46 protein-coding genes and 1 pseudogene (2 of these 47 running past the window's edge) are annotated in these 57,671 nt (G+C 70.1%); 32 read left to right on the top strand and 15 right to left on the bottom strand.

Annotated features, from left to right (window positions below):
- Positions 1-728 carry the 3' portion of a PLP-dependent aminotransferase family protein gene (locus LUU90_RS05310; RefSeq protein ID WP_275002253.1) on the top strand. Its footprint begins 685 nt before the window's first position, so the window shows 728 of its 1,413 coding nt (coding positions 686-1,413); the start codon falls outside the window, past its left edge; its stop codon occupies positions 726-728.
- A gap of 64 nt (positions 729-792) precedes the next feature.
- Complete coding sequence (locus LUU90_RS05305) at positions 793-1,671, top strand: SDR family oxidoreductase (protein WP_275002252.1); 879 nt, start codon at positions 793-795, stop codon at positions 1,669-1,671.
- Between the two features lie 22 nt (positions 1,672-1,693).
- Here the strand turns inward: LUU90_RS05305 and LUU90_RS05300 are convergent, their stop codons facing one another.
- The 3 genes from LUU90_RS05300 to LUU90_RS05290 are packed head-to-tail and all read right to left on the bottom strand — an operon-like array spanning position 1,694 to position 5,588.
- Positions 1,694-3,070, bottom strand: a complete 1,377-nt coding sequence (locus tag LUU90_RS05300) for an NAD-dependent succinate-semialdehyde dehydrogenase (protein ID WP_275002250.1) — start codon at positions 3,068-3,070, stop codon at positions 1,694-1,696.
- Positions 3,067-4,329 (bottom strand): ectoine hydrolase, encoded by a 1,263-nt coding sequence (gene doeA / locus LUU90_RS05295; RefSeq protein ID WP_275002248.1) that lies wholly within the window; start codon positions 4,327-4,329, stop codon positions 3,067-3,069. Before doeA ends, LUU90_RS05300 begins: the two co-directional genes overlap by 4 nt.
- Positions 4,329-5,588: an aspartate aminotransferase family protein gene (locus tag LUU90_RS05290; RefSeq protein ID WP_275002247.1), complete on the bottom strand. Its 1,260-nt coding sequence runs from the start codon at positions 5,586-5,588 to the stop codon at positions 4,329-4,331. Before LUU90_RS05290 ends, doeA begins: the two co-directional genes overlap by 1 nt.
- A gap of 36 nt (positions 5,589-5,624) precedes the next feature.
- Between LUU90_RS05290 and LUU90_RS26455 the strand changes: the two are divergent.
- From LUU90_RS26455 to LUU90_RS05270, 5 genes and pseudogenes are all read left to right on the top strand, one after another.
- Positions 5,625-7,550 (top strand): annotated as a pseudogene (locus LUU90_RS26455) (glycoside hydrolase family 2 TIM barrel-domain containing protein); the annotation flags it as partial.
- Positions 7,551-7,610: 60 nt separating this feature from the next.
- A complete protein-coding gene (locus LUU90_RS26450; protein WP_425596194.1) occupies positions 7,611-8,828 on the top strand; it encodes a beta-galactosidase domain 4-containing protein in 1,218 nt (405 codons plus the stop codon).
- A gap of 113 nt (positions 8,829-8,941) precedes the next feature.
- Positions 8,942-10,060 (top strand): mannonate dehydratase, encoded by a 1,119-nt coding sequence (gene uxuA, locus LUU90_RS05280; protein ID WP_275002307.1) that lies wholly within the window; start codon positions 8,942-8,944, stop codon positions 10,058-10,060.
- Between the two features lie 104 nt (positions 10,061-10,164).
- Positions 10,165-10,773, top strand: a complete 609-nt coding sequence (locus LUU90_RS05275; RefSeq protein WP_275002245.1) for a DinB family protein — start codon at positions 10,165-10,167, stop codon at positions 10,771-10,773.
- Positions 10,774-10,822: 49 nt separating this feature from the next.
- Positions 10,823-11,668: an alpha/beta fold hydrolase gene (locus tag LUU90_RS05270; protein WP_275002244.1), complete on the top strand. Its 846-nt coding sequence runs from the start codon at positions 10,823-10,825 to the stop codon at positions 11,666-11,668.
- A 15-nt stretch (positions 11,669-11,683) separates the two neighbouring features.
- Here the strand turns inward: LUU90_RS05270 and LUU90_RS05265 are convergent, their stop codons facing one another.
- Positions 11,684-12,076, bottom strand: coding sequence for a nuclear transport factor 2 family protein (locus LUU90_RS05265; protein ID WP_275002243.1), 393 nt, complete (start codon positions 12,074-12,076; stop codon positions 11,684-11,686).
- Between the two features lie 77 nt (positions 12,077-12,153).
- Between LUU90_RS05265 and LUU90_RS05260 the strand changes: the two genes are divergently transcribed.
- Together LUU90_RS05260 and LUU90_RS05255 are read left to right on the top strand one after the other, a co-directional pair.
- Positions 12,154-13,248, top strand: a complete 1,095-nt coding sequence (locus LUU90_RS05260) for an RDD family protein (RefSeq protein WP_275002242.1) — start codon at positions 12,154-12,156, stop codon at positions 13,246-13,248.
- 187 nt (positions 13,249-13,435) lie between these two features.
- Positions 13,436-14,161, top strand: coding sequence for a DUF1206 domain-containing protein (locus LUU90_RS05255; RefSeq protein ID WP_275002241.1), 726 nt, complete (start codon positions 13,436-13,438; stop codon positions 14,159-14,161).
- Between the two features lie 76 nt (positions 14,162-14,237).
- Here the strand turns inward: LUU90_RS05255 and LUU90_RS05250 are convergent, their stop codons facing one another.
- The gene (locus LUU90_RS05250; protein ID WP_275002239.1) at positions 14,238-14,837 is read right to left on the bottom strand and encodes a YdcF family protein; all 600 of its coding nucleotides are present in this window, start codon (positions 14,835-14,837) and stop codon (positions 14,238-14,240) included.
- Positions 14,838-14,847: 10 nt separating this feature from the next.
- On the bottom strand, positions 14,848-16,017 hold the full coding sequence (locus tag LUU90_RS05245; RefSeq protein WP_275002238.1) for an AI-2E family transporter: 1,170 nt from the start codon (positions 16,015-16,017) through the stop codon (positions 14,848-14,850).
- A gap of 126 nt (positions 16,018-16,143) precedes the next feature.
- On the opposite strand from LUU90_RS05245, the gene LUU90_RS05240 reads away from it, so the two are divergent.
- Positions 16,144-17,448 (top strand): cation:proton antiporter, encoded by a 1,305-nt coding sequence (locus tag LUU90_RS05240; protein WP_275002237.1) that lies wholly within the window; start codon positions 16,144-16,146, stop codon positions 17,446-17,448.
- Between the two features lie 22 nt (positions 17,449-17,470).
- Here the strand turns inward: LUU90_RS05240 and dnaB are convergent, their stop codons facing one another.
- On the bottom strand, positions 17,471-18,832 hold the full coding sequence (dnaB, locus tag LUU90_RS05235) for a replicative DNA helicase (protein WP_275002305.1): 1,362 nt from the start codon (positions 18,830-18,832) through the stop codon (positions 17,471-17,473).
- A gap of 373 nt (positions 18,833-19,205) precedes the next feature.
- Here dnaB and LUU90_RS05230 point away from each other — a divergent pair, with 373 nt between their 5' ends.
- A complete protein-coding gene (locus LUU90_RS05230) occupies positions 19,206-20,549 on the top strand; it encodes an MATE family efflux transporter (RefSeq protein WP_275002236.1) in 1,344 nt (447 codons plus the stop codon).
- Positions 20,550-20,594: 45 nt separating this feature from the next.
- Here the strand turns inward: LUU90_RS05230 and LUU90_RS05225 are convergent, their stop codons facing one another.
- Positions 20,595-21,578 (bottom strand): winged helix-turn-helix domain-containing protein, encoded by a 984-nt coding sequence (locus LUU90_RS05225; protein ID WP_275002235.1) that lies wholly within the window; start codon positions 21,576-21,578, stop codon positions 20,595-20,597.
- 397 nt (positions 21,579-21,975) lie between these two features.
- Here LUU90_RS05225 and LUU90_RS05220 point away from each other — a divergent pair, with 397 nt between their 5' ends.
- Positions 21,976-26,085 (top strand): carboxypeptidase regulatory-like domain-containing protein, encoded by a 4,110-nt coding sequence (locus LUU90_RS05220; protein WP_275002234.1) that lies wholly within the window; start codon positions 21,976-21,978, stop codon positions 26,083-26,085.
- A gap of 69 nt (positions 26,086-26,154) precedes the next feature.
- Here LUU90_RS05220 and LUU90_RS05215 read toward each other — a convergent pair whose 3' ends face one another.
- Together LUU90_RS05215 and LUU90_RS05210 are read right to left on the bottom strand one after the other, a co-directional pair.
- On the bottom strand, positions 26,155-27,246 hold the full coding sequence (locus LUU90_RS05215; protein ID WP_275002232.1) for an inositol-3-phosphate synthase: 1,092 nt from the start codon (positions 27,244-27,246) through the stop codon (positions 26,155-26,157).
- Positions 27,243-27,890 (bottom strand): PadR family transcriptional regulator, encoded by a 648-nt coding sequence (locus LUU90_RS05210; protein WP_275002230.1) that lies wholly within the window; start codon positions 27,888-27,890, stop codon positions 27,243-27,245. The genes LUU90_RS05215 and LUU90_RS05210 overlap by 4 nt, the downstream gene beginning before the upstream one ends.
- 451 nt (positions 27,891-28,341) lie before the next feature.
- Between LUU90_RS05210 and LUU90_RS05205 the strand changes: the two genes are divergently transcribed.
- The 6 genes from LUU90_RS05205 to rplI all read left to right on the top strand — a co-directional run bounded on the left by LUU90_RS05205 (position 28,342) and on the right by rplI (position 35,547).
- A complete protein-coding gene (locus LUU90_RS05205) occupies positions 28,342-30,780 on the top strand; it encodes a transglycosylase domain-containing protein (protein ID WP_275002229.1) in 2,439 nt (812 codons plus the stop codon).
- 359 nt (positions 30,781-31,139) lie between these two features.
- Positions 31,140-33,584, top strand: coding sequence for a transglycosylase domain-containing protein (locus LUU90_RS05200; protein ID WP_275002228.1), 2,445 nt, complete (start codon positions 31,140-31,142; stop codon positions 33,582-33,584).
- 227 nt (positions 33,585-33,811) lie between these two features.
- A complete protein-coding gene (gene rpsF / locus LUU90_RS05195; RefSeq protein WP_207775488.1) occupies positions 33,812-34,102 on the top strand; it encodes a 30S ribosomal protein S6 in 291 nt (96 codons plus the stop codon).
- 110 nt (positions 34,103-34,212) lie between these two features.
- The gene (locus tag LUU90_RS05190; protein ID WP_275002227.1) at positions 34,213-34,764 is read left to right on the top strand and encodes a single-stranded DNA-binding protein; all 552 of its coding nucleotides are present in this window, start codon (positions 34,213-34,215) and stop codon (positions 34,762-34,764) included.
- A gap of 79 nt (positions 34,765-34,843) precedes the next feature.
- A complete protein-coding gene (gene rpsR, locus LUU90_RS05185) occupies positions 34,844-35,080 on the top strand; it encodes a 30S ribosomal protein S18 (protein ID WP_116673133.1) in 237 nt (78 codons plus the stop codon).
- Between the two features lie 17 nt (positions 35,081-35,097).
- Positions 35,098-35,547: a 50S ribosomal protein L9 gene (gene rplI, locus LUU90_RS05180; RefSeq protein WP_275002225.1), complete on the top strand. Its 450-nt coding sequence runs from the start codon at positions 35,098-35,100 to the stop codon at positions 35,545-35,547.
- A gap of 93 nt (positions 35,548-35,640) precedes the next feature.
- Here rplI and LUU90_RS05175 read toward each other — a convergent pair whose 3' ends face one another.
- Positions 35,641-36,939 carry an amylo-alpha-1,6-glucosidase gene (locus LUU90_RS05175; RefSeq protein WP_275002224.1) on the bottom strand — a complete coding sequence of 433 codons (1,299 nt, stop codon included), beginning with the start codon at positions 36,937-36,939 and terminating at the stop codon, positions 35,641-35,643.
- A 60-nt stretch (positions 36,940-36,999) separates the two neighbouring features.
- On the opposite strand from LUU90_RS05175, the gene LUU90_RS05170 reads away from it, so the two are divergent.
- From LUU90_RS05170 to LUU90_RS05150, 5 genes are all read left to right on the top strand, one after another.
- Positions 37,000-38,403, top strand: a complete 1,404-nt coding sequence (locus LUU90_RS05170; protein WP_275002223.1) for an ABC transporter substrate-binding protein — start codon at positions 37,000-37,002, stop codon at positions 38,401-38,403.
- A gap of 101 nt (positions 38,404-38,504) precedes the next feature.
- Positions 38,505-39,401, top strand: coding sequence for a carbohydrate ABC transporter permease (locus tag LUU90_RS05165; protein ID WP_275002222.1), 897 nt, complete (start codon positions 38,505-38,507; stop codon positions 39,399-39,401).
- Positions 39,398-40,264 (top strand): carbohydrate ABC transporter permease, encoded by an 867-nt coding sequence (locus LUU90_RS05160; protein ID WP_275002221.1) that lies wholly within the window; start codon positions 39,398-39,400, stop codon positions 40,262-40,264. The genes LUU90_RS05165 and LUU90_RS05160 overlap by 4 nt, the downstream gene beginning before the upstream one ends.
- A 25-nt stretch (positions 40,265-40,289) precedes the next feature.
- The gene (locus LUU90_RS05155; RefSeq protein WP_275002220.1) at positions 40,290-41,444 is read left to right on the top strand and encodes an ROK family transcriptional regulator; all 1,155 of its coding nucleotides are present in this window, start codon (positions 40,290-40,292) and stop codon (positions 41,442-41,444) included.
- Between the two features lie 278 nt (positions 41,445-41,722).
- Complete coding sequence (locus tag LUU90_RS05150; RefSeq protein WP_275002219.1) at positions 41,723-43,930, top strand: hypothetical protein; 2,208 nt, start codon at positions 41,723-41,725, stop codon at positions 43,928-43,930.
- Positions 43,931-44,057: 127 nt separating this feature from the next.
- Here the strand turns inward: LUU90_RS05150 and LUU90_RS05145 are convergent, their stop codons facing one another.
- Complete coding sequence (locus LUU90_RS05145; RefSeq protein WP_275002304.1) at positions 44,058-44,774, bottom strand: DUF305 domain-containing protein; 717 nt, start codon at positions 44,772-44,774, stop codon at positions 44,058-44,060.
- A gap of 195 nt (positions 44,775-44,969) precedes the next feature.
- Between LUU90_RS05145 and LUU90_RS05140 the strand changes: the two genes are divergently transcribed.
- The 3 genes from LUU90_RS05140 (at position 44,970) to LUU90_RS05130 (ending at position 49,005) form a co-directional block, all read left to right on the top strand.
- Positions 44,970-46,418 carry an LVIVD repeat-containing protein gene (locus tag LUU90_RS05140; RefSeq protein WP_275002217.1) on the top strand — a complete coding sequence of 483 codons (1,449 nt, stop codon included), beginning with the start codon at positions 44,970-44,972 and terminating at the stop codon, positions 46,416-46,418.
- A gap of 295 nt (positions 46,419-46,713) precedes the next feature.
- Positions 46,714-48,039, top strand: coding sequence for an LVIVD repeat-containing protein (locus LUU90_RS05135; RefSeq protein ID WP_275002216.1), 1,326 nt, complete (start codon positions 46,714-46,716; stop codon positions 48,037-48,039).
- 186 nt (positions 48,040-48,225) lie between these two features.
- On the top strand, positions 48,226-49,005 hold the full coding sequence (locus LUU90_RS05130) for a DUF305 domain-containing protein (RefSeq protein ID WP_275002215.1): 780 nt from the start codon (positions 48,226-48,228) through the stop codon (positions 49,003-49,005).
- Positions 49,006-49,029: 24 nt separating this feature from the next.
- Here LUU90_RS05130 and LUU90_RS05125 read toward each other — a convergent pair whose 3' ends face one another.
- Both LUU90_RS05125 and LUU90_RS05120 read right to left on the bottom strand, forming a co-directional pair.
- Entirely contained in the window at positions 49,030-49,848 is an 819-nt protein-coding gene (locus LUU90_RS05125) for a CPBP family glutamic-type intramembrane protease (protein ID WP_275002214.1), read from the bottom strand.
- 52 nt (positions 49,849-49,900) lie between these two features.
- Complete coding sequence (locus LUU90_RS05120; protein WP_275002213.1) at positions 49,901-50,716, bottom strand: hydrolase; 816 nt, start codon at positions 50,714-50,716, stop codon at positions 49,901-49,903.
- A 251-nt stretch (positions 50,717-50,967) separates the two neighbouring features.
- On the opposite strand from LUU90_RS05120, the gene LUU90_RS05115 reads away from it, so the two are divergent.
- The 6 genes from LUU90_RS05115 to LUU90_RS05090 all read left to right on the top strand — a co-directional run bounded on the left by LUU90_RS05115 (position 50,968) and on the right by LUU90_RS05090 (position 57,557).
- Positions 50,968-52,143, top strand: a complete 1,176-nt coding sequence (locus tag LUU90_RS05115) for a hypothetical protein (RefSeq protein WP_275002212.1) — start codon at positions 50,968-50,970, stop codon at positions 52,141-52,143.
- A 73-nt stretch (positions 52,144-52,216) separates the two neighbouring features.
- Positions 52,217-53,803: a sensor histidine kinase gene (locus LUU90_RS05110; protein WP_275002210.1), complete on the top strand. Its 1,587-nt coding sequence runs from the start codon at positions 52,217-52,219 to the stop codon at positions 53,801-53,803.
- Positions 53,800-54,516, top strand: a complete 717-nt coding sequence (locus tag LUU90_RS05105; RefSeq protein WP_275002209.1) for a response regulator — start codon at positions 53,800-53,802, stop codon at positions 54,514-54,516. The genes LUU90_RS05110 and LUU90_RS05105 overlap by 4 nt, the downstream gene beginning before the upstream one ends.
- Positions 54,517-54,618: 102 nt before the next feature.
- Positions 54,619-56,310, top strand: a complete 1,692-nt coding sequence (locus LUU90_RS05100; RefSeq protein ID WP_275002208.1) for a carbon starvation CstA family protein — start codon at positions 54,619-54,621, stop codon at positions 56,308-56,310.
- Between the two features lie 3 nt (positions 56,311-56,313).
- Positions 56,314-56,595 carry a cory-CC-star protein gene (locus tag LUU90_RS05095; RefSeq protein ID WP_275002207.1) on the top strand — a complete coding sequence of 94 codons (282 nt, stop codon included), beginning with the start codon at positions 56,314-56,316 and terminating at the stop codon, positions 56,593-56,595.
- Entirely contained in the window at positions 56,589-57,557 is a 969-nt protein-coding gene (locus LUU90_RS05090; protein WP_275002303.1) for an ArsA family ATPase, read from the top strand. Before LUU90_RS05095 ends, LUU90_RS05090 begins: the two co-directional genes overlap by 7 nt.
- A gap of 15 nt (positions 57,558-57,572) precedes the next feature.
- Here LUU90_RS05090 and LUU90_RS05085 read toward each other — a convergent pair whose 3' ends face one another.
- Positions 57,573-57,671: the final stretch of a helix-turn-helix transcriptional regulator gene (locus LUU90_RS05085; protein ID WP_275002206.1), read on the bottom strand. 891 nt of this gene lie beyond the right edge of the window; 99 of the gene's 990 nt are visible here — the last part of the coding sequence; its start codon lies beyond the right edge, outside the window; its stop codon occupies positions 57,573-57,575.

Here is a 57,671-nt window from a genome sequence, read left to right as displayed (position 1 = left end):
CCGACGAGCTCGCACGCGCCTTCGACCGCACCGGGGCGCGCGCCCTCTACGCGCAGCCGAGCTTCGCCAACCCGACCGGCGCCCGCTGGTCGCCGGACCTGGCCGACGAGGTGCTCCGGCTGGCCCGCGAGCACGGCGCCTTCGTGATCGAGGACGACTGGGCCCACGACTTCGGGATCGCCCAGGACGTGGTGCCACTCGCGGCCCGTGACGACGGTGGGCACGTGGTCTACCTGCGCTCGCTGGCGAAGAGCGTCTCCCCGGCGGTGCGTGTCGCCGGGCTGGTCGCCCGCGGCCCGGCCCGTGACCGCATCCTCGCGGACGCGCAGGCCGAGTCGCTGTACGTGAGCGGCATGCTCCAGGCGGTAGCCCTCGACGTCGTGACCCAGCCGGCCTGGCGCACGCACCTGCGTGGCCTGCGCCAGCAGCTCGCCGCCCGGCGCGACCTGCTGCTCGGCGCGCTCCGGGAGCACGCACCGGCCGCCCGCGTCGACACGGTGCCGCAGGGCGGTCTTAATCTCTGGGTGCGGCTCCCCGACACCACCGACGTCGCACGCCTGGTCCGGGACTGCGATGCGGCCCACGTCGTCGTGGCCGCGGGTGACGAGTGGTTTCCCGCCGAGCCGACCGGCCCGTTCCTGCGCCTCAACTACTCCGGGCCGAACCCCGGCGCGTTCCCGGAGGGCGCGCGGGTGCTCGGGGAGGTGCTGGCGCGGCAGGCGGGCTGACGCGAGACGCTCGACCGCCCGAATCAGCTGGATCGCCGACTTCTCGCCTCGATACGTTGGACACATGTCGATCAGCGACCAGCACCTCACCGGCCGGACCGCGCTCGTGACCGGGGTGTCGCGGCGCAAGGGCATCGGCTACGCGGTGGCCCGCCAGCTCGCCGCCCTCGGTGCGAGCGTCTTCACGCAGCACTACGCCCCGCACGACGCCGCGACGCCGTGGGGTGCCGACGATCTCGACGCCGTGCACGCCGGGGTGCGGGAGGCCCTCCGGGGTGACGCCGTGGCCGGCTCCGCGGGTGCGGACCTCAGGGACCCGGCACAGGTCGACTCGCTGTTCGACGCCGCGAGCGCCCTCACCGGCTCCGTCGACCTGCTCGTGTGCAACCACGCCCGGAGCGGCGGGGACGGGTCGATCCTCGACATGTCGCCGGCGGCCCTCGACGGGTTCTGGGAGACCAACACGCGTTCCACGATCCTGCTCACCCGCCGGTTCGCGCTGCAGTTCCTGGACGCGGCGCCGGAGGCGGCGGCCAGTCCGGGGGAGCGGCAGGCGCGGACGGCGCCGTCCGACCCGGTCACGGCTCCGAAGGTGTTCTGGATGACGTCGGGGCAGCAGCAGGGGCCCATGCGGGGCGAGGTCGCGTACGCGGCGTCCAAGGCCGCGCTGGCGGGGGTGACGGCGACGGTCGCGGCGGAGCTGCTCGACCTCGGGATCGTCCTCAACACGGTCAACCCCGGGCCGGTCAACACGGGGTACCTCGACCCGGGCTCGACGGACCGGCCGCTCGAGGAGCTCGAGGCGTGGAAGGCCGCCACCCCGTTCGGCCGCTGGGGCGAGCCGACGGATCCCGCGCGCCTCATCGGCTGGCTCGCCGGGCCGGCCGGCTCCTGGGTGGTCGGCCAGGTCATCACCACGGACGGCGGCTTCAGCCTGCAGTGACCGGCCCCCTGCTCGGGCACCGTCACTCCTGCTTGGGTCCCACCCATACCTGCTGGGCGTTCACGAACTCGCGGATGCCGTGCGGCCCCAGCTCGCGCCCGTAGCCGGAGCGCTTGATCCCTCCGCTGGGGAGCCGGGGGTCGGACTTCACGATCCCGTTCACCGCCACCTGCCCGGCGAAGAGGTCGCGGGCCATCGCCTCTCCCCGCTCCGTGGTGGTCCAGAGGCTCGCGGCCAGACCGTAGGACGTGTTGTTGGCGAGTGCGAGCGCGCTCTCCGCGTCGTCGGCCACCATGACCGCCGCGACCGGGCCGAACGTCTCTTCCCGGCACGCGGGCATGTCCGGGGCGACGCCGGTCAGCAGGGTCACGGGGTAGAACCAGCCGTCGCCGTCGGGCAGCTCACCGCCGAGCACGCACGTGGCTCCCGCGGCGATGCTCTCGGTGACCTGGCGGTGGAGGTTGTCGCGCAGGTCCGACCGGGCGATCGGCCCGACCTGCGTGCCCTCGTCCCGTGGGTCTCCGACGACCAGGGCGCCCAGCCGCTCGGTGAGCAGCTCGACGAGCTCGTCGTGCACCGGCCGCTCGACGATGATCCGCTTGGCGGCGATGCACGACTGGCCGGCGTTGATGATGCGGGACAGCGCGATGACGTCCGCGGCCTGGGTCAGGTCGGCGTCGGCCAGGACGATGCAGGGGTCCGATCCGCCGAGCTCCAGCACGGTGGGCTTGATCTCGCTCGCCGCTATGGAGGCGACGGCCGCCCCGCCGCGCTCCGAGCCGGTGAACGACACCGCCTGGATCCGCGGGTCGCGGATCGCCTGCTCGACGTCGCGGTTCGCGGCCTGTACGGCCTGGAAGATGCCGGACGGGGCCCCGACGGCGTCGAAGACGCCGGCGATCGCCTCGGCGCAGCCGGGAACGTGCGGGTCGTGCTTCATGACGCAGGTGTTCCCCGCCATGAGGGCGGGCGCACAGAACCGGAACGCAAGCCAGAAGGGGGCGTTCCACGGCAGCACACCGAGGATCGGCCCGAGCGGCAGGTACTGCACATAGCTCGACATGGCGTCCGAGGCGATGACGTCGTCGGCCAGGTACGCGGCGGCGTGCTCGGCGTAGTGCTCCGCCGCCCAGGCCGCCTTGTTGACCTCGCCCCGCGACTCGGCCATGGGCTTGCCCATCTCCTCGGTCATGACCATGCCGAGCCGGTCCACGTTCTCCCGCATGTGCGCGGCCACCGCCCGGAGGACCTCGGCACGCTCGTCGAACGACGTGGTGCGCCAGCTCTCGAAGGCGGCCTGGGCCCGGTCGATGGTGGCGGTGATCTCCTCCGGTGTGGCGGCGGGGACGCGGCGCACGACGGCGCCGGTGGTGGGGTCGGTTGCGGTGAGGAAGCTCATGGTTCTCCTGTCGCTGCGGCGGCGGCCTGGGCGGCGGTCGGTTCTCCGGCGGCGTCGAGCTGGAGGTCGGCCACCGGCGTCAGGGTCGCGGCGTCGGCGGTGTGCACGACGAAGTCCTCGTCCAGGCTGAAGAACGACTCGCACCCGTCGTCGGTGACGCGGATCGTGTCGGAGATGCCGACGGTCTTGTCGCCGTCGACGCCCCACATCCACGGGATCACGTGGAAGGTCATGCCCGGTTCGAGCACGGAGAAGTCGCCGGGGTTCAGCGACAGGATGTAGCCCTCGTCCCACGACGGCGGGAAGGCGATGCCTATCGAGTACCCGGACCGGGTGACCAGCCGTGCGCCGACGTCGTTGTCCGAGATGATGCGCCGGACGATCGAGTCGGCGTCGGACACCGTCATGCCGGGGCCCATCAGGCTCTTCAGCTCCGCCAGCGCCGCCTTCATCCGCTCCTGCGCCCGGTACATCGACTCCGACAGCTCGCCGGTGACCGCCGTGCGCATCATCGCCGTGTGATAGCGGCGGTAGCAGCCGCCGATCTCGAGGAGCACGTGGTCGTTCGGCTGGATGACGCGCCCCTCCCACGTGGCGTGCCCGATCATCGACCGCGGCCCCGACGCCACGTACGGCATCACTGACGGGAACTCGCCGCCGGCCCGGAACATGGCCGACGAGATGGCGGCGGCGACGTCGTTCTCGGTGGCGCCGGGGACGGCGGCCGCGAGCCCCGCGGACATCCCTGCCTCGGTGGCGCGGGCGGCCCTGCGCATCACGTCGATCTCGACGTCCGACTTACGGAGCCGCCCGGCCTCGACGATGCCGAAGCAGTCCAGCAGCACACCGTGCTGGAACGACGTGTGGATGCGGTCCTGCTGGTAGGCGGGGAAGAAGTAGCTGTTGCGCTCGTAGCCCACCCGCTTGTTGCCGAGCCCGGACTGGTTCAGCGCCAGCACGAGCTCCTGGATGGCGTCACCGGTGTCGGGATACGGCCGCGTGTGCTCGACCCAGGTGCGCTCGACGACGTTCGACTCCTCCATGGCCCGGGTGATCATCAGGGGGTCGCCGTCGAGCGGGACGACCAGCGCCTGGAAGAACGAGTACCCGGTGGTCTGGTAGTCCGTCAGGTACATCAGGTTCTCCGGGTCGGTGATGACCACGGCGTCCAGCCGCCGGGCCGCCATCCGCTCGCGCAGGTCGTGCAGCCTGCGCTGGTACTCCTCCGGAGGGAAGGTCATGTCGTCCCGGGCCCGCATCACGCCACCCCCAGCGCCGTCGCCACTGCCTTGTCGAGGATGTCCAGACCCTGGGTCAGGTCGTCGTCAGGAATGGTCAGCGGCGGGATCAGCTTGATCACCTGCCCACCCGTGCCGCAGGGACCGATCAGCAGGCCCGCCTCGAAGGCCGCCTGCTGAACCCGCTTGGCGAAGGCACCGTCCCCGGTGTCCAGCGCCTGCATCATGCCCCTTCCCCGGACGGACCAGCCCTGGTCGGGGTGGGCGGAGGCGATCTGCTCCAGCCGGTCGCGCAGCACGGCACCCTTGGCCCGCACCTCGCCCATCAGCACGTCGTCGGTGAAGTAGTCGAGGGCGACCGTGCCGGCGACGAACGACAGGCCCTGGCCGCGGAAGGTACCGGTGTGCGCGCCGGGCGACCAGTGGTCGTCGACCGACGGCTTGTTCAGGTTCATCGCTATCGGGGTACCGAAGCCGCCGAGGCCCTTGGCCAGGTTGATGATGTCGGGCTCGAGGCCCATGCCGTCGAACGAGAAGTAGTCGCCGGTGCGGCCGCAGCCGGCCTGGATGTCGTCGATGATGAACAGCGCTCCGACCTCGCTGGCCAGGTCCTGGATCTGGTGCAGCCAGCCGGCCGTGGCGATGTTGACACCCCCCTCGGCCTGCAGCGCCTCGACCAGGAACGCGGCGGGCGGCGTCAGCCCGCTCGACGGGTCGAGCAGCGCGGCCCGGTACTCGGCGACCGCGGTGTCGCCGCCGGGGGCGGTCTCGAACGGCAGGCGCACGACATCGGTGAGCGGCACGCCGGCCCACTGCCGGAACGCCTCGTTCGCGGTGGCGGCCAGGGAGCCGAGCGTCATGCCGTGGAACCCGTGGCTGAACGCCACGATCTCGCGCCGCCCGGTGGACAGCCTGGCCAGCTTGAGCGCCGCCTCGACCGCGTTGGTGCCGGTCGGTCCCATGAACTGCATGCGGTAGTCCATGCCCCGCGGCCGGAGGATCACGTCCCGGAACTTCTCGATGAAGTCGCGCTTGGTGGTCGTGTAGGTGTCCAGGCTGTGGGCCACGCCGTCGGCCTGGAGGAAGGCGATCATCGCTTCCTTCATCCGCGGGTTGTTGTGACCGAAGTTCAGCACGCCGGCCCCGGCGAAGAAGTCGATGTAGGACGTGCCGTCCTCGGCGGTCTGCCGGGCGTTGGAGGCGGAGGCGAAGACGGTGGGATACGCACGGCAGTAGCCGCGGACGCTGGATTCGGACTGCTCGAACGGTGACATGTCCATGGCCGGCACCTCTTTCAGGTCGTTCAGATCGTCGTGATGGTCTCCTCGTGGCCGGCACGCTGCCGGGTGGTGAAAATGCGAAACTTCCCGCGTTCGAGATGCCGTCACCTCGAAGCAGGAAGCCAACACGTCCAGACTGAACCCTTGCCGGACGAGGGGCAACCCCTTGTTCTCGCGCTGGTTTTGCGTGCGTCCGGTCAGTACCGTCACGACCGGCGCCTTGCTTGTCCGCTTCCCCGTCCGCCGCCGCCTGGAGGAGTCATGACCACCACCCACGAGTCCGTCACCCCGCCGGACGGTGTCGTCGCCCCGCGATTCCGCCCTCCGGCCGGCGCGTCCGACGCAGCCACGCTGTCGCTCGACGGGGAGTGGCGGTTCCGGCTGTTCCCGCATCCCGACACCGGGGTGGACCGCGCCGAACGTGGCGACGACTGGGACCGGCTGACGGTGCCCGGCCACTGGCAGCTCGCCGAGGCCCCGCACGCCTGGCCCTACGGCGTGCCCGAGTACAACAACGTGCTCTACCCGTTCCCGGTCGACCCGCCGCACGTACCCGACGACAACCCGACGGGCGAGTACCGCACGACCTTCCGGCTGCCCGCCGACTGGCCGGAGGGCGGCCGTACCCTGCTGCGCTTCGAGGGGGTCGACTCCTGGTTCCAGGTGGCGCTCGACGGCGAGCCGCTCGCCACGTCGCACGGTTCGCGCCTGCCCACCGAGGTCGATCTCACCGGCCGGCTGACGCACGGCGAGCACCTCCTCGCCGTGCGGGTCACCAAGTGGTCGGCCATGTCCTACGTCGAGGACCAGGACCAGTGGTGGCTCTCCGGGATCTTCCGCAGCGTCACGCTGGAACACCGGCCGGACGGCGCGCTCGACGACGTCCGCGTGCACGCCGGCTACGACCACACGACCGGCGTCGGCACGCTGCGGGTGGACACCGCGACCGTGGTGGCGGCCGCCGACGCCGTGCCGGCGCGGGTGACCGTGCCCGAGCTCGGTCTCGAGGCCGCGGCCGGCGAGGAGCTGCGGGCTCCCGTCGAGCCGTGGAGCGCCGAGCGGCCGCGGCTCTACGACGTCGTCGTCTCGACGGACACCGAGACGGTGACCCTGTCCGTCGGCTTCCGCACCGTCTCCATCGAGGACGGGGTGTTCCTCGTCAACGGCCGGCCGGTCAAGCTCCGCGGCGTCAACCGGCACGAGTTCGACCCCCTGCGCGGCCGTGCCGTGACACCCGAGCGGATGCTCGAGGACGTGCTGCTCATGAAGCGGCACCACATCAACGCCGTCCGCACGAGCCACTACCCGCCGCACCCGCACTTCCTCGACCTGTGCGACCGGTACGGCCTCTACGTGATCGACGAGAACGACCTGGAGACGCACGGGTTCCAGCCCGGCGGCTGGGTGGGCAACCCCGTGGACGACCCGGCCTGGACCGAGGTGCTGGTCGACCGCGTGACCAGGACGGTGCGCCGCGACGCGCACCACGCGAGCATCATCATGTGGTCGCTGGGCAACGAGGCAGGCGGCGGGTGCAACATCCCGGCGATGGTCGACGCCGTCCGGGCCCTCGACCCGAGCCGACCCATCCACTACGAGGGCGACTTCTCGAGCGACCACGTGGACGTGTACTCCCGGATGTACGCCGGCAGCGAGGAGGTCGAGCTGATCGGACAGGGCATCGAACCGCCGCTGGAGCGCGCCGACGCCGACGCCCGCCGCCGGGCCATGCCGTTCATGCTGTGCGAGTACGCGCACGCCATGGGCAACGGCCCGGGCGGCCTCGCCGACTACGACGCCGCCTTCGACCGGTACCCGCGCCTGCTCGGCGGGTTCATCTGGGAGTGGATCGACCACGGACTGACCCGCGCCGATGCCGACGGGAACCTGTTCTCGGCGTACGGCGGCGACTTCGGCGAGCGGTTCCACGACGGGACCTTCATCGCCGACGGCCTGCTCCTGCCCGACCGCACGCCGTCACCCGGGCTGCTCGAGACGGCGGCCGTGTTCGCTCCGGTCCGCATCGACGCCCAGCCCGACGGCACGCTGCTCGTCCGCAACCGCTACGCCTTCCGCGACACCAATCATGCCGAGCTGTGCTGGACACTGCACCGCGGTGCGGAGGAGCTCGCCACGGGCGTCCTCGACCTGGTGCTGGAGGCGGGGACCGAGACGGTGGTGCGCCCGCCGTCCGACCTGGTGCTGCCGGAACCGGGCGACGCCCCCGTCTGGTGGACCCTGCGCGCCGTCCAGCAGAAGGCGGAGGCACTCGAGGAGGCGTGGCTCGAGCCCGGCTTCCAGCTCGGCGCGGGCCAGCTCCTCCTCGTCGAGCCCGCGGCGCTCGCGGCTCCCACCGGCCGGGTGTCCACGGAGGCTGACGGCGGGTTCCGAGCGGGCCCCGCGCGGTTCGACCGCCGGGGTGACCTCCGTACCCTCGCCGGGCGGACGGTGCACGGCTTCCGTGTCGACGCCTGGCGGGCGCCGACCGACAACGACCGCCGTCCGGCGAGGTGGCAGGGTTCGGCGGACGAGGAGAAGTGGAGCAGCGCGAGCCTGAACCTGCTCGCCGAGCGCAAGGACGGCGTCGCCGTCACCGCCGACGGGGCGCTCCAGGTGGACGCCCGGATCGCCGGCCCGGCGACCCGCGCCGGGTTCGCCGCCCACTACCGGTGGCAGCCCGTCACCGACGCGTCGGACGCCGTGGACCTGCTCGTCGACATCCGGCCCGAGGGCCGCTGGCCCGAGAGCGTGGCCCGCCTCGGGGTGCTGCTCGCGCTCGACGAGCCGGCGGCCGCAGAGACCGGCGTGCGCTGGACGGGCCTCGGGCCCGACGAGTCGTACGCGGACTCCAGGCAGGCGGCGCTCGGCGGCTCCTGGCAGCACACCGTCGCCGACTGGCAGACCCGGTACACCCACCCGCAGGAGAACGGTGCGCGCCGGGGCGTCACGAGCGCCGTCCTGTCCTTCACGGACGGCACCGGTCTGCGGATCGACGCCACGGACGTGACCATCGGCGCCCGGTCGCAGCTCGGGATCGAGCTGTCGCTCCGCCCGTGGTCGGACGAGGCGCTGGACCGTGCGGCCCACCCGCACGAGCTCGTGCCCGACGGCAGGCTGTGGCTGCACCTCGATGCGGCCCAGCACGGCGTCGGGAGCGCCGCCTGCGGGCCGGGCGTCCTGCCGAACGCACAGCTCCACGCCGCGCCCGTCCGGATGCGTCTGCGCTTCACCACCCTGTGAACACGTGCCCGCCCCGCACGACGGGGCGGGCATGATGTATACAAGAACGGCTATACAAGGCCGGTCGGACAAGGCCGGCACCCGAGGACGACGACGAGGAGTACGCCGTGAAGATGGGCTTCCGCTGGTACGGCGAGGGCAACGACACCGTGACCCTGGATCACGTGCGCCAGATCCCTGGCGTGGAGACCATCGTGTGGAGCCTGCACCACAAGCAGGCCGGTGAGGTCTGGGAACAGACCGAGATCGACGCCGAGGTCGCGCGTATCACCGGCCTGTCGGACGCGGCACGCGCCCAGGGCGTGACGCGGACGTTCGACGCCGAGGTGGTCGAGTCGGTCAACGTCCACGAGTCGATCAAGCTCGGGCGGACCGTCCTCGGGATGAGCCGGGACGAGGCCATCGCGAACTACATCACGACGATCGAGCGGCTCGGTCGCGCCGGCGTGAAGGTCGTCTGCTACAACTTCATGCCGGTCTTCGACTGGCTGCGCACCGACCTGTGGCACCCGCTGCCCGACGGCTCGACCGCGCTGTACTACGAGAAGGCCGTGGTCGACAAGATGTCGCCCGAGAGCCTCATCGCCGACATGGAGGCGAACACGCACGGGCTCACCCTGCCGGGGTGGGAGCCCGAGCGGCTGGCCAGCTTCCATGAGCTCAACGCGGCCTACGTGGGCGTCACCCACGACGACATGTACGCGAACTACAAGTACTTCCTCGAAGCGGTCATCCCCACCTGCGAGGAGTACGACGTCAAGCTGGGCGTGCACCCCGACGACCCGCCGTTCGACGTCTTCGGCTGGCCGCGCGTGGTCTCCAGCAAGGAGCGCATCGCGCGGGTGCTCGACCTGCACCCGAGCCCGTACCACGGCCTGACCCTGTGCCTGGGGAGCTTTTCCGCCAACCCGGAGCACGACGCGGTCGACGCCGTACGGACCTTCATGGACCGCATCCACTTCTCGCACGTGCGCAACATCAAGCACTTCGACAACGGCGACTTCACCGAGGTGGCCCACCGTGCCGCCGAGGGCAGCGTGGACACGACCGGGATCATGAAGGCGTACGCCGAGGCCGGCTACCAGGGCTACATCCGGCCCGATCACGGCCGCCACCTGTGGGACGAGAACACCACGAACAAGCCGCGTCCCGGATACGGGCTCTACGACCGGGCCCTCGGCATCCAGTACCTCCTCGGCGCATGGGACGCGTTCCGCTACCAGCAGGGCTGAGCCGGGTTGCCGGCCCGACAGGGCCGGCAACCTCGCAGGAACGGGGGTCCGGCGCGCTCCCGAATAACGTGGCGGGCTGCGCGGGACGGGTCCACGATGTTGACATGGAGCCCAGAGGACGCGGCGAAGAGGCCGAGACCCCTCGCTGGACGCGGTCGACGGTCTATCCCGACATGTGGATCGACCCGGACGACGATCCGCGAGAGACCGACGACCCAGCAGACGACGAGCGCGACATCCTGCTGGGCTATCTCCGCTACTACCGGCTCACCCTGGAGCTGAAGTGCGCCGATCTCGATGCGGAGCAGCTCGCCAGGCGGTCGGCCCCGCCGTCCACGATGTCTCTGCTCGGGCTGGTGCGGCACCTGGCCGACGAGGAGCGGCACCTGTGCCGCGTGATGGGCGGTGAGGACGCCCCCTATCTGTACCGCACCGAGACGGACCGGGACGGCGCCTGGAACGGTGCAGTGGCCGACCCGGCCGTCGTCGACGACGCCTGGCAGCAGTGGCGTGCCGCGGTAGCGGCCACCGACCGGTTCCTCGACGGCGTCCCCGACCTCGGCATGCGGAACGCCGGTGCGTCGGACTTCGGCCCGGACGGCGCCGACCTGCAGCTTCGCGATGCCCTCGTGGGGCAGATCGCGGAGTATGCCAGGCACTGCGGGCACGCCGACCTCTTGCGCGAGCGGATCGACGGCCGCGTGGGCCAGTGATGGCCCGGCTGCCGCCGACACGTGCGCGAGGGCAGTAACATCTGACGCCGTGTCTCCCACCTTCGTGCTGATCCACGGCGCCTTCGCCAACTCGTTCTCGTTCGCGCCGCTCCAGGCGGAGCTCGCCCTGCTCGGCCACCGCTCCGCCGCCGTCGACCTGCCGGGCCACGGCTTCGAGGCGACCTACCCCGCCGCGTACCAGGCCCCGCAGGACGCCGCGGCCCTCGCGACGGAGCCCGGCGGCATCAAGGGCGTCATGCTCGCGGACAACGTCGCGCGTGTCATCGAGGTCCTCGAGCGGGCGAAGGAGCACGGGCCGGTGATCCTCGTGGCGCACAGCCGGGGCGGCGCCACGGTGACCGCCGTCGGCAACGCCCGCCCCGACCTGATCGACCGGATCGTGTACGTCTCCGCGTGGGCCCCGGTGGACCTCGACGTGGGTGACTACTACGCGGAACCCGAGATGGCGTCGGTGGACGCCGGAGCGCTCGCGGGCGCGCTGGCGGCCGACCCGGCCGCCGTCGGCCTGCTGCGATGCAACTTCCGCACCGCCGACCCAGCCGTGCTCGCGGGCCTCAAGGAGGCGTTCCTCGCGGAAGGCACGGACGACGAGTTCCGCACCTTCCTCAACACCTTCCAGCCCGACGAGAACCTGGACGTGGGTACGTCGGCCGACCGGGCCCAGGCAGCGACCTGGGGCACGATCCCCAAGACCTACGTGCGGCTCAGTGCGGACACCAGCATCCCGCTCGCGATGCAGGACCGGCTGATCCGGGAGGGTGACGCGCTCACGCCGGACAACCCGTACGACGTGCACACCCTCGAGTCCAGCCACCTGCTCTGGCTGGTGCGGCCGCGTCCGGCGGCCGAGCTGCTGGCCGGCCTCGCCGGTTAGCGGGCCGCCCAGGCCTCAGGAGTCCGTGGCGCCCGGGGTTTGTTGCGGCCTGGTACCAGCGGGCGGTGTGAGGTCGACGTCCGTCCACACCTCGGTCATGTCGACGACGAGGCCGTCGCGCAGGGTGAGGAACGTCGCCACCTCGAAGTGCTGCAGCTCGCCGTCGGCAAGGCCCGTGACATGGGCTCGGCCGGCGGCGCGCTCACGGTCGGCGACGCAGTCGAGCAGCCGGAAGTCCTGGAACCCGGGATAGTCCGCGTTGATCCGCACCCAGGAATCCCGGTCGAAGGTCTCGCCGGTGTGCACGTAGCGGCACGAGAACTCGGGATGGAGCAGCGCCGGGAGGTCGTCCCACCGATGCCCGTCGATGACCTCTGCGAGCCGTTCCATCATCTCTTGTGCCGTCATCTGCGCAGGATGCCAGACGTCCTCACCCACGAGCCTCTTTCCTGGGCCGGCGCCGCGTGTGCTGCCATGCTTCGTCCATGTCCAGCAGCGACCCGTCCCGGCTCGGCGGGGGCACCGTGTCCGGCGTCGCGCTCGCGCCGGACGGGGCTGTCCTGCTGGCCGGTGCCGTCCTCCCGCCCTACGCCAGATGGCAGCAGCGGGTGGTCGCGGCGATCCTCGACAACGCGATCCTGGCGGGAGTGACCTGGCTGACGCTCGGTGCGGGGTCCCCCCATCCCACCCTCACGCCCGGCTATGGCTCCGTCGGCGACGCGGCCTGGCCGAACAACCCGCTGATCCTCGTGCCGATCGGCGCCCTCGTGGTCCTGCTGGTCCTGCAGGCGCTGACCGGCTGGACCCCCGGCAAGCTGGTGGTCGGCATCCGGGTCGTCCGCGAGCGGTCCTCCGGACCGGCCGGCTGGTGGACGACGCTGGTGCGCTGGGCGCTGCACCTGCTCGACGCCGTACTGCTCATCGGTTACCTGCGGCCGTTGTGGCACGCGAAGCGGCAGACGTTCGCGGACACGATCGCGCACACCGTGGTGGTGCAGGACCTGCCCGACCTCTCTCGCCGACCGAGGATCGCGGTGAACTCCGCGGCGCTGGTCGCGGTGGTCCTGGGGCTCGCCTACGGGTGCGTGCCGATCAGCAGCAGTCGTTCGGAGCCCATGACCGGCCTCGGCGGGTGCGGCGTCGATGGGGTCGGGCCGGCGCTGACCTCCGGGGACATCGCGCTCGGTGGCTCCGTGTCCACGGAACAGGACCGTCGGCTGTGGACAGTCCACGAGGCCCGGACAGCGAGCGTGACCGCGGTGATCTCCTGGACGAGCGAGCCGTCGGCACGGGAGGTCGACTACCGCATCAACGTCTCCGTCCGGTCGCCGTCCGCGCACGAGGCAGCGCCGGTCTCCCGGTCCTGGGACATCGGTACCGGGCAGGGCGACGACCGGTCCGCCGACGGCGGTTTCACGCACACGCGCACCGTCTCGCCGGACGGCGACGTCCACGTCGCGGACGTCGAGATAGCCGACCCGGAGGCCATGGCGGCCCTCGGTACCGACCTCCTCGTCGACGTGCGGCTGATCGCCGACGGCGAGGTCGTCGCGGAGTGTGGCGGTTCGGCCGCCGGCTGAGCCGGCGAGGAGGTACCTACCGGCGCGTGCCGCGTGCGGATTACTCTGAAATGCGCCAGTGTGTACTGCCCCGCACTCGGCGTGGCCTGACGGAGGTGCAAGCGTGTCCAAGAACTCGTCTGCTGATGCCGCGGCCCGCCGCGCACAGAACAGTGGACCCGTGCGGGTCCTGGCTCGAGGCGGTTACGTGGCCTCTGGCGTTCTGCACCTCCTGGTCGCTTGGCTGGCGATCCAGCTTGCGCTGGGCCAGCCCGCCGGCCAGGCGGACGAGTCCGGAGCCTTTCGGGCGATCGCACAGATGCCTGGCGGCGATGTGCTGCTCTGGGCAGTCGCGGTGGGATTTGCCGCGCTCGCGCTGTGGCAGCTCGCGACGGCCTTCCTGGGTGTGCCGAACGCGGAGCACCAGGCCGGCGCGCGGGCCAAGAGCGTGGCGAAGGCCGTGCTGTACGGCGTGCTGGCGGTCAGCGGCGTCCGGTACGCGCAGGGCACCGCTGGTGGTGGCAGCAGCGAGGAGGGCATGACGGCCGGTGTCTTCACCGTTCCGGGCGGCCGCTGGCTCGTCGGTGCCGCAGGCGCCGTGATCATCGCCGTCGGGGTCTACCACGTGGTCAAGGGGGTACGGAAGAGGTTCATGCGCGACCTCACCGGGACCGGTGGGGGCGCCGTCGGACCGGTGGTGGTGCGGCTCGGGCAGGCCGGATACGTCGCCAAGGGCATTGCGCTCGGGGTCGTCGGCGGACTCCTCGTGGCCGCCGCGGTGAGTGCGGACGCGTCACAGGCGGGTGGGCTCGACGAGGCCCTGCACACGATCCGGGACCAGCCGTTCGGCACCGTCCTGCTCCTGGTGACCGGGCTGGGAATCGCCGCGTTCGGCCTGTACTCCTTCGCGCGCGCCCGGTTCGCGCGGCTCTGACCGGCAGCTGACCGGCCCGTGACCGGGCCGCTGAACCGGCTGCCCCGCGACAGCAACTGCGCGTCGTACGGTTCGTTCAGGCACGCCGCCGGAACGGCGCGAGCTCGCCCCGCACGGGCCGGAGCGTCCACAGGCCGTATGCGGCGAGGACGGGCTTGAGGACTGACCACTCGCCGAACGTGTGGTCAGCCGCGCGGGTCAGCCTGGCGGCCAGGTCCGGCCGCTGTCGGCGGACGTACACCCGCGCCTTGAGGGCGTGGGCAGGCAGGGACGCGATCTTGACCCGGTCGACGTCGTCGATCATGGGCAGGACGTGGGCGATGTTCTCCCACGTCGTGCGGCTCTCCTCCTCGAGCAGGTAAGGGCCCCGGTAGCCACGCTTCCTCGCGTAGTCGGCCAGGATGCGGGCTTCGGAGCGGGACGACGTCGTGACGCCGCCGCTGAAGACCAGCCGCGTGTCGGCGTCCGGATCGATGGATCGAAGGGCCGTACGAACGCGCATCCGGTTGACGAGGTTGGCCTCGGGCTGAGGGTTCTTGAAACCGAGGACCACTATCGCCTCGGACCGGCCGGCTGAGGCACCGACCAGAGCTCGCGACCATCGCCAGCTCTGCCACTCGCCCCAGCCCAGGATCGCGGCCAGCCCTGCGATGGTGAGAATCGTTCCTCGGCGCATCCGCCCGATGCTAGACCGTCTCGGAGCGCTTCTGCCGGGCGAATCGTGCAGGCAGGTCGGGCCCGTCCCACACCTGGATCGCGCGCCAGATCGACGCGGCGATCGGCACGGCGAGGACGGCGCCGGTGATACCGACGAGCACCGTCCCCGCGGTCAGCGCGAACAGGATGACGAGCGGATGCAGGCGCAGGGTCCGGCCCATGACGATCGGCTGGAGGAAGTCGCCCTCGAGCTGGTTCACGCCGATGACGATCGCGACCACGATGAGCGCCTCGACCGGCCCGACGGCGACGAGCGTCACCAGGGCCGCGAGGATCCCGGCGAGGGTGGCGCCGACCAGCGGGATGAAGGCCAGGAGGAAGACGAGCACGGACAGCGGGATCACGAGCGGCACGCCGATGATCGCGAGGCCGATACCGATGCCTACCGCGTCGACGAGAGCCACGATCGCCGTCCCACGCACGTAGCCGCCGAGCGTGCCGATGGTCGCGGCGCCGACGCGCCGTCCCCGCTCGTACCGGTGCCCCTCGAACGGCCGCAGCAGGAACTCCCACATCGCCGGGCCGTCCTTCAGGAAGAAGAACAGCACGACGATCATGATGAAGAACCCCGCGACGAAGTCGGCGGTCTGGGAGACACCCGCGATGGCACCGGAGCCGACGGTGTCCGACTGCAGGAGGCCCATGGCGGACTCGCGCACCGACGCGATCTGTTCGTCGGTGATCTCGAAGGGCAGATCCTGGACATAGCTCTGCAGGGAGTCGAAACCGTCGAGCGCCTGGGCCTGCAGCTCGTCCCATTGGTCCACGACGGCCAGCACGACGAGCCATACGATCGCCGACAACAGCGCGATGAGGGTCAGGAGCGCGATCCACGTCGCAAGGAGCGACGGCAGGCCGCGGCGTCGCAGGAACGAGACCAGCGGGTAGATCGCCGCCGCGAGCACGAGTGCGATGAGGACCGGGATCACGACGAGGGTCAGCCGCGTGCCCACGAACCCGAAGACGGCGATGACCGCGACGACCGCGAGGATCTGCAGCGACCGGGTGGCCACACGGCCGAAGCCGTCCGACCACAGCCGGGAGGCCTTGCTGTCGCCGGGCTCCTTGCGCTCGGCCGGTGGCAACGTCTCGACGCCTGGGCGAGCGGGGGTCGGTGTGCGGCGTCCGAAGAGTCCCATCGCCTGTCCTCCTTGTGCTCCGATCCGGCGTGCACCGGATGTGCCGACGCTATTGCGGTCGGGACCAGGTCGCGCGGCGACTCGCCTCGTCGCCCCGTACGGATGACCTCGCGCTACGCTCCGACGATGATCGAGTTCGAAGGCAACGGAGGACTCTTTGCCGCCCTCGGCCTCGCGACGCTCGCCGCCGCGCTGCTGCCACGGGTCCTCGGTCGCGCGCCCGTCTCGATGCCGATGGTGTTCCTCGTCGCGGGCTTCGCGGGCTTCTCCTTGCTACCGGCTCTGCCCGACCCCGATCCGCTCAAGTACGGCGCCGTCGCCGAACACCTGACGGAGATCTGCGTGATCGTCTCCCTGATGGGTGCGGGCCTGGCGCTCAACCGGCCGCTCGGCTGGCGCTCGTGGTCGACGACGTGGCGCCTCCTCGCGATCGCGATGCCACTGTCCATGCTCGCCGTCGGACTCATCGGCTGGGCCGCGCTCGGCCTCGGTGCCGCGAGCGCGCTCCTGCTGGCCGCCGCTCTTGCCCCGACCGACCCCGTGCTCGCGACCGAGGTCCAGGTGAGCGAGCCGGTCACGGAAGCAGAAGCAGCGGACGACGAGGTCAGGTTCGGGCTGACGTCCGAGGCCGGCCTGAACGACGGGCTGGCCTTTCCGTTCACGTACCTCGCCATCGCCGTGAGTGCGGCGGCCGCGGTGGGCGCCGGTCCGGGCGACTGGTTCCTGGAGTGGCTGGCGGTCGACGTCGCGTGGCGCCTGAGCGTCGGCTTCCTCGCCGGGATCGCGGTGGGCTGGCTGCTCGGACGCGTCTTCTTCTCGCAGATCGGTGACCGCCTCGGTCTGACCGAGAAGACCGAAGGCTTCGTGGCACTCGCCGCGACGTCCCTCGCCTATGGTGTCGCCGAGCTCGCCGAGGGCTACGGGTTCGTCGCGGTGTTCGTGTGCGCGTGCACCGTGCGGAGGGTCGAGCGGAAGCACAGCTACCACTCGGTGCTGCACACGTTCGTCGAGCAGATCGAGCGCCTGCTGACCGTGGCCGTCGTCGTCCTGCTGGGCGGCGCCGTGGCGCGCGGCCTGTTCGACGAGGTGCGGTGGCTCGACGTCGTGCTGGCGCTCGGCTTCCTGCTCGTGATCCGGCCCGCCGCCGGTTGGCTCGCGCTCACGCCGGGAAAGACAGGTTCCAGGGACCGCGCGGTCATCGCGTTCTTCGGGGTGCGTGGCGTCGGCACCCTGTACTACGTGGCCTATGCCCTCGGCCACGCCACGTTTCCCGGGGAGGCGCGGATCTGGGGAATCGCGGGCCTGGTGGTCGTGGGTTCCATCGTGATCCACGGCATCGGCGCGACACCCGTCATGGCCGCGCTCGACCGGCGGCGAGCACGGGCCGCGGACGAGAAGGACGAGACCACGATCGCGGAGACGCCCGTCTGACCGACGGCTCGCACGGCGGCCGTCACACCTGCATGTCGACGAACCGCTGGTAGTGGCCCTGGAACGCCACGGTGATGACGTCGGTGGGGCCGTTACGGTGCTTGGCCACGATCAGGTCCGCCTCACCGGCACGCGGTGACTCCTTCTCGTAGGCGTCCTCGCGGTGCAGCAGGATCACGACGTCGGCGTCCTGCTCGATGGAGCCCGACTCACGGAGGTCCGACATCTGCGGCTTCTTGTCGCTGCGCTGTTCCGCGCCACGGTTCAGCTGCGAGATCGCGATCACGGGCACCTCGAGCTCCTTCGCGAGCAGCTTGAGCGAACGCGAGAACTCGGAGACCTCCTGCTGTCGCGACTCGACGCGCTTGCCGGACGACATCAGCTGAAGGTAGTCGATGACCACGAGCTTGAGGTCGTGCTTCTGCTTGAGGCGGCGGCACTTGGCACGGATCTCCATCAGCGACATGTTCGGCGAGTCGTCGATGAACAGCGGGGCGTCGGACACCTTGCCCATGGTGGCGGCGAGCTTCTGCCAGTCACCGTCGTCCATGTTGCCGCTACGCATCTTGGTCAGCGGCACACGTGCCTCGGCGGCGAGCATTCGCATGACGATCTCGTTGCGGCTCATCTCCAGCGAGAAGATGACGGATGCCATGTCGTGGTGGATCGCCGCATGAGAAGCGACATTAATACCCAAAACGGACTTCCCGACTGCAGGTCGGGCTGCCACGACGATCATCTGACCACCGTGCAGGCCGTTCGTCAGGCGGTCGAAGTCCGAGTACCCCGTCGGTACCCCGGTGAGCCCTTCACCACGGCCCTGCGCGGCGTCGATCTCGTCGAACGTCGGCCCGATGATGTCGGCCAGCGGCAGGTAGTCCTCCGACGCCCGGCGCTCGGTCACCGCGTAGACCTCGGCCTGCGCGTTGTTGACGACGTCGTCCACCTCGCCGCCGTCGGTGGCGTAACCCATCTGCACGATGCGGGTGCCCGCCTCCACGAGGCGGCGCATGATGGCGCGCTCGCGCACGATCCGGGCGTAGTAGCCGGCGTTCGCTGCCGTCGGCACGCCCGCCATGAGGTCGTGCAGGTACGGTGCGCCGCCGACTCGCGCGTGCTCACCGCGGCGCTGCAGCTCGGCGAGCACCGTGATGGCGTCGGCCGGCTCGCCTCGACCGTAGAGGTCGATGATCGCGTCGTAGATGGCCTCGTGCGCCGGCCGGTAGAAGTCGTTGCCGCGGATCTGCTCGATCACGTCGGCGATCGCGTCCTTCGACAGAAGCATGCCGCCCAGCACGCTCATCTCCGCGGCGACGTCCTGCGGCGGGGTGCGATCGAGGCCCGGCCGTCCCGAATAGCTCGACTCGAGCTCCTCGATCGACATCCGCACCTCCTGCTTTCCACGTCTCATGACGCCTCGGCGCACGCTGCGCATGCGCTCCACCGACGTCCTACATCTGTTCTACTCTCCACCACCCACACGCCACGGGACTTCAGGCCCGACACGCCTTTGTGTCGTGTGCGACAGCCCCGTGAGTGCCTGGCCGGCCGGTGAGTCCCGCTGACGCTAAGCCCCTGGGGACCCGAACGCAACGAGACCTGTGGACGAGCCTGTGTACAGCCATGTGGAAAGGTGGTCCAGGCTGTGCATAGCGGGTGGACAACCCTGTCCCCAGCTGTGGATAACCCCTGTGTAAAACATCACCATGCCGTCTGACCTGCATGGACGTAACCCCCAGCCTGTGGAGGAAAGAAAGTTGGGCGAGCCGCGCCACACCCCGGGTCTTCGACGGTCCATCGACCGGGAGATCCTCGCCCTGGCGGTACCCGCCCTCGGGGCGCTCGTCGCCGAACCGGTCTTCGTGCTTGTGGACAGCGCGGTGGTGGGGCACCTCGGGACCGCCCAGCTCGCCGGCCTGTCGCTCGCGAGCAACGTGCTGCTCACCCTTGTCGGCCTGTGCATCTTCCTCGCGTACACGACCACGGCATCGGTCGCCCGGCTGACCGGCGCGGGCAAGGAGCGGGAGGCGCTGCAGTCGGGTATCGACGGGATCTGGCTCGCACTCGGGATCGGCGCCGTCCTTGTCGCGGTGCTGCTGCTCGCCGCCCCGCTGACCGTGGCCGCCCTGGGCGCACAGGGCGAGGTCGCGGAGCACGCAGTGACGTATCTGCGGTGGTCGGCGCCCGGCCTCGCCGGCATGCTCGTGGTCCAGGCCGCGACCGGCGTCCTCCGCGGTCTGCGCGACACGCGCACCCCGCTGGTCGTCGCGGCCTCCGGTGCGCTGCTCAACACCGGCCTGAACTTCGCGCTCGTCTACGGGGCGGGCATGGGGATCGCCGGCTCCGGCCTCGGGACGGCCATCACCCAGATCCTCATGGCGGTCGTGCTCGGGGTGATCGTGGTGCGCGGTGCGCGGGCTCGCGGTGCGAGCCTGCGCCCGCACCGGGCGGGCATCCTCTCGGGTGCCCGGGCGGGCCTGCCCCTGGTGATCCGGACCCTCAGCCTGCGTGCCGCGATCCTGCTCACCGTGGTCGTCGCCACGGACCTCGGCGCCGTCGCGCTCGCCGGGCACCAGGTCGTGAGCTCCCTGTGGGGCCTCGCCGCGTTCGCGCTCGACGCCCTCGCCATCGCCGCGCAGGCGCTGGTGGGACACGGCCTGGGAGCGGGCGACGTCGGGCACGTGCGCCAGGTGCTGCGCCGCTGCCTGCAGTGGGGCGTCGGGGCGGGGGCCGTGATCGGCCTGGTCCTGGCCGCGGCCGGCTGGTGGATCGCGCCCCTCTTCTCACCCGACCCGGACGTGCGTGTCGCCATCGCCCTCGGCATCGCGGTGTGCGGCGTGCTCATGCCGATGGCGGGCTGGGTGTTCGTGCTCGACGGCGTCCTCATCGGGGCGGGCGACGGACGCTATCTCGCCTGGGCCGGCATGGCGACGCTCGTGGCCTACCTCCCGTTCGCCCTCGCCGTCTCCGCCTGGGCGCCCGACGGGGCGCGGGGCCTCGCCTGGCTCTGGCTCGCGTTCGCCGGCGTGTTCATGGCCGCGCGCGCGATCACGACCGGATGGCGTGCGCGGGGCGACCGCTGGCTGGTGACCGGCGCGTGACGCCGTTCCCCTCGGCAGGCGGCCCGCCGCACAGCCGGCCCGCGCCTACCGCACCCTGAGCCGGTAGCCCACCCCACGCACCGAGGCGACCTCCACGTCACGTACCGGTGCCAGTCGTTTGCGCAGCCGTTTGACCGCCGACGTCACCGGGTCGGAGTCGCCGAGGTACGGCAGCTGCCACACGCGTGCCGTGAGCTCGGCGAACGACCACACCCGCCCCGCCTCCAGTGCGAGCGTCGCGAGCAGGTCGAACTCGCGCGCCGACAGGTAGACGCGCCGGCCCAGCGCGGTGACCTCCCGGCCGGCCAGGTCGACGTGCAGTGGCCCGGCGACCAGCGGCTCCACCGTGGGTGGGGCGATCATCGGGATCGGGCCGGTGACGACGGGGGCCGTAGCGGTCCCGCGTGGGGCGGTGGCGTCCGGACCGAGGTCAGGGCGGCGAGTGGGGCTCTGAGCAGGTTCGCTGGTGCGACTGAGACTTCGAACAGCGGCAGCGGCAGCGATGCGTCCGGCATCCGGCCGGTACGGCGCAGGGGCGCCCGTGTGCCTCACCGGCGGCGCCAGCATGCTGCCCGACGTCGGCCGGAACCGTCCGCGGCGGCCGGCGGCCCCGGTGTCGGGCAGGCTCGGCGACGGCGACGGCGACGGCGACGGCGACGGCGAACTCGAGGACAGCGCTGTCGACCTGCGCTCCGCGGCGGCACGCGGCGACGCCTCGGTAGGGTTCTCGCTCCCGGAGATGCGGTCGGCGGGGTGCTCGGGACGATGCCGGCCGCGGGCCCGGTCCTCCGTCGGGCCGGGGTTGTCGTACCGCTCGGCCCGGGCGCCGAGGGCACGCTGTGCGCCACCGTCCGCCCGCCGGGGCGCTGCCTGGTTGGCGAGGACGGCGCGGGCGCCCTCCGCGTCGGGGGTGGCGAGCACCGTGGCCCTTCCGCGGAGCAGGTGGGCGATCTCGATGATCTGATCCGAAGGAAGGCCCACGCAGACGACGAGGCCGGGGGCAGAACCTGGTGCGGGGTCGAGCGTCACGTGCGTCACCCTCCATGAGCCGGGCCGTTCCGGTGCGTCCCGGGGCGAACCGAGCAGCGTGCGTCAGTTTGTCCCTGGGTCGTACCGTTGAGGTCAATTTTTCGTTACCTCCGCGTTGCGTGCCGGAAATGACACATTCCCGCCCCGTTGGCATTTTTCCGCCACGAGTCGCCTGGTAGAGGGTGAATTCAGGGCGGTGGCGGGTGAATTTCGTGCTGCATTATTGACAGGACAATTGTTTCTTGTCTGACCGTGTAGTGACCGCGAATTGACCCTCGTTTGACCGTGAACAGACCTTGTTGCTCCGACCGGCGCGAACGACGGTTGGGCATGGCCCACGACCGTGGTCCGTCCAAGCGCATCCGGAGTCGCGGATGCGCCGGGTAATGGAGGGTTCATGCATCGTCGAACTGCTCTCGCACAACGCACGACGACCGCCACAGCGGTTCTCGCGCTTGTCGCGGCATCAGCGCTGAGCGTCGCCCCGGCGGCGTTCGCCGGAACGTCCCCGACCGTAGCGGCGGCACCTACGAAGGCCGTCGCGACCGACCCTGAGGAGAAGTTCACCGACTTCGCCAGGGAGATGCTGACCGAGCGCAAGACCGCCGACTTCTGGGTGGAGATGGCCGACGAGGCCGACCTGACGGACGCCAGGGGCATCACCAGCTGGGGCGAGCGGGGCAGGCACGTCTACGAGACCCTCACCAGCACCGCCGAGGCCTCGCAGGCGAGCCTGATCAAGGAGCTCGAGGCGGCCGGCGCCGACTACGAGAGCTACTGGATCAGCAACCGGATCCTCGTCGAGGACGGCACGCTCGCCCTGGCGGACAAGCTCGCGAGGAGCAGCGAGGTCCAGCGGATCAGCGAGACGGTGCAGCTGAGCCTGGTCGAGCCGGTCAAGCGCACCGACGTCAGCGACAAGGGCACCCAGGCGGTCGAGTGGGGCCTGGACGCGATCAACGCCCCCGAGGTCTGGGAGATGGGCTACACGGGCGAGGGCATCACCGTGTCGAACATCGACAGCGGCGCAGAGTACGACCACCCGGCCCTGGCCGACCAGTACCGCGGTATGCAGGCCGACGGCGCGGTCGTGAACGACTACAACTGGCAGGACACCTCCGGCTCGGCCGAGCTGCCGTTCGACGACGACGGCCACGGTACGCACACCATGGGCACCATGGTGGGCGACGACGGCAACGGCAACCAGGTCGGCGTCGCTCCCGGAGCCGACTGGATCGCCACCAACGGCTGCCACAGCTGCTCGGACGCCGCACTGCTCGCTTCCGGCCAGTGGATCGTCGCCCCGACCAAGGTCGACGGCACCGACCCCGACCCGTCGAAGCGGCCCAACGTCGTCAACAACTCCTGGGGCCTCACCGCCGCGGGCACCGTCGACGACTGGTACACCGACACCACCGAGGCCTGGGAGGCCGCTGGCATCTTCGGCACCTGGTCCGCCGGCAACTCCGGCCCCGGCTGCACGACGACGTCGTCCCCGGGCGCCAACACCGGCTCCTACTCGGTCGGCGCGTTCGGTGCGAACGGGGCCATCGCCGGCTTCTCCTCCCGCGGCACCGGCGAGGGCGGCATGATCAAGCCCAACATCTCGGCCCCCGGCGTGAACGTGCGCTCCTCGGTCCCCGGTGACGGGTACGCCGCCTTCAACGGCACGTCCATGGCGGCCCCGCACCTCGCGGGCGCGGTGGCGCTGCTGTGGAGCGCCGCTCCCGCCCTCATCGGCGACATCGAGGGTACCCAGGCGCTCCTCGACCAGGCCGCCGTCGACACGGACGACACCACCTGCGGCGGCACCGCCGACAACAACAACGTGTGGGGCGAGGGCAAGCTCGACGTCGCCGCGCTCATCGACGCCGCCCCGATCGGCGCCACCGGGTACGTCACCGGCACCGTGACCGACGCCGCCGGCACCCCGATCGCCGGGGCCGACGTCACCGTCGACGGCGAGCGGGACCGCACCGTCAGCACCGACCAGGACGGCACCTTCACGGCCCGCGTCGCGACCGGCGACTACACGGTGTCCGCGTCGGCCTTCGGGTTCCTGCCCTCGACGCCCGCTCCCGCGGCCGTCACCGAGGACGGCACCGTCGAGGTGCCGATCACGCTCGAGGCCGCACCGTCGCACGCCGTGACGGGCACCGTCACCTTCGCCGGGTCCGGTGACCCGGCAGTGGGCGCGCCGGTCAGCCTCGGCAGCCACTTCGAGGACGTCACCACCGGCGCGGACGGCACCTTCGCCTTCGCCGACGTCCCCGAGGGCACGTACGCGCTCACCGTGGAGATGGGCGGCTGCGCCTCCTCCTACGAGGCGGACGTCGTGGTCGACGGCGCGGAGGACGTGCCCGTCGAGATCACCGCGGTGACCGACGACTTCGGCTACTCCTGCGCCACCTCGACCGGTGAACTCCTGCAGGGCGACACCAAGACCTCGCTCACCGGCGACGACGTGCAGACGTCGCTCGACCTGCCGTTCAGCTTCCCCTTCTACGGCGAGAGCTACGACAGCGCGTTTGTCACCTCCAACGGTCACCTGAACTTCCTGGCCGGCACGACGAGCTACGCGAACGGCCCCATCCCGAGCAGCGCGGCACCCAACGCCGCCCTGTACCCGTTCTGGGACGACCTCAACCTCGACGCCGCAGCCGGTCTGTACACCGGCACGACGACCGTCGACGGCAAGGACGCGTTCGTCGTCGAGTGGCGGAACGTGCGCAAGTACAGCCCCGCCACGGACCGGCTCAACTTCTCCGTCACGCTCGTCGCCGACGGCACGGTGATCTACGGCTACGGCGACACCACCGACACCGACACCGCCAAGGGCAGCTCGGCGTCGATCGGCATCGAGAACGCGACCGGCACCGTCGGCATGCAGTACTCCGCCAACACCCCCGCCGTCTCGGCGGGCCTGACCATCACCTACACGGCACCCGTCCTCGCGTTCCTCGAGGGCACGGTGACCGACCTGAACACCGGTGAGCCGATCGAGGGCGCCACCGTCACCGCCACGGCCGACGGAGTCACCCGGACCGCCACGTCCACGGAGGACGGCACCTACTCGGCCATCGCCCTCCCCGGCGACTACACGGTCGAGATCACGGCGCCGGACTACGAGCCCGAGTCCGGGACCGTCAGCCTCGCGCCGGAGGGCACCGGCACGTTCGACGCGGCGCTCGCGGCGGGCATGCTCGCCGTCAGCACCGAGTCGATTGATGCCACGCTGCCGCTCGGCAGCTCCACCACCAAGCGGTTCACGGTGAAGAACGAGGGCACCGCGCCGGCCGACGTCGAGCTGACGGGCACCGGTGGTGGTTTCGACATGCTGGGCACGGACGGCGCCGCCGTCATCCAGCACCCGCAGGGCGAGGCCACCGTTGCGACATCCACGAAGCCGTCGGCCAAGGTCGGTGGGTCGGTCGGTGACTCGGGCTCGCGGTTCCAGGCCGCGGGCAAGGGCACCACGGGCCAGAGCGTGACGCCGGAGTCCATCCCGGTCTCACCGAACGCCACGACCATCACCCACTCCGCGTCGCAGGAGATCACCGAGCTCAGCTCGGCCTCGTGCGGTGGCCTGGCGGGGACCACGGAGAACCACTTCTTCCGGACGTTCACGCTGAGCGACTTCGGCATCGACGGGGACTTCGAGGTCTCGGACGTGTCCTTCGGCGTCGAGAAGGCCACCGCTCAGACACTGACGGTGAACCTCTACACGCTGGACGGCGCCCTCACCTTCGCCAACCTGACCTCGATCGGGACGGCGCAGGCGAGCATCCCGGCGTCGACCCTGACGATGGTCTCCGTGCCCGTGACGGGTGAGGTGCCGGCCGGCGCCACGCTCGTGGTCGAGGTCGTCTCGCCCAACCAGCAGTCGAACGGTGGTGTCTTCTACATCGGGTCCAACGCGGCGGGGCAGAGCGCGCCGTCGTACCTCTCCGCCACCGACTGCGCTCTCCCGGAGCCGGCGACGACGGACTCCATCGGCTGGCCCGACATGCACATCGTCATGAACGTCTCCGGTGACACCGCCGGCGGCGGCATGGAGTGGCTCACCACGAACCCGACCGAGTTCACGCTCGAGCCGGGCCAGAGCAAGACGATCACCGCGGCCATGAGCGGTGTGGTGGCCCAGCCCGGCACCTTCACCGGCAAGCTCGTGGCCGACGCCGAGACGCCGTACGACGCGCCCTCGGTCGCCGTGTCCATGAAGGTCAACCCGCCCAAGAGCTGGGGCAAGCTGACCGGCACGGTGTCGGGCTTCGCGCCCGACGGCGTCGTCTCGCTCGGTGACTCGGTGGTCCAGGTGAACGGCCTCTACTCGGCGGTCACCCTGGTCACCGGGTCGGACGGCACGTACGAGTACTGGTTCGACAAGTCGGAGAAGACGGCGCAGATCATCGCCACGGCCAACGGGTACGTCCCGGAGGTCGGCTCCGCGAAGGTGACGGCGGGCACCACCGTCGTGACCGACTTCGAGCTGGACCCGATCAAGTAGCCCATCGGGTCCATCGCTGGTCGAGCCTGCCGAGACCTCGGTCTCGGCAGGCTCGACCAGCGAACGACGTCAGCGCTCGATGTCGCCGCGGATGAAGGCCTCCAGCTGCGTACGCCCGGCGGTGTCCTCCATCTGCACGGGCGGGGACTTCATGAAGTAGGTCGCCGCCGAGTGGAGGGGGCCGCCGACGCCGCGGTCCTTGGCGATCTTCGCGGCCCGGACGGCGTCGATGATGATGCCGGCGGAGTTGGGGGAGTCCCACACCTCGAGCTTGTACTCCAGGCTGAGCGGGACCTCGCCGAACGCGCGGCCCTCGAGGCGCACGTACGCCCACTTGCGGTCGTCGAGCCACGCCACGTAGTCCGACGGGCCGATGTGGACGTTGCGGTCGTCCTTCTTGCCGGCCAGTGCGCCCGTCAGGTTGGACGTCACGGCCTGCGTCTTGGAGACCTTCTTCGACTCCAGGCGGTCGCGCTGCAGCATGTTCTTGAAGTCCATGTTGCCGCCGACGTTCAGCTGGTACGTGCGGTCCAGGACGACGCCGCGGTCCTCGAACAGCTTGGCCAGCACCCGGTGCGTGATGGTCGCGCCGACCTGCGACTTGATGTCGTCGCCGACGATCGGCACGCCCGCGTCCTCGAACTTCTTGGCCCACTCGGGGTCGGACGCGATGAACACGGGCAGGGCGTTGACGAAGGCGACCCCGGCCTCGATGGCGCACTGCGCGTAGAACTTGGCGGCCTCCTCGGAGCCCACCGGCAGATAGCAGACGAGCACGTCGACCTCGGCCTCACGCAGGGCCGCCACGACGTCGACGGCGTCCTTCGTCGACTCGTCGATCGTCTCGCGGTAGAAGTCGCCCAGGCCGTCGAGGGTCGGCCCGCGCTGGACGATGACGCCGGTGGGCGGCACGTCCGCGATCTTGATCGTGTTGTTCTCGGACGCGGAGATGGCCTCGGCCAGGTCGAAGCCGACCTTCTTCGCGTCGACGTCGAACGCCGCGACGAACTCGAGGTCCGACACGTGGTAGTCGCCGAACTGCACGTGCATGAGGCCCGGCACGGTGCTCGCCGGGTCGGCGTCACGGTAGTAGTGCACGCCCTGGACCAGGGACGAGGCGCAGTTTCCTACGCCGACGATGCCCACGCGGATGGAGGTCATCCTCGCTCCTTCTTCGTTTGATCTTGCTGCGATGGGCGGGGCTGCGCCGCAGCGCGTCCCCGCTCCGTGGAGATGAGGCTGTCGAGCCAGCGCACTTCGCGCTCGACCTTCTCGAGCCCGAACCGCTGGAGCTCGAGCGCGTATTCGTCGAGCCGCGAACGCGGATGCGTCGCGGACTCCCGGAACGCCTCCAGCCGCTCGGTCAGCCGGGTTCGCCGGCCTTCCAGGACGCGGAGGCGGGTCTCGGCGTCCGTCTGCGCGAAGAGCGCGAACCGGACGTCGAAGTTGTCGTCCTCCCAGGCCGCGGGGCCGGCAGTGGCCAGAACGGTCTGGAGGTGCTCCTTGCCCTCGGCGGTCAGCTCGTAGACGACGCGACGTCGGCCGAGGGGCTTGGGCTTGGTGGTCCGGCCGGGGATCCCCGGCTTGGTCTTGCGGGGCGGGGGCGGCGGCGGGTCGCTCTCCGTCGTCGCGATCAGTCCGCGCGCGACCAGGGCCTTGAGGGCGGGATACAGCGTGCCGTACGAGAAGGCACGGAACGAGCCGAGCACGAGATTGAGGCGCTTGCGGAGCTCGTAGCCGTGCAGTGGGGACTCGTTGAGCAGGCCGAGGACGGCGGTCTCCAGCACGTCGGACCGGCTGCGCACGGTGGCCTCCTCCCGGGCTGTCCCGGTTGCCCGGGCGAATCAGTCATGCACGATGTATCGAGTCGATACATCGAGAGAATAGGCACCGGGATGACGGTGCGCAATCCGCCGCTCCGGAGGGACCGGCGTCGGCCGGTTGGTGGATGAAATGTGAAGCAGGGGCAGACGGACTGGGCTGACCCTGGGGGAGATGTCCGCGAGCGGGGCCTTGTAGCAGGTTGGGGCTATTAGCGCCTGCTGAAGATCCCCTATGGTTTCGGGTTGTCCGCCGTTGCACGTGTGTCGACCGCACACGACGGACGCAAGTCGAACCGAGGAAGAGGCTGACGTGTCGAACTGGAGTCCCCCTCCGATCTGGCCGCAAACTCCCCGACGGCGGCAGGGAATCTGGAACTACCCCCGCCCGTATCGCACCGGGATCCGTGCCTGGGTCCCGTCGTGGCGGGTGGTCGTGGGCGCGCTGCTGACGGGTACGTCGCTCGTGGCCGGTGTGCTCATCGCCGCCTGGGTGAACGTGGGCGTACCGGATGCGCTGGGTACGGTCCGTGACGAGGCCACCACCGTGTACTACGCCGACGGCAAGCCGATCGGTAAGTTCGCGGCGCAGGACCGGACCCTCGTGACGCTGGACGAGCTCCCGCCGCAGGTGACGAACGCGATCATCTCGTCGGAGGACCAGAGCTTCCGCTCCCACATCGGCATCAATCCGTTGGGCATCGTCCGCGCCACGCTGAACAACGTGACGGGCGGCGACCGCCAGGGTGCCTCGACGCTGACCCAGCAGTACGTCGAGAACTATTACATCGGCGTCGAGTACGCGACCTACGTGACGAAGCTCAAGGAAGCGATCATCGCGCTGAAGGTGACGCAGCAGCAGACCAAGGACGATGTGCTCGAGGGCTATGTCAACACCATCTACCTCGGGCGCGGGGCGTACGGCGTGGAGGCGGCGTCGCAGGCGTACTTCGGGCACCCGGCCAAGGAGATGACGATCTCCGAGTCCGCCTTCCTCGCAGGGATCATCCCGAACCCGACGTACTGGGACCCCCGCCAGGGTGAGGCGGCCGAGGCACAGGCGAGGGCCCGCTGGGAGCGCACCCTCGACCTGATGCTGGAGCAGGGCTACATCACCGCGGAGGACCGCTCCGCCGCGGAGTACCCCGAGCTGGTCGAGTACAAGCAGGGCTCCGGTGACAACCGGACCGCGTACCTGATGGAGCAGGTGGCCAAGGAGCTCGCCAAGCCGCGTGCCGAGGGTGGTGCCGGCATCTCCGAGGACCAGCTCACGACGAGCGGCTACGAGATCCACACGTCGATCGACCGCAAGATGCAGGCCGCCGCCTACGAGACGATGAAGCTGCCGAAGGATGCGAGCGACAACGCACGAGCCTCGCTGACCTCGATCGACCCGCAGACGGGTGAGATCAAGGCGATGTACGGCGGCCCGAACTACTCGACCAACCCGACCAACGCGGCGACCTTCCGGGCGCAGGGAGCGTCGACCTTCAAGCCGTTCACGCTGATCGGGGCGTTGGAGCAAGACATCCCGCTCACCAAGCAGTACGGCGCGGTCGACGGCACGGTGATCGAGGGCTGGAAGCAGGATCCGGACGGCCCCGACGTGCCGCTGTACAACTTCGACAACGAGTCGTGGAGCAGCCTCGACCTGACGGCCGCCACGGCCGACTCGGTGAACGTCGTGTACGGCCAGCTCAACAAGGAGATCGGCCCCGAGACGACCGCGCAGGTCGGCTACGAGCTCGGTATCCCGAAGGCCGACGACGACCCGGACACCAACGACTGTTGCACCATCGGGAACAACCTCGCCAACGTGCTGGGCACGGCGTACGTGACCAACGTCGACCTCGCGCACGCCTACTCGACCATCGCCGCCCAGGGGTATCGCACGACCCCGCACCTGGTGACCAAGGTGACCAACGGCGAGGATCTCATTCACGAGGGTGCGACGACGCGTGAGCAGGTCTTCGACGAGGAGACCATGGCGGCAGCGACCTACGCCATGACGAAGGTGGTCGAGGAGGGTTCCGGTGCGCCGGCGCAGGAACTCCTCGCCCCGGACGGTACCGAGCGTCCGGTCGCCGGCAAGACGGGATCCTCCAACGACAACATGTCGGCGTGGTTCGCCGGCTTCGTGCCGCAGCTCACGACGGTGGTCGGGCTCTACGAGTACAACGTCGACGAGAACAGGTACGAGCAGATCAAACCGTTCGGTGGCTACGAGCAGATCACCGGTGGTAGCTGGCCGGTGACAGCCTGGACCAAGTACATGCAGAAGGCTACGGAGGGCATGGAGGTCGAGCCGTTCCCCGACTACGTCCCGTCCGTCCCGCAGCCGTCCGCGACGCCGACACCCAGCCCCTCGCCGAGCCAGTCGGAGGAGGCCGAGGTGGAGAAGGTGGTCGTACCCGACAACCTCGTCGGACAGCAGTACCCCAACGCCGCATCGGCGCTCGCGAGTCTCAGCCTCGTGCCGGCGCAGGTGGACGTGGACAGCGACCAGCCGGCCGGCATCGTGGTCGCGGTGGACAAGGCGGGCCAGGAGGTCAACCGCGGCGACACCATCCGCGTGGAGGTCTCCAACGGGTCCCAGGTCGAGGAGGAAGAGACGACCACCGTGCCCTGGGGCCTGACGAACCAGGATCAGGGCTATGCCGAGGGCCAGCTCCAGGCCGCCGACCTGTCGCCGGTCGTGCAGGAGCAGGCGTCCGACACCGTGCCGGAGGGCCGGGTGATCGCGGTCGACCCGGGCGAGGGTACGGAGGTGCCGGTGGGCACCGACGTGACGCTCGTCGTCTCGACCGGGCCCGAGGAGGGCGAAGGCGATCCATCCGGCGATCCGTCGGGCGACGGGAACGGGATCTTCGGGTAGGTCGGCAGCGAACACGGGCGGCTCCAGGCTCCTGACCTGGGAGAAGGCGGGCTCGGCCGTTCTGGCCGGGCCCGTCGTCGCCCCCGGGTGAAAGCGGTCGAAACGGCCGCTTGAACACTGTGCGTACACAGAGAAACCGCGTTTGTACTACTTGCCGCGAACATAGATCCTCTATCGTTTCGTCGGTTCAGTGCGATCACTGAGCCGATACGAGGAACGAGGAAGACGTGGCGAACAGGAGTCCTTCTCCGATCTGGCCGCAAACTCCCCGGCGCCGACGGGGAATCTGGAACTACCCGCGGCCGCACCGCACGGGGATCCGCGCCTGGGTCCCGTCATGGCGAGTTGTCGTCGGCACCATGCTGACCGGAGTCTCGCTGGTGGTGGGTGTTTTTGTGGCCGGGTGGATCGGCTGGCCGGTCCCTGCCGAGCGCGGTGAGATCGGTTCGGAGACCACCACCGTGTACTACGCGAACAACAAGGTGATGGGTAAGTTCGCCGCGGTGGACCGCACGATCCGGAGCCTCGACGAGCTGCCCCCGTACGTGGGTGAGGCCGTGCTGGCGTCCGAGGACCAGAACTTCAGGGACCACCTCGGGGTCGACCCCGTGGGTATGGTCCGCGCCCTGGTCAGCAACGTGACCGGCGGCACCCGGCAGGGTGCGTCCACCCTGACCCAGCAGTACGTCGAGAACACCTATTTCGAGCCGGGACAGACGTCCTACGCGGACAAGTTCCGCGAGATCGTCCTGGCCCTCAAGGTGGACCAGCAGAAGTCCAAGAACGAGATCCTCGAGGGCTACGTCAACAGCATCTACCTCGGGCGTGGTGCCTACGGTTTCGAGGCCGCCGCGAAGGCGTACTTCAACAAGCCGGCGGCGAAGCTGACCGTCTCGGAGACCGCGATGCTGGTGGGGATCATCCCGTCCCCGTCGTACTGGGACCCGCGTTTCGGCGAGGGGTCACGGGCCGTCGCCGAGGAGAAGTGGGCACGTGTCCTGCGGAACATGGCCGAGGTCGGGGCCATCACGGAGGAGGAGCGCGCTTCCGCGACCTTCCCCGAGCCGATCAAGTACAAGCCGGTGTCCCGCGCCGGCCAGGTGGGGTATCTGCTCGAAGAGGTCCGCAAGGAGCTCGCTGGTTTCGGCATCAGCGAGGACGACCTCTTGAAGCGGGGATACGAGATCCACACGACCATCAACCCGAAGTGGCAGAAGGCAGCGGTCGAGACCGCGAACACCATCCCCACCAAGGGCGAGGGCGCCGCGTCGAAGGAGCTCGGCGTCTCCATCGTGTCCGTCGATCCCAAGGACGGCGCCATCCGCGCCCTGTACGGCGGCAAGGACTACGAGGAGACGCAGTACAACGCCGCCACCGACGGCTCGGCGCAGGGCGGCTCCACGTTCAAGCCGTTCACCCTGATCGGCGCGCTCGAGGAGGGGCACGAGCTCAACGAGCGCTACCTGGGCAACAGCCCGATGCAGATCCCGGGCTGGACCGAGATGGTCAACGGCGTCGAGCAGGAGAAGGAGCTCACCAACTTCGGCCCGGAGGGTTCGGGCGGCGAGTCGTTCGGCGAGATCGACCTGGTCGAGGCGACCGCCAACTCGGTGAACACCGTATACGCGCAGCTCAACGTGAAGATCACGCCGCAGAAGTCGCAGGACGTCGCGATCCGGGCTGGTATCCCCAAGGAGTCCACGAACGCCACGCTGTCCAACGTGCTGGGCACCGAGTCGGTGCGGGCCGTCGATCTTGCGGGTGCCTACGCCACGTTCGCCGCGATGGGCACGCGGAGCGATCCGCACATAGTGACCTCCGTGAAGAACGGCGACCAGCTCATCCACGAGTGGACCGGCGTACCCAAGCCCGGGGCCATCGATCCCGAGGCGATGTCCAAGGCCACGTACGCGCTGCAGAAGGTGGTCGAGGAGGGTTCGGGCACGCCCGCGAAGGAGCTCCTCGCCCCCGACGGCACTCCGCGCCCGGTCGCGGGCAAGACGGGGTCCACCAACGGGAACAAGGCAGCCTGGTTCGCCGGCTACATCCCCCAGGTGGCGACGGTAGTCGGCCTCTACCAGAACACGCCGGACAACAAGGGTCAGGCGTCGATCACGCCGTTCGGCGAGTGGGCGGGTGGCAGCCTGACCGGTGGCACCTGGCCCGTCTGGGCGTGGACCGAGTACATGAAGAAGGTGACCGACGGCATGGAGGTCGTGGACTTCCCGGACTACGAGCCGCCGCTCCCGTCGCCGTCCCCGTCGCCGTCCCCGTCGACGTCGCCTTCGCCGTCGGAGACCCCGGAGGACCAAGTGGAGGTCCCGGGCGGGCTCGTGGGGCAGCAGTACCCCGGCGTCGCGAGGCTGCTGGCCGAACTCGGCCTCAACCCCCGTCTCGCTGAGGTCGACAGCGATCAGCCCCGTGGCACGGTGCTCTCGGTGCAGCACCAGGGCCAGATGGTGAACATCGGCACGGACATCCAGGTCGAGGTCTCGAGGGGCCCGGCCGACACGGTGAAGGTGCCCGGCGGTCTGGTCGGCGGTGACGAGAACAACGCCAGGAACCAGATCCAGCGTGCCGGTCTCCAGCCCGTCATCCAGTACCAGACGTCCCAGGAGTTCGGCCAGGGCGTGGTCATGGACGTCAATCCGGACGAGGGCGCCGAGGTGCCTCCCAACAGCCCGGTGCAGGTGATCGTCTCGTCCGGCCCCGGCGACATCGGCATCCCGACCGATGAACCGACGGACGGGAACGGCAACGGCAACGGGAACGGCAACGGCAACGGCGGTGGCGGTGGCGGCTAGCGGTCCGTCCTCGTGGTTCGTCGTCCTGACACCCTGAGTCCGAGGGGCCGTCTCCTGCGGGAGGCGGCCCCTCGGCCGTCGTGAACCGGCAGGACGGTGTCTGTGAGCGGGCTCTCCGCCGTTCGATTCCGCCGTTGTCCACATGACGGGTAGGCTTGGCCCTTGCTGTGAACCCTCCTGTCACGGAACGACCGTGACCGCTGAGACCAGAGGAGGTGGGTAGACACATGCGTCAGTACGAAATGATGGTGATCCTGGACCCGGAGGTCGAGGAGCGCACCGTTGCCCCGTCGCTCGACAAGTACCTGTCGGTCATCACGACCGAGGGTGGCTCCGTCGACAAGGTGGACATCTGGGGGCGCCGCCGTCTGGCCTTCGAGATTCAGAAGAAGTCCGAGGGCATCTACGCCGTGGTCGACTTCACCGCGACGTCTGCCACCGCCAAGGAGCTGGACCGTCAGCTCGGCCTCAACGAGGTCGTGCTCCGGACCAAGATCCTGCGCACCGGCGACAAGTGAGTCGTCCGAACTGAACCCTCCTGCGCCCGCGCGAGTGTCAGTGGCTCGTGGTTGCATTCACCACGGACTAGATGCCGCGTACGGAATGTCGACTGAATCGAGGAATTGGCATGGCTGGTGAAACTGTCATCACAGTGATCGGGAACCTTACCGGGGACCCGGAACTGCGCTTCACCCCTTCAGGTGCTGCGGTTGCCAACTTCACGGTGGCGTCGACCCCGCGCACCTTCGACCGCCAGAGCAACGAGTGGAAGGACGGGGAAACCCTGTTCATGCGCTGCTCGATCTGGCGTGAGGCCGCGGAGAACGTCGCGGAGTCGCTGACCAAGGGCACGCGCGTCATCGCGCAGGGTCGCCTGGTCCAGCGCTCCTACGAGACCCGTGAGGGCGAGAAGCGCACCGTCGTCGAGCTGCAGGTGGACGAGATCGGTCCGTCCCTGCGCTACGCCACGGCCAAGGTCACCCGGGCCCAGCGGTCCGGTGGTGGCGGTGGCTTCGGTGGCGGCGGCGGTGGTGGCTTCAACGGTGGCGGCGCCCAGCAGGGCGGCGGCTCCGGTGGAGGATTCAGTTCTTCCGGTGGCGGTCAGAGCAACGACGACCCGTGGGCCACGGCAGGCCCGGCGTCGTCTGGTGGTTCGTTCTCGGACGACCCGCCGTTCTGACCGGCATCCCCCCGTTCATCTTTTTTGCTCGCACGGCCCGCCAGGCCGGGTGAGCAGCACCTGACAAAGGAGCAACACCATGGCAAAGCCTGTGGTGCGCAAGCCCAAGAAGAAGATCAACCCGCTGAAGTCGGCGAAGATCCACAACATCGACTACAAGGACACGGCGCTGCTGCGCAAGTTCATCTCCGACCGTGGAAAGATCCGTGCGCGTCGCGTCACCGGTGTCTCCGTGCAGGAGCAGCGTCAGATCGCGAAGGCCGTGAAGAACGCCCGCGAGATGGCCCTGCTGCCGTACACGTCCACGGCTCGCTGAGGAAGGGATCGAGAACAATGGCAAAGCTGATCCTGACCCACGAGGTGACCGGCCTGGGTGAGCCCGGCGACGTGGTTGAGGTGAAGGACGGGTACGCCCGTAACTTCCTCATCCCGCGTTCGCTGGCGACGCCCTGGACCAAGGGCGCCGAGTCCGACATCAACGCGATCCGCAAGGCTCGTAAGAGCCGCGAGATCGCATCGCTCGACGAGGCGAAGGCCCTGGCTGACTCGCTGTCGGCCAAGCCGGTCGTCGTCGCGGCGAACGCCGGCCCCGGTGGCCGTCTGTTCGGTGCGGTGACCACGGCGGACATCGCCGGTGCGGTTGTCGCTGCCGGCGGCCCGTCGGTCGACAAGCGCAAGATCGAGATCGGTCAGTCCATCAAGACGACCGGCGACTACACCGTGTCGATCCGCCTGCACCCTGAGGTGTCGGCCAAGATCGGCGTGAAGGTCGTCGCCGACTGAGCTAGCGCTCGGTCGATCGCCTGATCGCGAGAAGGCCCCGGATCCCCAGAGGGATCCGGGGCCTTCTGCTGCCCGGACCTCGTGCGGTCGGCACTACGAGTCGGGGAGCACCGCCGCCTCGTCGGCTACCAGTGCGTCCAGCGTCAGCGCTGCTGTCCAGGAGAACTGGCGGGTCCCTCGGCCGGTTCCGGTGTCGGGATCCACGTACTCGGGAAACCCCTCCGGCCTGGCGACGGCGAACTGCTCGAGCAGCCGCGACGCGACGTCGACACGGCCCAGCGCCCGGACGGCGCGCAGCAGCAGCCACGACGTGTTGAACCATGCGGGCCCTCGCCAGTACAGGGCGGGGTCGAAGGCCGGATCGTCACGGGCAGTGCTGGGTAGGAACGGTCCGCCGCCCAGGAACCCTGAGCCGGTGAGCGTCAGCAGCAGCTGCTCGGCCCGGCCCGCCGCCAGGGCTGCGGGGCCTCGCGCCAGCAGCAGCGGGACCAGGCCGTTCACGGTCGACCGGGACACCTGGGCGCCCGTGGTGTCGTCGAGCGCGACGTAGAGCCCGAGCGATTCGTCCCAGAGGTGCTCGTCCATGGCGGTGATCAGGCGCGCCGCGGTTGCCTCGTGCGCGGCACCGCCCCCGGCGTCGGACAGCGCGTCGGCCATCCTGGCGAGGGCGAGCTCCGAGACGGCCAGAGCCGTGGTGAACAGGGGGCAGACCATGGCGAAACCGATGGGGACGTCGTCGGCGCAGCCGGCGTCGCGGTAGGCCTCGGCAAGACGGTAGTAGCGGCGGTAGTCGCGGCTGCCGGGGCGTTCGCCGGACCCGGCGTGCCGCAGGTCCGGACGGCGGATGGGCGTCCGCGCCTCCGGAGGTATCCGTGCGAGCGCGACGTCCCAAAGGGGTGAGTTGTCCGTGCCGGTCTCCCACGGGTGCTTCGCCACGGGAAGGCCGACTCCGCCCGCGCGGGGGCCGAGGAGGTACTCGTGCCAGCGCGCCAGCCGCGGGTACACCCGGGCGAGGAAGTCCTCCCGTGCGGAGCCCGCCGGGTCGGCGCAGTGCACCAGCCACGCGGCCCAGGCATGGACGGGCGGCTGCACCAGCCCTGAGGTGGGAGCCCGCCAGAAGTCGGCTCCGGGTGCGTACTCGTCGTCGCGTGCGACGTCGTAGACGATCTGCGGCACCCGCCCGTCAGGCCACTGGGCGTCGAGAAGGGTGTGAAGCTCCGCCCGCGCACGAGTCGGCTCGCGGTGCCGCGTGCCGATCGCGATGAACGCCGAGTCCCAGCTCCACTGGTGCGGGTACAGCCCCGTGGCGGGGACGGTGTACCGGCCGGTCCAGTTCGTGTCGAGGACGCGTGCGGCGGCGACGGCGGCGTCTTCCTCCAAGTCCTTGTGCACCTTTCGACAATAGGTTAGACATAAGTGCCAGATCCACTCGCTCGATGACGAGGAGACGCCATGTTCCGGCACAACCGGGCGGACGCGGTCCGCCTGACGATCGCAGCTTCGACGGCCGCCGCCGCGGCCCTCACGCTCGCCGCCTGCGGTAGTGGCGGACCCGAGTCGGACGGGATGATCACCGTCTGGACCGTCGAGACCCAGCCCGAACGCCTGGCGATCCAGGAGGATGCCATGGCTGCCTGGTCCGAGGAGTCGGGCGTCGAGACGGATCTGGTGCCGGTCGAGGAGGACCAGATCTCCCAGCTCCTGTCGGCGGCCGCGCTCTCGGGCGACGACATGCCGGACGTCGTCAACGCGATCAGCCCCGGACTCGTCCGGGCCTTCGACCGGGACGGCTACCTCGACCGTGACGCTGCGACCGAGGTGGTCGAGTCGCTCGGGGAGGACACGTTCACGCCGTCGGCCCTCGAGCTGACCAGTGACGGCGACGAGCTGCTCGCCGTGCCCTCCGACGCGTGGCCGATGCTGGTCTACTACCGCACCGACCTCTTCGAGCAGGCCGGCCTGGAGCCGCCTGCCACCTATGACGACCTGCGCACGGCGGCCGAGCAGCTCACGACCAAGGGCCGGCACGGGATCACGCTGGCCACGGACGCGGCGGACCCGTTCACGCAGCAGACGCTGGAGTTCCTGGCGCAGGGCAACGGGTGCGAGCTCGTGGACGACGCCGGCGAGGCGACCCTCGACAGCCCGGAGTGCACCGAGACGATCGAGCTCTACGCCGACCTGGCGAGCGAGTTCTCGCCCGACGGCACGCAGGGCGTCGAGTCCACGCGCTCCTCCTACTTCGCCGGGCAGGCGGCGATGACCGTCTGGTCCTCGTTCCTGCTGGACGAGATGGCCGGCCTGCGGGAGGAGTTCACGCCGTCCTGCGACGAGTGCGCGGCCGACCCGGGCTGGCTCGCGGAGAACACGGGTGTGGTCCCGGTCGTGGAGGGGCCGTCGGCGGGCGGTGAGGCCGCCGGCTACGTAGAGCTCGTGTCGTGGGGCATCACCGACGGCGCCGACCCGGAGACCACCGATTTCGTGGAGTACATGATGTCCGACGCGTACGTGGACTGGCTGTCCATGGCGCCCGAGGGCAAGGTCCCGCTGCGCACCGGCACGGCCGACAGCCCCACCGAGTACACCGACGCGTGGTCAGCCCTGGAGATCGGCGTCGACTCCAAGAAGACGTTCTCCGACGTCTGGCCCACGGAGGTGACGGAGGCCCTCGCCGCAGCTCCCGACTCGGCGGACCGCTGGGCCCTGCCGCAGGGCCAGGGCGCGCTCCTGGGCCCGATCACGAGCGAGCTCCCGCTCGCCAAGGCGGCGGCCGACCTCGGGTCGGGCGGTACGGACGCGGCCGAGGCGCAGACGACCATGCAGGACGCCGTAGCCGACATCGCGGGCCGCGACTGACCCTCGTCGGTCGCCAGCGCGACCGTTGCGGCCACGTGTCTGTCCGAGGCGCAACGGTCGCGCCCACACCAGAGAAGCGCGCGGAGTGAGGAGGAGGCCGGATGGCGTCGAAGCTACGGCGGCACGAGAACCGCGACGGGATCACGCTCGTCCTGCCGGTGGTCCTGGTGGTGGCCGCGATCATCGTGGTCCCCATCGTGTGGACGGTCGTGCTGTCCTTCCAGGACGCGCGCTACGTGGACGTGGCGCGCAACGGGCTGTTCAACGAGCTGACCCTCGACAACTACGCCGACGTGCTCACCGCGCCGGCGTTCTGGCAGGCGCTGCTGACGACCGTCGAGTACTCGGTCGCGACCACCGTCGGCTCGATCGGCGTGGGCCTGGTCGCGGCGCTCGCGTTCCGGGACAAGTTCCGGTTCCGGGCGCCGCTGCGTGCGGTGATGCTGCTTCCGTACGTCGCACCCGTCGTCGCGACCACCTTCGTGTGGCAGGTGGCGCTGAACCCGCAGTACGGAGTGGTGAACGCGTTCGGCACACAGGTGCTCGGCTGGGAGCACCCGGTCAACTTCCTCGCGTCGGCGCCCACGGCGCTCCTGACCGTCATCGCCTACGACATCTGGCGGTACTTCCCGTTCGCGTTCATGTTCCTCGGTGCGGCCCTGACGGGCCTCAGCCGCGAGATCGAGGAGGCCGCGGTGGTCGACGGCGCCACACCGCTGCAGAAGTTCTGGTTCGTGGTGCTGCCCCAGCTGCTGCCGACGGTGGCCCTGCTGGTGCTCTTCCGCATGGTCATGGCGTTCAACGAGTTCGACGACGTCTACCTGCTCACCGGTGGCGCGGCCGGCACCCAGGTGGCGTCCGTGCGGGTGTTCGAGCAGCTCACCGGGTCGAGCGACATCGGGGGTGCGAGCGCCACCGCCGCGGTGATGGCCGTGTTCCTGGGCGTCGCGCTGGCGATCTACCTGCGCCTGACGGCGAAGCAGAGGGAGGCGCGATGAGCGCGGTGACCGTCCAGACCGGCGTGCTGCGGGTGCTGCGCGTCGTGGTGATCGTGGCGCTCGTGGTGGCGACCGTGGTGCCGTTCGTCTACATGCTCTCGCTCAGCTTCGTCCGCATCGACGACCTGCTGCGCGAGCCGCTGCGGGTGCTGCCCGCGCTGGACCGGATCACCACCGAGACGTACCGCGAGGTGCTGGCCTCGGAGGAGGACGGCGGGTACGGGTTCGCGCGGTTCATGCGGAACTCCGCGATCGTCGCCGTGTCGGCGTCGGCCCTGACCGTCGCGCTCGTGGTTCCGGCGTCGTACGCCCTGACGCGTCTGCGGTTCGCCGGGCGCTCGCAGATCTCGTGGCTGTTCCTGGCCGTGTACCTGTTCCCGACGATCATCATCGCGGTGCCGGTGTTCGTCGGGTTCCAGGTGCTGGGGCTCGGGTCGTCCCTGGTGGGTCTCGTCATCGCGTACGTCGCGCTGACGGTGCCGGTCTCCGTGCACATGCTGCGCAACTACCTGGCCGGCATCCCGGAGTCGATCGACGAGGCGGCGGTGATCGACGGTGCCTCGCGCTTCCAGATCCTCACCCGCATCACCGTGCCGCTGGCTATGCCGACCATCATGTCGACGGCGCTGTTCTCGTTCATGATCGCGTGGAACGAGTTCCTGTTCGCGCTCCTGTTCCTGTCCGCCAAGCAGGACCTGTGGACGGTCTCGCTCGGGCTGACCCGGCTCGCCGACGGGCAAGAGGTGTCGAAGACGGTCCTCATGGCGGGCAGTGTGCTCCTCACGGTCCCGATCGTGATTCTGTACGGGGTGGCCGAGCGCGCCCTGACCGAGGGGCTGACGGCCGGCGCCGACAAGGGCTAGCGGTAGACAAGGACTGAGGCACAACGTGGCAGCAGGCGCGGGCGAGATCCTGCAGCTCATCCGGAGCGGCCGGGCGACCACCCGCATCCAGGTGCTGGAGGTGACGGGGCTGTCCCGCGTCACCGTGGCGCAGCGGATGGACGCCCTCGTGGCGGCCGGCATCATCCGTGCGGCGGGCGACGCGGGTGCGACCGGGGGACGGCGTTCCGAGCGGTTCGTCTTCGACCCGAGCGACTCGCTGGTGCTGGTCGCGGCGCTGGAGCTGGGTGCGGGCGAGCTGGCGCTCGTCGACCCGCACGGGGCCTTGGTGGCCCGGACGCCGCTGGCCGTGGACCTCGCGGCGGGGCCGGACGTCGTCGTGCCGCAGGTGCTCGACGGGTTCGACGCACTGCTGGCCGACGCCGGGATCAAGCCGGCCGCCGTCGGCGGTGTGGCGCTGTCCGTGCCGGGGCCCGTCGACCCGCACGACCATCGACTGTCCGATCCGCCGGTCATGCCGGGCTGGGGCGGGTGGCCGGTGGTCGAGGCGGTGCGCGAGCGGTTCGACGTGCCGGTCCACCTCGAGAACGACGCCGACGCGATGGCGTACGGCGAGTTCACGGAGCTCGGCGTGCGGCGGGACGGCCGGCCGCAGCCGTTCGTGCTCGTCAAGGTGTCCGAGTTCCTCGGGGCGGGACTCGTCATCGACGGCCGCACCTATCGGGGCACCGACGGCGGCGCGGGCGACATCGGACACGTCGACGTGGGTGGTGACGCCGTCTGCCGGTGTGGCCGCCGGGGTTGCCTCGCTGCCGAGGCGGGCGGAGCGGCGCTGTTGCGTCGTCTGGGGGCGGCCGGGGCCGACGTCGGCTCGCTCGCCGAGCTGCGCGCGCTCGCCGAGCGCGGTGACCCGCTCGTGACCGCGGAGCTGGACCGCGCCGCCGAGCTGATCGGGCGGGTGCTGGCCGTGGTGGTCGGGGTGCTGAACCCCGCGGACATCGTGGTGGCCGGTGAGCTGGCGGTCTCGACGATGATCGCCGGGATCCGTGCGGGCGTGTACGCGGGGGCGCAGCCGCGATCGACCGAGCGGCTGCGGATCCGCCCGACGGTGCTGGGGCCCGACGCCGTGCTCGTGGGACTGGCGCGGGTCGCCGTCGACCACCGGTTCTCGGCCGAGGCGGTCGACGCCCGACTGGGCTGACGCCCGGCTATTGGAGGCACCCTCAGTGCGGGTGATCTTCGTGGCTTTACTGAGTTGTGATCAATAGAAGCGTTCCACCGGGCACCTCCCGCCGGTACCTTCAGCGCAGACGCCCGAGATGACGGGCTTCGTGCTCGCCAACGGCGGCGGGCCCGGCGGACAGTGGCGCCGGTTGGACAACTTTTTCGCGGGGCAGCGACGCCCGCGGAGCGAGAGGCGAACCGATGACGCAGTTGCACGCATCCCGAACACCAAGGTCAGGGCGCGGACCTACGATCATGACGGCTCTGGGCGTGGCCGTGCTGCTGGCCGGCACGATCGCAATCACGGCCCTCATGCTCCTGTTCCAGGGAAGGGTCGCCGACGGCGCGGATCGCCTGGCCGACGGCGCGGGCCAGCTGAACGACGGCGTCCAGGCTGACCTGGTCTCCGGTGTCGGCGACCTGGGTGCCGGGGCGACGGACCTGAACGCGGCCGTGCAGGACGATGTGGTCCCCGGTGTCGAGAAGCTCGCTGACGGGGCCGGGCAGCTCGATGCCGGTGCCGGCGAGCTGCGTGCCGGTGTGATCAAGCTGCACGACGGGTCGAAGAAGATCGCGGACGGGACCGCCGAGACGGCGGAGGACGTGGCCGATCTGGCCGACGCGTCGCTGCTGCTCACGGCGGGATCGACGAAGCTGAACGACGGCCTCGGCACGCTGAACACCAAGGCGCCGACGCTGGCCGACGGCGCCGAGCGCCTTGCGGGTGGCTCGGCGCTGGTGCAGGCCGGTGTCGTCAAGGTCACCGACGGTGTGACTCCGCTCGACGCGGGCGCCAAGAAGCTGGCAGCGGGAGCGGGTGACCTGGCCGAGGGTGCTGCCCTGGCTGATGACGCCGCGGCGCAGCTTGCCGCAGGCGCAGGGGAGATCTCCGCCGGCGCCTCGCTAGCAGACGATGCTGCTGCGCAGCTCGCCGACGGCTCCGCGCTCGTCTACAGCGGCAACCAGACGCTGAACGGCGGACTGTCCCAGCTGGCGGGAAACAACAGGACGATTCTGGACGGGACCAGCGCGCTCCAGACTGGTGCCGCCACTCTGGCCACAGGAGCTGCGACCGTCGACGCAGGCGCCGACCAGCTCGACGCCGGTCTGCAGCAGCTCGACGCCGCCGCGCCGTCGCTCGCAAAGGGCGCTGCCGATACGGCGGCGGGCGCCCAGAGCGTGGCGACAGGCGCGGCGCCCGTGGCCGACGGCGCGGCTGCGGCACAGGAGGGCGCACAGACGCTCGCGACGAAGCTCGACGGACTCGTCGGCGGTGCGCAGCAGGTGCAGGGCGGAAACCAGGCTCTTCAGGCGAAGTTGACGGAGCTTGCCGGGGCGACCGAGGACCCCGCCCTCAAGCAGCAGCTCGAGGGACTCGCGGCGTCGGCCGGCGGGCTGGCCGCCGGAGCCGGGCAGGTCGCGACAGGAGCCGGTCAGGCGAAGGACGGCGCGGCAGGCCTCGGCACCAAGCTCGGCACGCTCTCGGCAGGGGCGTCGGCCGTTGCGAACGGATCGGCGGCCGTGGCCAAGGGGGCCGGACAGGTGTCCGTTGGCGCCCAGCAGGTCGCCTCGGGCATCGACACCCTCTCGGACGGGGCCGGCCGCCTCGCCGCAGGTTCGGAGCAGGTCAAGGTCGGTAGCGCCACACTCCAGGGTGGGGTCGGCAAGCTCGCTCCCGGAATCCAGCAGTACGTGGCGGGTGTCGGGTCGGCGTACGCGGGTAGCTCGACGCTGGTCGCGGGTGCAGAGCGCCTCGCTGACGGCAACGCCGAACTGGCGGGCAAGACACCTGCGCTTGCGGCGGGTGCTGCGCGCCTGGCCGGTGGCAACGCTGATCTCGCGGCCAAGACGCCTGAGCTGGCGGCAGGTGCCGAGAGCGTCGCCTCCGGCAATGCTGCGCTTGCGGAGGGCACAGGCACGCTCAAGGGTCGCCTTCCCGCGCTGCTCTCCGGCGCGACGCAGGTCTCCGAGGGCAACGCCGAGCTGGCGTCGCAGACACCAGCGTTGGTCTCCGGCGTCAGCCAGCTGCACACCGGATCCGGGAAGCTCGTCGACGGCATCATCGAGGTGCGCGACCGCGTGGTTCCTAAGGTCGAGAAGTCGCAGCGCCTGGCCGACGGGTCCGTCAAGGTCCGCGACGGGCTCCAGGATGCTCGAAAGGGCACCCGCACGCTCGTCAACGGCACCGGCGCCCTCGACGACGGCACGCAGAAGCTGGCCGGTGGCGCCGTCACCCTGGCCGATGGCACGCAGCAGCTCGCCGACGGCTCTGCCAAGCTGGCGGACGGCACCACCGAGGTAGCGTCCGGTACCGAGCAGGTGTCCGACGGTAGCGGCCTGCTCCGCACCAGCGTCGACGGGTTCCCGGTGGCCGGTCTCGGCGTCGGCGTCATCGTCATCGCCGCACTCGCTGCACTGACCGCGCTCGCCGGCCTGATCCTGCTGAACCGGCGCCGCGCCTGATCAGCACCGGTCGGCGCTGAACGCCGCAGGTCACCACACGTCGCCGGGGCAGAGCCAACCGCTCTGCCCCGGCGATCGCGCGTCCGTCAACGATCGCGTGTTCGACGACGGTCGCGTCAGGCGACGCTCACAGCTCGGCCAGCATGTTCGACATCCGGTCGATCTCCGCCATCTGGTCGGCGGCGATGTTGGTGGCCAGCTCGAGCACCCGCTCCTCGCTGCCCGAGCCCGCGACCTCCTCGCACATGGTCAGCGCACCCTCGTGGTGCTTGATCATGCTCTCGAGGTACAGCCGGTCGAACTCCGCTCCGGATGCCTTCTCGAGCGCCACCATCTCGGCGTCGGTCAGCATCCCCGGCATGTCCTCGGCGTCGTGCTCGTGCTCCGGGGCGCGTGGGCCGGAGCCGTCGCCGCCCTCGGCGGTCAGCGGCACGGGGTACTCGTTCTCCTCGAGCCAGCTGGACATCAGGTCGATCTCGCTGTCCTGCACCACGTCGATCCGGCTGGCGAACTTCTTCAGCTGCTCGGAGTCGCTCCGCTCCGGTACCAGTACCGACATCTCGATCGCCTGTCCGTGGTGCAGGATCATGTCGCTCAGGAAGTCGGCGTCGGCCTTCGAGAACGGCGCCTGAGCAGGCCCGCCCTCGTAGTCCTCGGGCGCGATCGTCTCGGTCTTCTCGCCGGGTTTCCCCGGCTGCAGGACGACGGAGCTGGGCGTCGACACGGCTTCCGGCTCGTCGCCCGACCCGGTGCAGCCGGCCAGGCCGAGCGTGAGCGGCACCAGAACGACCAGGCCGGACGCGACACTGCGGAGGCGCGATCGTCGGGCGGTACCTGTCAGCATCTCCACGGGGCGATCCTCTCGTACGCGCTGTCGCGTCTCGGTCGAGCCTCGACAGCTGGTTCCACGTGACGATCCTGCCAGGCAATTTGTCACCACTGTGTAAAACGCTCACCAATTTCCTGGTGCTGGGAGAACCCTGTGGGTCAAACTGCGACTACCGACCTAGGAGGTGTGACGCCCTTGCGTCGTCCAACCTTGACCCGATCGCACATACGGGGCGCCGCTGCAGCCGCCCTCGCAGCGACGCTCACGGCAGGAACTCTCGCCGTCGCGGCACCGAGCCTGGCATCGCCGGGCGATGGTGCGGCCGAGCAGTCCATCACGAGCACCACGACGTCGACGTCCTCCGTCGACCCGGACGTACCGCCGGGCGAGACCGAGTCGTCGAAGATCACTCACCTGAGCAACCAGCCCAAGAACGGAGCGCTGCTGAGCACCGGCTCGGACCTCGCGTTCCAGGGCAAGTACGCGTTCGCCGGCAACTATGACGGCTTCACCGTCTACGACCTGTCCGACCCGGAGAACCCGGAGCAGGTGGTCCAGGTCCACTGTCCCGGTGGCCAGAACGACATCTCGGTCTACAAGGACATCCTGGTGCTGTCCACGGACTCGTCGCGCAGCGACGACTCGTGCGAGTCGACCTCGATGCCGGCGACCGAGAAGGCGGCCTGGGAGGGCATCAAGGTCTGGGACATATCGAACCCGCTCGAGCCGGAGTACGTCCAGTCCGTCGAGACGGCGTGCGGCTCGCACACCCACTCCCTGGTGCCGTCGAAGAACAAGCGGGACCTGTACGTGTACGTCTCCTCGTACTTCCCGTCGGAGACGTACCCGGACTGCCGGCCCCCGCACGACACCATCTCGATCGTGAAGGTTCCGCTGCGCTCGCCGGAGTCGGCTCGCATGGTCTCGACGCCGAACCTGTTCCCCGACGGCGGCTACGAGGGTGACGACCGCGGGTCGTACACGGAGACCACCGGGTGCCACGACATCACCACCTACGCCAAGTACGACCTGGCTGCCGGTGCGTGCATGGGCGACGGCCTGCTCATGGACATCTCGAACCGTGAGCGCCCGCGGGTCATCGACCGGGTCCGGGACACCGAGAACTTCGCGTTCTGGCACTCGGCGACCTTCAACAACGACGCCACCAAGGTGGTCTTCACCGACGAGCTCGGCGGCGGTGGCCTCGCGACCTGCACCGACGAATACGGTCCGACGCTCGGTGCCAACGGGATCTACGACATCAAGCGCAAGTGGTTCGGCAAGAAGGACCTCGTCTTCAAGTCGTACTACAAGATCCCGCGCATCAACTCGGAGAACGAGAACTGCGTGGCGCACAACGGGTCACTGATCCCGGTGGCGGGCAAGGACCTCATGGTCCAGTCCTGGTACCAGGGCGGCGTGTCGGTGTTCGACTTCACGGACTCCCGCAACCCCCGTGAGCTGGCGTGGTTCGACAGAGGCGAGGGCATCAGCAGCGGTGGCACTTGGTCCACGTACTACTACAACGGGTACGCCTACTCGAACGACCTGGGCATCGGGTTCGACACCTTCGACATCGACGACTCGATCGACCGGAAGGCCGAGAAGGTGCGGCTCGGATCGCTGAACCCGCAGATGCAGGAGCCGTTCGGCCGCTGACCCGCCCGTGCCAGCAGCCCGCGCCGCTTCGGCGCATCGTCTGCCCGACGACGCCCGGGGTGCGTTCCGTACGGAACGCACCCCGGGCGTCGTCGAGCCAGCGTTGTGTCGCTTAGGGCAATTGTCACCACTGTGTAAAAAGTCGCCGGAGTCCTGGTACTGAGAGGTTCCTGTGAGTCACACTGCCTCAACCGACCTAGGAGGTGTGACGCCCGTGCGTCGTCCAACCTTTACTCGATCTCGCGCCCGGGGTGCCACCGGTGTCGCCCTGACAGCGTTCTTCGCTGCGGCGGCCGTGGCACTCGCAGGGCCCGTCGCGGCATCCGTCGCGGAGCCGGACGTGCCGCCGGGTGAGACCGCGTCCCTGAACATGACCCATCTCAGCAACCAGCCCAAGAACGGCGCGTTGCAGGGGACGGGCTCGGACATCGCGTTCCAGGGCAAGTACGCGTTCGCCGGCAACTACGACGGCTTCACCGTCTACGACCTGTCGGACAAGGAGAACCCGGAGCAGGTGGTCCAGGTCTCCTGCCCCGGCTCGCAGAACGACATCTCGGTCTACAAGGACATCCTGGTGCTGTCCACGGACTCGTCGCGCAGCGACGACTCGTGCGAGTCGACGTCGATGCCGGCGACCGAGAAGGCGGCGTGGGAGGGCATCAAGATCTGGGACATCTCCAACCCGCTCGCCCCGGAGTACGTCAAGTCCATCGAGACCGCGTGCGGTTCGCACACGCACTCGCTGGCCCCGTCCAAGAACGGCCGTGACGTCTACGCGTACGTGTCGTCGTACTCGCCGAACGCGACGTTCCCGGACTGCCAGCCGCCCCACGACATCATCTCGATCGTGAAGATCCCGGTGAAGCAGCCGACGTCGGCGAAGCTGGTCGGCACGCCGAACCTGTTCCCGGACGGCGGCTACGAGGGTGACCCCACCCGCCGCGCCTCCACCACGAGCGGCTGCCACGACATCACCACCTACGCCAAGTACGACCTGGCGGCCGGTGCGTGCATGGGTGACGGCATCCTGATGGACATCAAGGACCGCGAGCGTCCCCGCGTGATCAGCCAGGTGCGGGACACGGAGAACTTCGCGTTCTGGCACTCGGCCACGTTCAACAACGACGCCACCAAGGTGGTCTTCACCGACGAGCTCGGCGGTGGCGGTCTCGCGACCTGCACCGGTGAGTACGCGCCGGAGCTGGGTGCCAACGGCATCTACGACATCAAGCGCAAGGGTAAGAGCACGGAGCTGGCCTTCAAGTCGTACTACAAGATCCCGCGGATCAACACGGCCGCCGAGAACTGCGTGGCACACAACGGCTCGCTGATCCCGGTCAAGGGCAAGGACCTCATGGTCCAGGCCTGGTACCAGGGCGGTGTCTCGGTGTTCGACTTCACCGACTCGGCCAACCCCCGCGAGGTCGCCTGGTTCGACCGTGGCGAGGGTCTGAGCAGTGGCGGTAGCTGGTCGACGTACTACTACAACGGGTACGCCTACTCGAACGACCTGGGCATCGGGTTCGACACCTTCGACATCGACGACTCGATCGACGGTCCGGCGGAGAAGGTGCGCCAGAAGTCGCTCAACCCGCAGATGCAGGAGTCGTTCGGCCGCTGATCCGGCACACCGCCGATCCGGCACACCGCCGATCCGGCACACCGCTGACCGGCTCTGCGACACGACGGCGCCTGGGTCACCTTCCGCGTGGAAGGTGACCCAGGCGCCGTCGTCTCACACGCTGTCGGGCGCCGTGCTGAGCGCGGCCCTGGCGCCTTCGGGGGTTTGTATGGGAACCTCCCGGACATGACACCCCAGGACTCGGCGACCGAGGAGACCACCCCGCCGTCGGGCAGCGTGCCTGAGTCGGAGGAGACGGCGACGGCGCCCGGGTACGACCTGCGGCGCCGCCTCCGGCTCATGGGGGCTGTGCTCGCCGGCGGGCTCGCCGTCGTGCTGGCCCTGCTGCTGTGGCTCGGTGTGCTGGTCCCGGCCAAGCAGGAGGCCGCGGGGTACTCGGACGCGGACGCCGCCTACGCCGCCGTGGCGATTGAGCACAACGCACAGGCGGTCCAGCTGACGGCGCTCGCTCCGGGCCGGTCCACCGACGACGAGGTGCTCGCCCTGGCGGTCGAGGTGGGCGAGGCTTCGGCCGGCCGCGTCCGCGAGCTCGCCGACTGGCTCGAGGCGCGTGACATCCCGGTGCCGACGGCGGGCCGGGAGGCGCTCGCTCTGGCCGAGGACGGTCTGGACACCGAGCTGCCCGACGACGGCAGCGGTCCCCGGTCGGGCGCCAGCGCGCACTCGCACGAGGGCGGGAACCACGGCATGCTCACCGACGAGCAGGTGAACGGGATCGCCGCGCTCCAGGCGCAGGACTTCGACATCGCGCTGCTCGCTGCGCTCGTCGAGCACCACTACGGCGGGCTGCAGCCGGCCGACGAGGAGATCACCGAGGGTGAGGACGCCGAGGCGATCGCGCTGGCCGAGGCCGAGGCCGATGCGATCCGTGTCGAGGTGGAGAAGGTCCGGGACGTGCTCGCCAACATCGGGGGTCCGGGCTCCAACGACGGATCGGGGTCGTAGCCGGGCCGAGGAGCCCGTCGGTGGTCAGGGCGCGGTGACGAAGATGTCGAAGAGCTCCGGGTGGTGGCCGTGCACCAGGACGGCGAACACGACGGCGTCGAACAGCAGGTGCACCGCCACGACGTAGCTGAGCGACTTGAACTTCGCGAAGATCCAGCCCTGGACCAGCGCGAACGGCACGGTGAGCAGCGGCCCCCACTCGCGGTAGCCGAGCTCCCACAGGAACGACACGAAGATCATCGACTGCAGCAGGTTCGCCTGCCACATCGGGAAGTGCTTGCACAGCAGGGCGAACACGATGCAGATGAAGAACAGCTCGTCCCAGATGCCGACGGCGTTCACCCCGACGAACAGCCGCCAGATGTCCTGCGACCCGTTCAGGTCCGGCCAGTTCAGGTACGCGCCGGAACCCAGGAAGTAGAACGGCAGCAGCACGTACCCCAGGGCCACCACGGCGGCGAGGTAGACCCACTGCCCGCGGGTCCAGCGGCGCCCGGTCAGCACGGGGAACTGGATGGTGTCCTGCTTCAGCACGAACCGGGACAGCGCCCACGGCACCAGCACCGACCCGCCGAGCGCGAGCGTGAAGCGCAGCATCCCGGCGTCGGACAGGTCCGCCTCGAGCGAGATCAGCGAGATGATCCCGAGCCCCACGCCGATCAGCGCCAGGTCACGGCCCAGCGCACGGTCGGCCCACACACCCAGCGCTATGCCCAGCACCAGGGGCACGTATGCCACCGGCCGGATATGGATGGCGAAGAGCAGGATCGCCGATGCCGACACGAGAAAGGCGGCGGTCAGACGCGCTGGGCCGACGAGGGAGGCCGGCAGAGTGGAGGTCACGGGGACGAGACTCCCACATCCCGGACCTTCCGTGTGGCGGCCCGTGCTGTGGTCACGTCAGGCGGTCGAACTCGCCCCTCGTCCACGCCGCGTGCCGTTCCGCGGAGCGCAGCACGATCGCCCGGGCGTCGGTCGGGATGACGCCGTCGAAGTTGTTGTAGAGCCGGTCGAACCCGAAGCGCCCCACGTGGTGTGCCACCCGCTGGGCCACGGCTCCTGACAGCGGGATCTGGTTCGGGTAGCTGCGCATGAACGACACCGACGTCCGGTCCGGGTTGGCGAAGATCGTGTCGCCGCTCAGCAGCACGCCCCTCCCCGCCGCGCCGGACGACCAGTGCGCCACCACGGAACCCGGGAAGTGTCCACCGGGCTGGCTCAGTGTGATGCCGGGCAGGATCTCGCGGTCGCCCTTCCACAGCTCGACGGCGTCGTCCGGCCGGGCGAGCCAGCCGGCGTCGGCCTCGCTGACCAGTACCGGGACTCCGCCGAGCCGGCGGCTCCACTCGACCTGCACCCCGTACATGTGCGGATGGCTCGCCACGATGTACGCGAGCCCGCCGAGCTCACGGACGGCGTCGACGGCCGTGTCGTCGAGGTAGCCCGGGACGTCGAACATGAGGTTCCCGGCCGCGGTCCGGGCGATCTTCGCGGTGGGCCCGATGCCGACGTCGGGCACCGTGGTGAGGCCGAACAGGTCGGGTTCGAGCTCCCTGATCCTGATGCTCTGCCCCGCGGCGGTGAGCTCCTCCAGCGTCGTCCAGTGCTGCCCGTCGGCGGGTACCCACTGGCGTTCGTCGGCGCAGATCGCGCACACGTCGGGCCGGGACTCGTGCTCCACGCCGCACGTGCGGCAGATCCAGAACGTCATGCGACAGCTTCCCCTCGTTGGTTCCCGTCGTCGGCCGGTGCTCCGTCACGATGCGCCCGTGCGGCGGCCGTGTCCAGCGATTCCGCCCGGATGCGAAAATTTTCGGTGGTCCGTACGGCGTGGCGCATCGGCGTGTCAGCATGTGAATCGATTCATATTGTCGCCGGACCTGGCGTGGGGCAGACATGGTCCTTACGCTCGTGACCGCTCCTACAACGTTGTAGGAGCGTCTTTCTCAAGGAGGAGTGACCATGGCACCAACGTCACAGCGTCGCCCACGGCTTCTGGCCGCAGGAGTCGCAGCACTGTCGGTAGTCGTCTCCCTGCTCGCCGCACCGGGGGTCGCGGCCGCGCCCGGCGGCACGGCGTCCGGGAACACCGCGACGGGCGCGACGTCCAGCGGCACGACGGCGACGGCCGCGCAGGCCGCGGCCTGCGGCGACGGCGCCGATGCCCTCGTCACGGGGAGCCAGTCGTCGGGCTTCACCACCACCTATCGGGGCCGGACCGTCTATCAGGGCGAGTACTACGTCACCGCGATCCGGGAGGGGATCGGCGCCCTCACCCCAGGGCGTACCAGCCAGGAGAAGGTTTCGGTCATGGCCAGCGCCTGGACCGGCAACAATGCGATCGACCTGCCGAGCAACACGGCGTTCGAGGTGTGCGGCACCATGGACGTCGGAAATGTCTCCGGACGGGGCGCGATCCAGGCCGTTGGGGTCCGCAACGTCTCCATCCCGCACCTGAACATGACCGGGGCGCCGTACTTCGGCATGCGGTTCGCCGACGTGCACGGCCTGCACCTGGGCCAGATCAACCTGCGGATGAGCGGTGGCCTCGGCATCCGGTTCGAGCGAGACCTGCCCGGCAGCACGGATGTGCGCATGGACAACGTCTACGTCTCGGGCACCGGCAACCACGGCGTCGAGACCTGGAACGTGGACGGGCTGCGGATCGGCACCGTCACCGCGCGCAACGTCGCCTATGCGGGGCTCCTCCTGAACAACACGCGCAACGCGACGATCGGCACGGTCGACGGCGAGAACGTCGGCACCGGCACCGGCTACGCGACGTTCCGCATGGCCAACACCAACGGGCCGGGCATCACCGTGGACCGCGTGCGGTCCCGTGGGGGCGCCCGGGGTGTGTTCTGCGTGTCCAACTCGCGGGGCGCACGGATCAACAGCGTCGACCTGGCGAACAACGGCAACAACTCGGTCCTCATCGAGAACTGCTCGGACATCACCATCGGCGGCGGCACGGTCAACGGGGGCGGTGAGGTGCGGCTCGCCGCGCGCACCGAGTTCCCCAACAACCGGAACATCAACATCACGCTCCGGGTGGACAACACCTCCGTGCGCGAGTCGCCGTGCGGCGAGAACACCAACTGGTACCTGAGCGGGAACGGGGCACGCAACATCTGCTGACCCGCCGGGCACTGTGATCGACTCCGCCTCGAGACGGAAGCGGCCATGCCCCCGGAGTTCCTACTCTGGGGGCATGGTCATCGCCCCCGCCCAGCCAACCGCTCGGCAGCCGGACACCGAGCGGTCCGACGTCGGGCGACCCATCGCGCCCCGCTCGGACCTGGGCCTCGCCGCCCGATTGCTCGACTGGTTCGGTGTCGACTCCGACTGGGAGCGGGTGCCGGCCGGCCGGGACGCCTACCGACGGGACCTGTGGCTCGGTGCCGGGTTCGCGGTGTTCTCGGCGGTCTCCGTCGAGCTGGGCCGCAGCATGGGATTCTTCGAGAACGTGCGCGAACCACTGTGGCTCGTCTATCTGCTCGGGGTGGCCGGCACGGTTCCACTGGCGTGGCGCCGCCGCTACCCGCTCGTGTCGTTGGTGCTCGTGTACGGGTTCTTCCTCGGCCTCGGCCTGACCATCCCGGCGATCACGGTGCTCATGCCGCTGCAGGTGATGTACTTCGTCGCGCTGTTCACCGCCGTGGCCTGGGCACGGGACCGGCGCGCGATGCTCGTGGTCGTCAGCATCTGCGTGCTGGTGATGTTCACCTGGCTGATCTGGATGTTCGCGGTCCAGCAGGGTATCGAGACGATTCTCGACGAGTACCCCACCCCTGCGGACTGGCCTGGCCTGATCGACCCCTACCTCGCCAGCAGCGCCTACCAGCTCATCATGAACATCGCGTACTTCGGCGGCGCCGTGGTCGCGGGTCAGATGCAGTGGAACGCGGCCCGGCGGCGGCGGCAGCTCGCCGACCAGACGGTGACGATCGAGCGGCAGGGCGCGGCCCTCACGGACCAGGCGATCGTGGCCGAGCGGTTGCGCATCGCGCGCGAGCTGCACGACGTCGTCGCGCACCACGTGTCCGTGATCGGCATCCAGGCCGCCGCCGCCCGCCGGGTCCTGGACCGCGACCCGGCCCGCGCCGCGGAGGCGCTGGTCACCATCGAACGCGAGTCGCGCGAGGGCGTCGCCCAGATGCGGAACCTCGTCGGCACGCTTCGCTCCGTGCCTGACGGCGGCCCGGCCGGGTCGGCGGGGGCGGACCCTGCCTCCCGGGCGCCTGAGCCCGGGCTCGCCGACCTGCCTGCCCTGACCGCCGCGGACCACGACGGCCTGGACACCACGTTCCGGCAGGTCGAGGAACCGCCGGGCGCGGCGGCCGATGTGCCGGATCCCATGGGACTCAGCCTCTACCGCACCGCCCAGGAGGCGATGGCGAACGTCCGGAAGCACTCGACCGCCCGGTCCGCGACGGTCACTCTGCGTGTGGTGCGTGATCCCGGGGCGCTGGACGGGCCGCAGTTCGAGCACGGCTTCGCCGAGGTCGAGGTGCTCGACGACGGGCGCCCTCGCCGTGGGACGTCCGGCTCGGGCCTCGGGCTGCTGGGCATCCGGGAGCGTGCCGCGACCCACCAAGGGGTGGTCGAGATCGGGCCGCGGGCGACCGGCGGCTACCGCGTCCGGGTGCGGCTGCCGCTACCCGCGCCCGACCCCCTCGCGGGGTCCGGTGCCGCACCGGCCACGGCAGAGGGCCCGGCGGCCCTCGTGGAGCCGGTGGCCCCTGTGGAGCCGGTGGCGTCAGCCGCGCCGGCCGCATCGCCGGAGGCGACCCGATGACGCGCGTGCTGCTGGTCGACGATCAGGCCCTGGTGCGCTCGGGCTTCTCCCTCATCCTCTCGGTGGAGGACGACTTCGAGGTGGTCGGCGAGGCCGGTGACGGCGCCACCGCGATCGAGCTGACGCGCGCGCTGCGGCCCGACATCGTGCTCATGGACGTGCAGATGCCTGTCATGGACGGCATCGAGGCCACGCGCCGGATCGTCGCGGAGGACCTCGCGAAGGTGCTCGTCCTGACCACGTTCGACCACGACGAGTACGTGTTCGACGGGTTGGCGGCCGGGGCGTCCGGGTTCCTCCTGAAGAACTCCGACGCGGAACACCTGGTGGAGGCGGTGCGGACGGTGGCGGCCGGCCATGCGCTGCTCGCACCGCAGATCACGCGGCGGGTGATCGAGCAGATGGTGGCGGGCGAACGGCAGGTGCCCGCCGAGCGGGGCACGCCGGTGGAGCGGAGCTCGTCGGCGGAGCCCGTCGAGACCCCTGCCGTGCGGCAGCAGATGTCGGCCCCCGCCGGCCTCGCACTCCTGACCCCACGCGAGCGTCAGGTGCTGGAGCTGGTGGGCACCGGGCTGTCGAACGCGGAGATCGCCTCGACGCTGTACCTCGGCGAGGCGACGGTGAAGACCCACGTCTCGAACGTGCTCGCCAAGCTGCACCTGCGGGACCGGGTCCAGGCGGTGGTTCTCGCCCACCGCCTGGGCCTGGTGTGAGACGAGGGACCGGCCGGTGCGCCCGGTCAACTCTGTATAAAGGAATACCCGAAACCAGTAGGGTTACCCAGTCCCCCGTCGACGACGACTCTGGAGGCCCCCGTGAACTCCCTCGTCCTGGCCGTCATCGGTATCGCGCTGATGATCGCCGGATACCTGCTGTACTCCAAATTCCTCGCCAAGAAGGTCTACCGGCTCGACCCAGCCTTCACGACCCCCGCGCACGAGCTGAACGACGGTGTGGACTACGTCCCCACCAACAAGTTCGTGCTCTGGGGCCACCACTTCACGTCCGTCGCCGGCGCCGCCCCCATCGTGGGCCCCGCCGTCGCCGTGATCTGGGGCTGGCTCCCCGCGGTCCTGTGGGTCACCATCGGCACCATCTTCTTCGCCGGCATGCACGACATGGGTGCCCTCTGGGCATCGCAGCGCCACAAGGGCCAGTCGATGGGCATGCTGTCCGGCAAGTACATCGGGCCTCGTGGGCGCGCCCTGTTCCTCGTGGTGATCTTCCTGCTGCTGCTCATGGTCGTCGCCGCCTTCGCGGTGGTCATCAAGAACCTGCTGATCAGCACGCCGTCCTCGGTCATCCCCGTCTGGGGTGCCATCCTCGTGGCCCTCGTGATCGGCCAGATGATCTACCGCTGGAAGATCAACCTGCTGCTCACCACGATCATCGGGGTGGTGGCGCTGTACGCGCTGATCATCGTCGGTGACGCGAACCCCGTCGTGCTGCCCGACCCGATCCTCGGCATGACGCCGGCGACGTTCTGGATCGTCGCGCTGTTCGTCTACGCGGGCATCGCATCCCTCCTTCCGGTGTGGGTGCTGCTGCAGCCGCGCGACTACATCAACGGCGTCCAGCTCTTCATCGGCCTGGGCATCCTGTTCGGCTCGGTCCTGCTGTCGGCGCCGGCGATCGTGGCCCCGGCGATCAACCACAACGTCCCGGAGGGCACACCCCCGCTGGTCCCACTGCTGTTCGTGACGATCGCCTGCGGTGCCATCTCGGGCTTCCACGGCATGGTCTCGTCCGGCACGTCGGCGAAGCAGCTCGACAAGGAGACCGACGCCCGGTTCGTCGGCTACTTCGGCGCGGTCGGCGAGGGGCTGCTCGCGCTCGGCGCGATCATCGCCGCCACGGCCGGCTACCGGACCCTTGCCGACTGGGAGGCTGTCTACACCGCGTTCAACGAGGGTGGCGTGGCCGCCTTCGTCGAGGGCGGCGGCAACATCCTCAACGCCGGTCTCGGCATCCCGCTGGGTCTGTCGGCCACGATCCTGGCCACCATGGCCGTGCTGTTCGCGGCGACCACCATGGACACGGGGATGCGCCTGCTGCGCTTCGTCGTCCAGGAGGCCGGCGAGCTCGCACGCGTCAAGATCGGCGGCACCGTCGGCACGCTCATCGCGCTCGTCATCGCCGTCGGGCTGGTGTTCAGCCTCGGCGCCGACGGCGAGGGCGGCATGCTGATCTGGCCGCTGTTCGGCACCACCAACCAGCTGCTGGCGTCCCTGACGCTGTCGGTGATCGCGGTGATCCTGCTGCGCAAGAGGATCAACCCGTTGCCGGTCATGATCCCGCTCGCCGTGGTCATGGTCATGTCGATCTACGCGCTGATCATCCAGCTGGGCACGTTCTACGCCGAACAGAACTGGCTGCTGCTGGTCCTCGACGTCATCATCCTCATCGCCTCCCTCTGGGTCGCGCTGGAGGCATTCATCGCCATGGGCAAGGCTCGCCGTGGTGTGGACGACGACGCCGAGCAGCCCACCGCGAGCGTCGAGGGCTGACCAGTGCTCGGCCGCCGGTTCGGCACCGCCCGCCGGCGGCTGAGCGCTGTCTCCGCAGGGCTGCGCGAGTTCTACGTCGCGCCGTATCGCCGCACGTTCGCCCGGGCGCGGCGGGACGAGGACGACCTGTTCATGCTGCTCGTCCTCAGCGAGGCGCTCGGTGTGCCCAACCCGGCGTCGTACTACACGGCGGAGCTGCTGCCGCTGGTCTACGAGCGGGTGCACGAGTGGCACACCCGCATGGGCATGGAACGATCACCGCTGGAGGACGTCTCGTGCTGCTGACCGACGTCGTGCGGGACCGCCGTGTCCTGTTCCTCGGAGGAAAGGGCGGCGTCGGCAAGACGACGACGGCGTCCGCGCTGGCGCTCGTGCAGGCTCAGGCGGGTCGCCGGGTGCTGGTCGTCTCGACCGACCCGGCCCACAACCTGGGGCACCTGTGGGAGCGGGAGGTGGGGGACGCCGTCGTGCCGCTGTGGCGAGGTGGTGCGAGCAGCTCCGGTCTGCTCGACGGCGTGGAGATCGACCCGCGCCGGACCACCGACGCCCACCTGGCCCAGGTCGGCTCCACGCTGCGCCGGCTGATGCCGGAACACCTCGCGGCGGAGGTCGACAGACACCTCGAGCTGGCCAGGGACGCCCCGGGGACCCACGAGGCGGCGGTGCTCGAACGGATCGCCGACGCCGTGGAGACCGGCCTCGCCGGGTACGACCTCGTCGTGTTCGACACGGCGCCGTCGGGCCACACCGCCCGGCTGATGGCGCTGCCCGAGACGATGTCCGCCTGGACCGAAGGGCTCCTGCGGCGGCGGGATCGCGCCGACAAGTTCGCCGGCGCGCTGTCGGGTCTGGGCGTGCGCGACCCGAAGGCGGAGCGCGACAGCGAGATCCGGCGCACCCTGCTGCGGCGCCGGGAACGCTTCGAACGGTTGCGGTCGGTGCTCACCGACCCGGAGACGACGTCGTTCCTGCTGGTCCTGGCCGCGGAGCGGCTGCCGGTGCTCGAGACCGTCGAGCTGGCGGGGACCCTGCGCAGGCTCGGCGTGCCGGTGGGCGGCCTGGTCGTGAACAAGCGCTCGCCCGACGGTGCAGGCGGGCTGCTCGCGGCGCGGCGGGCGCACGAGGACGAGTGGCTGGCCGTGCTGGACGACGAGCTCGGTGACCTTCCGCGCGTCGAGTGCGAGCTGCTGCCGGGCGAGGTCACGGGGGCCGACGGGCTGGAGCGGTTCGGGGCGGCGCTGCGGTAGACCGAGCGCTACGCGTCATCCGATCCTGGTCAGCCGCCGTGCGAGCCGTTGGCAGGCCTCGACGAGCTCGGGCGGCCTCACATCGGAGAGGTCCGCGTCGAACGTGATGAGGAT

The sequence above is a fragment of the Promicromonospora iranensis genome (assembly GCF_028994775.1).
In the GTDB taxonomy this organism is placed as follows: Bacteria; Actinomycetota; Actinomycetes; order Actinomycetales; family Cellulomonadaceae; genus Promicromonospora; species Promicromonospora iranensis_A.
This window is presented reverse-complemented; position numbering and strand designations above follow the sequence as displayed.

What these genes read in the sequence shown, in the direction of transcription:
- LUU90_RS05305 (WP_275002252.1), top strand. Translation starts at nt 793, where the DNA reads ATGTCGATCAGCGACCAGCACCTCACCGGCCGGACCGCGCTCGTGACC.
- LUU90_RS05300 (WP_275002250.1), bottom strand. Translation starts at nt 3,070, where the DNA reads ATGAGCTTCCTCACCGCAACCGACCCCACCACCGGCGCCGTCGTGCGC.
- doeA (WP_275002248.1), bottom strand. Translation starts at nt 4,329, where the DNA reads ATGCGGGCCCGGGACGACATGACCTTCCCTCCGGAGGAGTACCAGCGC.
- LUU90_RS05290 (WP_275002247.1), bottom strand. Translation starts at nt 5,588, where the DNA reads ATGGACATGTCACCGTTCGAGCAGTCCGAATCCAGCGTCCGCGGCTAC.
- uxuA (WP_275002307.1), top strand. Translation starts at nt 8,942, where the DNA reads ATGGGCTTCCGCTGGTACGGCGAGGGCAACGACACCGTGACCCTGGAT.
- LUU90_RS05275 (WP_275002245.1), top strand. Translation starts at nt 10,165, where the DNA reads ATGGAGCCCAGAGGACGCGGCGAAGAGGCCGAGACCCCTCGCTGGACG.
- LUU90_RS05265 (WP_275002243.1), bottom strand. Translation starts at nt 12,076, where the DNA reads ATGACGGCACAAGAGATGATGGAACGGCTCGCAGAGGTCATCGACGGG.
- LUU90_RS05260 (WP_275002242.1), top strand. Translation starts at nt 12,154, where the DNA reads ATGTCCAGCAGCGACCCGTCCCGGCTCGGCGGGGGCACCGTGTCCGGC.
- LUU90_RS05250 (WP_275002239.1), bottom strand. Translation starts at nt 14,837, where the DNA reads ATGCGCCGAGGAACGATTCTCACCATCGCAGGGCTGGCCGCGATCCTG.
- LUU90_RS05245 (WP_275002238.1), bottom strand. Translation starts at nt 16,017, where the DNA reads ATGGGACTCTTCGGACGCCGCACACCGACCCCCGCTCGCCCAGGCGTC.
- LUU90_RS05240 (WP_275002237.1), top strand. Translation starts at nt 16,144, where the DNA reads ATGATCGAGTTCGAAGGCAACGGAGGACTCTTTGCCGCCCTCGGCCTC.
- dnaB (WP_275002305.1), bottom strand. Translation starts at nt 18,832, where the DNA reads ATGTCGATCGAGGAGCTCGAGTCGAGCTATTCGGGACGGCCGGGCCTC.
- LUU90_RS05220 (WP_275002234.1), top strand. Translation starts at nt 21,976, where the DNA reads ATGCATCGTCGAACTGCTCTCGCACAACGCACGACGACCGCCACAGCG.
- LUU90_RS05215 (WP_275002232.1), bottom strand. Translation starts at nt 27,246, where the DNA reads ATGACCTCCATCCGCGTGGGCATCGTCGGCGTAGGAAACTGCGCCTCG.
- LUU90_RS05200 (WP_275002228.1), top strand. Translation starts at nt 31,140, where the DNA reads ATGCTGACCGGAGTCTCGCTGGTGGTGGGTGTTTTTGTGGCCGGGTGG.
- rpsF (WP_207775488.1), top strand. Translation starts at nt 33,812, where the DNA reads ATGCGTCAGTACGAAATGATGGTGATCCTGGACCCGGAGGTCGAGGAG.
- LUU90_RS05190 (WP_275002227.1), top strand. Translation starts at nt 34,213, where the DNA reads ATGGCTGGTGAAACTGTCATCACAGTGATCGGGAACCTTACCGGGGAC.
- rpsR (WP_116673133.1), top strand. Translation starts at nt 34,844, where the DNA reads ATGGCAAAGCCTGTGGTGCGCAAGCCCAAGAAGAAGATCAACCCGCTG.
- rplI (WP_275002225.1), top strand. Translation starts at nt 35,098, where the DNA reads ATGGCAAAGCTGATCCTGACCCACGAGGTGACCGGCCTGGGTGAGCCC.
- LUU90_RS05170 (WP_275002223.1), top strand. Translation starts at nt 37,000, where the DNA reads ATGTTCCGGCACAACCGGGCGGACGCGGTCCGCCTGACGATCGCAGCT.
- LUU90_RS05165 (WP_275002222.1), top strand. Translation starts at nt 38,505, where the DNA reads ATGGCGTCGAAGCTACGGCGGCACGAGAACCGCGACGGGATCACGCTC.
- LUU90_RS05160 (WP_275002221.1), top strand. Translation starts at nt 39,398, where the DNA reads ATGAGCGCGGTGACCGTCCAGACCGGCGTGCTGCGGGTGCTGCGCGTC.
- LUU90_RS05150 (WP_275002219.1), top strand. Translation starts at nt 41,723, where the DNA reads ATGACGGCTCTGGGCGTGGCCGTGCTGCTGGCCGGCACGATCGCAATC.
- LUU90_RS05145 (WP_275002304.1), bottom strand. Translation starts at nt 44,774, where the DNA reads ATGCTGACAGGTACCGCCCGACGATCGCGCCTCCGCAGTGTCGCGTCC.
- LUU90_RS05130 (WP_275002215.1), top strand. Translation starts at nt 48,226, where the DNA reads ATGACACCCCAGGACTCGGCGACCGAGGAGACCACCCCGCCGTCGGGC.
- LUU90_RS05120 (WP_275002213.1), bottom strand. Translation starts at nt 50,716, where the DNA reads ATGACGTTCTGGATCTGCCGCACGTGCGGCGTGGAGCACGAGTCCCGG.
- LUU90_RS05115 (WP_275002212.1), top strand. Translation starts at nt 50,968, where the DNA reads ATGGCACCAACGTCACAGCGTCGCCCACGGCTTCTGGCCGCAGGAGTC.
- LUU90_RS05110 (WP_275002210.1), top strand. Translation starts at nt 52,217, where the DNA reads ATGGTCATCGCCCCCGCCCAGCCAACCGCTCGGCAGCCGGACACCGAG.
- LUU90_RS05105 (WP_275002209.1), top strand. Translation starts at nt 53,800, where the DNA reads ATGACGCGCGTGCTGCTGGTCGACGATCAGGCCCTGGTGCGCTCGGGC.